At 60.2% G+C, this 52013-nt stretch carries 33 protein-coding genes and 6 pseudogenes; 17 read left to right on the plus strand and 22 right to left on the minus strand.

Annotated features, from left to right (window positions below):
- The first annotated feature begins 18 nt into the window (after positions 1-18).
- The 3 genes and pseudogenes from BWR18_RS21980 (at position 19) to BWR18_RS21940 (ending at position 1528) form a co-directional block, all read left to right on the plus strand.
- Positions 19-879 (plus strand): non-ribosomal peptide synthetase, encoded by an 861-nt coding sequence (locus tag BWR18_RS21980; RefSeq protein WP_076630941.1) that lies wholly within the window; start codon positions 19-21, stop codon positions 877-879.
- Positions 880-1004: 125 nt separating this feature from the next.
- Positions 1005-1120, plus strand: a pseudogene (locus BWR18_RS22460) (4'-phosphopantetheinyl transferase family protein); the annotation flags it as partial.
- Positions 1097-1528, plus strand: coding sequence for a 4'-phosphopantetheinyl transferase family protein (locus BWR18_RS21940; protein WP_076630885.1), 432 nt, complete (start codon positions 1097-1099; stop codon positions 1526-1528). The pseudogene BWR18_RS22460 and the gene BWR18_RS21940, both read left to right, overlap by 24 nt.
- A 4-nt stretch (positions 1529-1532) precedes the next feature.
- On the opposite strand, the gene BWR18_RS21000 is transcribed toward BWR18_RS21940, so the two are convergent.
- Positions 1533-2753, minus strand: coding sequence for a glycosyltransferase (locus tag BWR18_RS21000; protein ID WP_076630943.1), 1221 nt, complete (start codon positions 2751-2753; stop codon positions 1533-1535).
- A gap of 119 nt (positions 2754-2872) precedes the next feature.
- On the opposite strand from BWR18_RS21000, the gene BWR18_RS21005 reads away from it, so the two are divergent.
- The gene (locus BWR18_RS21005) at positions 2873-3817 is read left to right on the plus strand and encodes a hypothetical protein (protein ID WP_076630888.1); all 945 of its coding nucleotides are present in this window, start codon (positions 2873-2875) and stop codon (positions 3815-3817) included.
- Here BWR18_RS21005 and BWR18_RS21010 read toward each other — a convergent pair whose 3' ends face one another.
- On the minus strand, positions 3818-5182 hold the full coding sequence (locus BWR18_RS21010; protein WP_172839445.1) for an oligosaccharide flippase family protein: 1365 nt from the start codon (positions 5180-5182) through the stop codon (positions 3818-3820). It abuts the gene before it with no gap.
- A gap of 44 nt (positions 5183-5226) precedes the next feature.
- The gene (locus BWR18_RS21015; RefSeq protein ID WP_254685028.1) at positions 5227-5775 is read right to left on the minus strand and encodes a tyrosine-protein kinase family protein; all 549 of its coding nucleotides are present in this window, start codon (positions 5773-5775) and stop codon (positions 5227-5229) included.
- Between the two features lie 30 nt (positions 5776-5805).
- Here BWR18_RS21015 and BWR18_RS22180 point away from each other — a divergent pair, with 30 nt between their 5' ends.
- Positions 5806-6003, plus strand: a complete 198-nt coding sequence (locus BWR18_RS22180) for a hypothetical protein (protein ID WP_254685029.1) — start codon at positions 5806-5808, stop codon at positions 6001-6003.
- 49 nt (positions 6004-6052) lie between these two features.
- Here the strand turns inward: BWR18_RS22180 and BWR18_RS21020 are convergent, their stop codons facing one another.
- From BWR18_RS21020 to BWR18_RS21030, 3 genes are read right to left on the minus strand one after another with little or no spacing between them, the layout of a single operon-like run.
- Positions 6053-6328, minus strand: a complete 276-nt coding sequence (locus BWR18_RS21020) for a hypothetical protein (protein WP_076630891.1) — start codon at positions 6326-6328, stop codon at positions 6053-6055.
- A complete protein-coding gene (locus tag BWR18_RS21025) occupies positions 6325-7590 on the minus strand; it encodes a GumC family protein (protein ID WP_076630894.1) in 1266 nt (421 codons plus the stop codon). The genes BWR18_RS21020 and BWR18_RS21025 overlap by 4 nt, the downstream gene beginning before the upstream one ends.
- Positions 7587-8486: an ExeA family protein gene (locus BWR18_RS21030; protein ID WP_076630897.1), complete on the minus strand. Its 900-nt coding sequence runs from the start codon at positions 8484-8486 to the stop codon at positions 7587-7589. The genes BWR18_RS21025 and BWR18_RS21030 overlap by 4 nt, the downstream gene beginning before the upstream one ends.
- Positions 8487-10616: 2130 nt before the next feature.
- Between BWR18_RS21030 and BWR18_RS21035 the strand changes: the two are divergent.
- Positions 10617-11580: pseudogene (locus BWR18_RS21035) on the plus strand (glycosyltransferase family 2 protein).
- A 24-nt stretch (positions 11581-11604) separates the two neighbouring features.
- Here the strand turns inward: BWR18_RS21035 and BWR18_RS21040 are convergent.
- Complete coding sequence (locus tag BWR18_RS21040) at positions 11605-12312, minus strand: DnaA N-terminal domain-containing protein (RefSeq protein WP_076630899.1); 708 nt, start codon at positions 12310-12312, stop codon at positions 11605-11607.
- Between the two features lie 368 nt (positions 12313-12680).
- On the opposite strand from BWR18_RS21040, the gene BWR18_RS21045 reads away from it, so the two are divergent.
- From BWR18_RS21045 to BWR18_RS22190, 8 genes are all read left to right on the plus strand, one after another.
- Complete coding sequence (locus BWR18_RS21045; protein WP_438873658.1) at positions 12681-13991, plus strand: AAA family ATPase; 1311 nt, start codon at positions 12681-12683, stop codon at positions 13989-13991.
- A complete protein-coding gene (locus tag BWR18_RS21050) occupies positions 13988-15052 on the plus strand; it encodes a ParB N-terminal domain-containing protein (RefSeq protein ID WP_076630902.1) in 1065 nt (354 codons plus the stop codon). Before BWR18_RS21045 ends, BWR18_RS21050 begins: the two co-directional genes overlap by 4 nt.
- A gap of 425 nt (positions 15053-15477) precedes the next feature.
- A complete protein-coding gene (locus tag BWR18_RS21055) occupies positions 15478-16080 on the plus strand; it encodes a polysaccharide biosynthesis/export family protein (RefSeq protein ID WP_076630905.1) in 603 nt (200 codons plus the stop codon).
- Complete coding sequence (locus tag BWR18_RS21060; RefSeq protein WP_157598981.1) at positions 16043-17464, plus strand: hypothetical protein; 1422 nt, start codon at positions 16043-16045, stop codon at positions 17462-17464. Before BWR18_RS21055 ends, BWR18_RS21060 begins: the two co-directional genes overlap by 38 nt.
- Before the next feature lie 490 nt (positions 17465-17954).
- Positions 17955-18668, plus strand: coding sequence for a VPLPA-CTERM sorting domain-containing protein (locus BWR18_RS21065; RefSeq protein ID WP_076630910.1), 714 nt, complete (start codon positions 17955-17957; stop codon positions 18666-18668).
- A gap of 638 nt (positions 18669-19306) precedes the next feature.
- Positions 19307-19987 carry a sugar transferase gene (locus BWR18_RS21070; RefSeq protein ID WP_076630912.1) on the plus strand — a complete coding sequence of 227 codons (681 nt, stop codon included), beginning with the start codon at positions 19307-19309 and terminating at the stop codon, positions 19985-19987.
- Positions 19988-20125: 138 nt separating this feature from the next.
- Positions 20126-20698: a tetratricopeptide repeat protein gene (locus BWR18_RS22185; RefSeq protein WP_076630915.1), complete on the plus strand. Its 573-nt coding sequence runs from the start codon at positions 20126-20128 to the stop codon at positions 20696-20698.
- Between the two features lie 728 nt (positions 20699-21426).
- Positions 21427-22569 carry a tetratricopeptide repeat protein gene (locus BWR18_RS22190; RefSeq protein ID WP_254685030.1) on the plus strand — a complete coding sequence of 381 codons (1143 nt, stop codon included), beginning with the start codon at positions 21427-21429 and terminating at the stop codon, positions 22567-22569.
- A 34-nt stretch (positions 22570-22603) separates the two neighbouring features.
- Here the strand turns inward: BWR18_RS22190 and BWR18_RS21085 are convergent.
- The 5 genes and pseudogenes from BWR18_RS21085 to BWR18_RS21105 all read right to left on the minus strand — a co-directional run bounded on the left by BWR18_RS21085 (position 22604) and on the right by BWR18_RS21105 (position 31436).
- Positions 22604-23778 (minus strand): annotated as a pseudogene (locus tag BWR18_RS21085) (ATP-binding protein).
- A gap of 186 nt (positions 23779-23964) precedes the next feature.
- On the minus strand, positions 23965-26793 hold the full coding sequence (locus BWR18_RS21090) for a hypothetical protein (RefSeq protein ID WP_157598985.1): 2829 nt from the start codon (positions 26791-26793) through the stop codon (positions 23965-23967).
- A gap of 389 nt (positions 26794-27182) precedes the next feature.
- Positions 27183-29130: pseudogene (gene asnB / locus BWR18_RS21095) on the minus strand (asparagine synthase (glutamine-hydrolyzing)).
- Position 29131: 1 nt separating this feature from the next.
- Positions 29132-30381, minus strand: a pseudogene (locus BWR18_RS22530) (glycosyltransferase family 4 protein).
- Positions 30382-30521: 140 nt separating this feature from the next.
- Complete coding sequence (locus BWR18_RS21105; protein ID WP_076630922.1) at positions 30522-31436, minus strand: glycosyltransferase family 2 protein; 915 nt, start codon at positions 31434-31436, stop codon at positions 30522-30524.
- A 131-nt stretch (positions 31437-31567) separates the two neighbouring features.
- On the opposite strand from BWR18_RS21105, the gene BWR18_RS21110 reads away from it, so the two are divergent.
- A complete protein-coding gene (locus tag BWR18_RS21110) occupies positions 31568-32287 on the plus strand; it encodes a WecB/TagA/CpsF family glycosyltransferase (RefSeq protein WP_076630924.1) in 720 nt (239 codons plus the stop codon).
- Between the two features lie 24 nt (positions 32288-32311).
- Here the strand turns inward: BWR18_RS21110 and BWR18_RS21115 are convergent, their stop codons facing one another.
- The 10 genes from BWR18_RS21115 to BWR18_RS21150 all read right to left on the minus strand — a co-directional run bounded on the left by BWR18_RS21115 (position 32312) and on the right by BWR18_RS21150 (position 44415).
- Complete coding sequence (locus BWR18_RS21115; protein ID WP_083958001.1) at positions 32312-33124, minus strand: SDR family oxidoreductase; 813 nt, start codon at positions 33122-33124, stop codon at positions 32312-32314.
- Positions 33108-33467, minus strand: a complete 360-nt coding sequence (locus BWR18_RS22480; protein WP_368073669.1) for a GMC family oxidoreductase — start codon at positions 33465-33467, stop codon at positions 33108-33110. The genes BWR18_RS21115 and BWR18_RS22480 overlap by 17 nt, the downstream gene beginning before the upstream one ends.
- Positions 33461-34720 carry a GMC family oxidoreductase N-terminal domain-containing protein gene (locus BWR18_RS21120; RefSeq protein ID WP_368073670.1) on the minus strand — a complete coding sequence of 420 codons (1260 nt, stop codon included), beginning with the start codon at positions 34718-34720 and terminating at the stop codon, positions 33461-33463. The genes BWR18_RS22480 and BWR18_RS21120 overlap by 7 nt, the downstream gene beginning before the upstream one ends.
- A 3-nt stretch (positions 34721-34723) precedes the next feature.
- Positions 34724-36739, minus strand: coding sequence for an acyltransferase family protein (locus BWR18_RS21125; protein ID WP_076630926.1), 2016 nt, complete (start codon positions 36737-36739; stop codon positions 34724-34726).
- A 617-nt stretch (positions 36740-37356) separates the two neighbouring features.
- Positions 37357-39372 (minus strand): hypothetical protein, encoded by a 2016-nt coding sequence (locus BWR18_RS21130; RefSeq protein ID WP_076630929.1) that lies wholly within the window; start codon positions 39370-39372, stop codon positions 37357-37359.
- Positions 39373-39376: 4 nt separating this feature from the next.
- Entirely contained in the window at positions 39377-39955 is a 579-nt protein-coding gene (locus BWR18_RS21135) for a hypothetical protein (protein ID WP_157598987.1), read from the minus strand.
- Between the two features lie 188 nt (positions 39956-40143).
- Entirely contained in the window at positions 40144-41025 is an 882-nt protein-coding gene (locus tag BWR18_RS21140; RefSeq protein ID WP_157598989.1) for a hypothetical protein, read from the minus strand.
- Between the two features lie 812 nt (positions 41026-41837).
- A complete protein-coding gene (locus BWR18_RS22195) occupies positions 41838-42341 on the minus strand; it encodes an exosortase C-terminal domain/associated protein EpsI (protein WP_254685031.1) in 504 nt (167 codons plus the stop codon).
- On the minus strand, positions 42338-43450 hold the full coding sequence (xrtD, locus tag BWR18_RS21145; RefSeq protein WP_254685032.1) for a VPLPA-CTERM-specific exosortase XrtD: 1113 nt from the start codon (positions 43448-43450) through the stop codon (positions 42338-42340). Before xrtD ends, BWR18_RS22195 begins: the two co-directional genes overlap by 4 nt.
- 212 nt (positions 43451-43662) lie before the next feature.
- Positions 43663-44415, minus strand: a complete 753-nt coding sequence (locus BWR18_RS21150) for a class I SAM-dependent methyltransferase (RefSeq protein ID WP_076630937.1) — start codon at positions 44413-44415, stop codon at positions 43663-43665.
- A gap of 577 nt (positions 44416-44992) precedes the next feature.
- On the opposite strand from BWR18_RS21150, the pseudogene BWR18_RS21155 reads away from it, so the two are divergent.
- Positions 44993-51405: pseudogene (locus tag BWR18_RS21155) on the plus strand (type I polyketide synthase).
- A complete protein-coding gene (locus tag BWR18_RS21465) occupies positions 51402-51932 on the plus strand; it encodes a glycosyltransferase (protein ID WP_076630939.1) in 531 nt (176 codons plus the stop codon). Before BWR18_RS21155 ends, BWR18_RS21465 begins: the two are co-directional and overlap by 4 nt.
- The last annotated feature ends 81 nt before the right edge of the window (positions 51933-52013 follow it).

Genomic DNA, 52013 nt, shown 5'->3' on the forward strand with positions numbered 1-52013 from the left:
CTCACCGCCGAGCGTTTCGTGCCGGACCCGTTCTCGGCCAAAGACGACGCCCGGATGTATGCAACCGGCGATCTGGCCCGTTGGCTGCCAAGCGGAGAACTGGACTTCCTCGGGCGCGCCGACTTCCAGGTCAAACTGCGCGGCTACAGGATCGAACTGGGCGAGATCGAGACGGCCATCGACGGGTTGGACGGTGTTCGCCAGTCGGTGGCGATCGTCCGCGAGGACATCCCAGGCGTCCAGCAACTCGTGGCGTATCTGCTGGCCGATGGCAGCCCGGAAGAACCTGCCCTGAAGGTGGCCCTGGCCGAGGTGCTCCCTGCCCACATGATCCCGGGTCGCTTCGTGACACTCGACAGCTTCCCGCTCACCCCCAATAAAAAGGTCGACCGCAAGGCCCTGCCCGCTCCCACCGCGCCAGCGCGGCCCAAACCATTGACGCCCGCCGCCACGGACAGCGCACCAGCAACCGCCGCGAACAACGCTCCGGGCTTTGACGGGAACGTCACCGCCGCGATCAGCGGCATATGGACGTCGATCCTGGGTGTTTCGGACATCTCGGCGCGCGACAGCTTCTTTGATCTGGGCGGGCACTCCCTGCTTGCCGTACAGGCCCACCGCGAGATCAAGGCACAGCTGGGCGTCACCAAACTGTCGATCACGGACATCTTCCGCTTCCCCGTTCTGGGCGATCTTGCCAAGGCAGTTCAAAGCAAGCTGGAGTCGCCAGCCCCCAAACCGGCGGCCACAGCCCCGCAGCCCGCAAAGGTGCCCGAAACCGTCGGCGGAGGGGCCGCCGGCGCCGAACCCGCGCCATCCCGCACCGATGCCATGGCCCAACGCCGCGCGATGCGCGCTGCACGCCGCAAGGGCAGATGATAAATCTCGCGCGGCTGGCCGACATCGCCGCGCAGTATATGCCGGACGGCGCCGCTGCTGGGGTCGCGGACCCGTCCGCGCCCACAGCCGCCATACTGCCACAAGAACGTGCCGCAACGACGGGCATGATCGGCACGCGCTTGCGCGAGTTTTCCGCCGGTCGGGCCGCCGCCCGTCAGGCGATGGCACAGCTTGGCCTGCCTGCGGCAGCATCCCCATGCAAGGCAACCGCGCACCGCGCTGGCCTGATGGCCTCGTCGGATCCATCACGCACACATCGCAAGCCGCCCTCGCCATTGTCACCCGCAGCACCGCAGCGCGTTCCATCGGCATCGACCTCGAAGACGCGACCCCCCTGCCCCACGACCTCTGGGACGTGGTGCTGACACCCGCCGAACGCGCCCGCGCCCATGACGGCGCAACTGCAAAACGCATCTTTTCGTCCAAGGAAGCGGTCTACAAAGCGCAGTTCCCGATCACCGGGCAACGGCTGGAGTTCACCGACCTGTCCATCCAATTCGACGGATCGCACATGCGCGTGGACAGCACGCACCCGGCGGTCAAACCCCTGCTGCCGAAGCTGCATGCACAGTCGATTGAAACCCACCTCGGGGTCTACCTGTCGCTGGTGTTCATTCCAGCCGAATAACGCGCTACAGGCAGGCCTTTATGATCTCGCTGCGGTGTTCAAAGACGCTGTCCTCGTCAAACGGCTCACCGTCCCGGGCTGCACGTTTGATCAGGTCAGCCAGCGCAACCCGGTCCTGATCCAGCGCCACCACGGCCTCCGCCAGCGCTGCCACATCATCCAGCGGCACCAACCGACCACCCTGATGCGCTGCGATCAGATCGCTGGGATACGACCCGTCGTAGCCCACAATCGGCGTGGCCGACACAAGCGCCTCGATCAAACAGCGGGGCGATTCCGGCGTCTTGTGACAAAACAGAAAGATATGCGCGTCCCGCAGGTGCTGCATGACGACGTCACGGTCATCCACAAATCCGGCAAAGTGCACCTTCGCCTCGATCCCCGATGCGGCGACCAGCGCCTTCATCTCGGCTAGGTCAGGCCCATCGCCCAACCAGGTTGCCCGAAAATCAACGCCCTGCGCGTTCAGACGGGCCAGCACGGCAACCCAATCCTGCGGCCCTTTCATGGCGCTGGCGCGGCCCGTATAGACGATGTGGAGCGGCCCATCTGCAACCCCGGCGACTTTCGCCTGCACCTGTTCGGGCGCGATGTGATCGGATTTGCTCAGGTGGATATCATGGACAAGCTGCGGCTGCTCACAATAGGGCGCGTAGGTGTCAAAGGTTTCCTTGCCGTGAAACAGACCCAGAGTAGCGCGTCGGATGATGAATTTTTCCCACCACCACATCAGCCGATGCTCCAGCCGCGCACGCACACGGCGACGCCACAGATCATTGCTCGACGCTGTACGACGCACAACTTCGGATTCCACCCGGTCCGTCCAGATCGCAAAGGGCAAACCCGCGCGGTGCGCCTGCCACGCGGCAACGGATCCCCAATCACCCGTCAGGCCACCAATGGCAAAACTGAGGTAGTCGGCCTTGGCAATCTCGTCCCGGATCACGTCTCGACAGGCCCGATAATGCCGCGCGAACTGGTCCGGACGGTACGCCATGGGCAGCGGCACAAGACGAATACGCGCCATGTCCAGATCGGTATCACTGATCGGGATCCACCCATCCGGCAACGCACCGGACGTCACCGGGTTCATACAGACAACCTCGTCGAAATGCTCCGCCCACAACCGCAACCCGTTGCAGGCCTGGCTTTCCAGATGCAGCCCCGTATCCGTCTTCACCAGCGGCACAGGCGCATAGATCAACAATTTCCCAGATTTCGTCATAAAATAATACGGTCCGTCGTCGTAAAACAAAACGCAGCCCGTTCACCGGACTTGCAATAACCCATTGATCAATCACATATCTAAAGCAGCGATTATTGTCACCAAAGCACATTGTTTCCATGATCTTCCACCGCCTGAAACGCAAATCCGCCACACTGCTTTTTCTCTTTTTGTCGGCCTGCGGCCTGACAAGCAGGTGCGGCGTGCCCGACCCGCTGGCCGAGGCCGAGTTCAATGCGCTTTACGAAACCCCGCTTGCGCCAGCGACGTCCGGCCTGAGCGTCTACCACCTGGGCCACAGCCTTGTCGGACGCGACATGCCGGTCATGCTCGAACAGCTTGGCGGCGCCGATCACAGCTTCAACAGCCAACTGGGCTGGGGGTCGATGCTGCGCGAACACTGGGAACCGGACATGCCGGTCAAAGGGTTCGAACAGGAAAACCAGCACGTACAATACCGCGACCCGCACGCCGCACTGGCCGAAGGATCCTATGACGCGCTCGTGCTGACGGAATCGGTCGAGATCCGGGACAGCATCAAGTATCACAACCCCCAGGATTACCTGCACAAATGGGCCACAGCCGCGTGGGACGGCAATCCGCAAACTAGGATCTACCTGTACGAAACGTGGCACAACCTGGATGACCCCGAAGGATGGCTGACCCGCCTGGACCTGGACCTCGACCGGTACTGGGAAACCGAAATCCTGCGCCGCGCGCTCGCCCATGACGATGTGACCCAACCGATTTACGTCATCCCCGGCGGGCAGGTCATGGCCGCTTTTGCGCGCCGACTGCAGGACGCGGGGGGCATCGGACCGGTCAAAACGCACGAGGATCTGTTTTTCGACACGATCCACTTCAACGATTACGGCGCCTATCTGATGGCCCTGACCCACTACGCAGTGCTCTACGGTCGCAGCCCGGTGGGCCTTCCCCATGCCCTGCTGAAATCCGATGGCACGCCCGCCGACGATCCGGGACCGGAGCTTGCCGCGGCCATGCAGGAGACGGTGTGGCAAGTCGTGACCGGCTACGCCCCAAGCGGGGTGCGCGGCGACTGATCACTGGATCGCCAGCACCCGCAGCAACGCCTCTTGATTGATCCAAAACACGAAGGCGCCGCAAAGGACCGTCAGCGCCATAAAGAACCCGTCATGCAGCGGATCCTCGGCACGATAAGGCCGGATCATGCGATAAAGCACCGGGTAACTCAGGATAGCCGCGATGGGTTGCGCCGCCAATGCGCCAATCAAGCCGAAATGTATGACACCCAGCGCCAGAAGCCCGGTCTGCAGCACCGCGCGCAACGCCTGATAGGCCGTGAAAAGGCCGGACCGACCAGCCGACAGGAGCACAAAGGCATGGCCGCGAATGATCAGGCTGGGCATGAGCGACACACTCATCACCACCAGAATAGGCCCCGCTGCCCAATACTCGGTTGTGTACAACAACTCGATCAGCCACACGCCCAAAAGCGCCAGCCCGAACTGGATCGCGAACAGAAAGCCGGTCAGCCCGAACCGCGCCTTGGACAAGGCCCTGCGGTTGGCCTCGGACTCTGCGGGCGGACGCGCCGAATAGAGCGGATAGACCACCCGCACCGCGAGGTTGCCCATCAGGATCACAGGCACTGAACCAAAAAAATACGCGATGTTGTAAAAACCCAGATTGGCCAACGTAAAAAACTTCGACAGCAACATGCGGTCGCCGTTTTCGATGATGAAAGTCAGCCCTGAACTGACAAACAGGTACTTGCCGAAGTTAAACAGCTCAACGAAAGCCGCTTTTTCCAATTGCAGGCGGTTCGGATGACCCGGCAGCACCAGATGCGACAGAACGGCATGCAGCGCCTGTTGCACCATCATCCCTACCACAAGGGCCCAGACCGTTTCCCAGATCCACGCCACGACCACCATCACCACAATCGCCACGATCTGGCACCCCAGATCCAGGAACGTCACCCGCCCCAGATGGATGTTGCGCGACGCGGTGCCGATCTTGGTGGACCGCATCTCCATGATGAAAACGGTAAAGGCGAGGCCGAACATCAATTCGTACAGGATCGGCTCTTGGTAGAACTGCGCCACCGGGCCTGCAATCACGCAGCAGATCAGGCCCAGCAGCACGCCGCGCATCACCTGCAATGTCCAGGCCGTGTTCAGAAACACCGGGTCATTCCCGCGCTTTGACTGGACGATGCTGGCACTCAGGCCAATGTCTGAAAACATCTGCATCCCGGCCAGAAAAAGGGACAGGATGGCCATCAGGCCAAAGGCTTCGGGGAACAAAAGCCGGGTCAGGATCAGGTTTGACAGAAGACGCAGAAACTGTCCGCCCCCAAAGCCCAGAAAGGTCAGGAAGGACCCGCGCATGACCCGCGCGCCCATTCCGTCGCCAGACAACTGCCGCCGGATGACACCGATCATGCCAAACGGGCTCTCATCGGGTCGCGGCCCACGGTCATCACGCCTTATTCCGCCTTCACTGCACTGGGATGGCAGCCGTTCACGACGACGCCCAGGACGTTCGTGCTTTCCGCGACTTCCCGTTCGCATACGTCCAGCTGGCTGAACCGTGTCTTCTCGGCCAACGCGACGATCAACGCGCAATCGGTGTTTTTCAGAAACGCACGCGCGTGATCCCCACTCAAGATGGCAGGCAGGTCGAAAATCATCACATCGGGCTTGTACATGTCTTGAACACCGTCAAGAAATTCACCGATTTCATCCGAAAGGATCAGCTTGTTCGGGTCGGGTTCCGGTTGCGGCGAGATGACGACACCCACATTCTCCCTGATCCGCTTCGCATGTTCCGCAAGGGGCACCCGCCCGGTCAGAACGGACTTCAGACTGTGGCGACTTTCCAGGCCCAAAAACGTATGGATCGAAGGATCGCCAAGATCGAAATCAAAAAGCATTGTGCGCAGGTTGTTTGCGCGCCCGAGGCCCAGGGCCAGGTTGCACGCAATCGTCGTCTTGCCGCTCGCCGGTTCGGGGACGTGATCGCCAACCGGCTCCACCCGTTTTGCTGCATCTGCAACAGTGTTTTCGTGCGCAAAACGTCAAATGATGCCGCACTCGTGTCCGGCGCTTGCGACACGACGCGGTGCTTGCGCAAGGTCGCATCGGACAGGTGCACTGTCTCCAGATCGTCCCATGCCGCCGAAGACGCAGGCTGTGTGCCGGAGCGTGGTCTGACCGGTACGCTGTCCGACCGTTGGGACCGCGCCCGTGCCAAAGCGGCCTGAAGTTTTCCATACTATGTCCGCTCCATTGCAGCCGTCCCGCTGCGACGTCCTAAATCAATCCCAACCGGGCCAAAATCTTGTTTGCAATTATCTCAAGCGGCATGACCTCTGTGTGAACGTAATACAATCCGGCTGGCACCAGCGCGACAACCGCCAACATCGCCACCACTTTGAGGATCCGGCGCCGAATCCGCTCCGCCCGCGTGTCCAAATGTGGGACGACACCGATCGGGACGATGTTGAAGCGCGATTGCAGTTCGTTTGGGTGCCGGATTTTCTGGTTCAGAAGCTCGAACAGAACAAAGAGGCCAATGGCAAGCATCATACCGCCCCTACACCGGCGACCGCGATTTTCATGCGCGGCGGACCGGATGGCACTTGCGGCACGACAGCGCCCTCAATCAAACTGATGCGCTGGCCCTGGGCGTTGACCTCCACCCGTTCGGCCATGCGCGCCTGGTTCAGGTTGTTCACCGACGTGTTGTAACGCGTGCGAATGCTCTCCAGATCGCGCTCCAAACGCTCCAGCGTGATCGAGTTGGTCGCAGTTGCCGCCAAGGCGCGCGCCAGCTTCTCCAGCTCGGCATTGATGCGGACGATCTCAAGGTCGATTTCCTGAATGCGCTGGTCCATCTCGGTCAGTTGCAGGTCCAGGAACGACGGCTCGGAACTTTCGGCATCCGTTTCGTCCCTGGGCCCTGCCCCTGCAATGCTGCGTTCCAGCTGTTCGATCTGACCGACGATCTGGACCAAACGGGGATTTGTTTCAGAATAGATCGTGCGCGCCTCGGCCAGTTCCAGTTCCAGGTCTTGCAGGCGCCGTTCTTCGGGTGACAGTTCCCGACGCACGGTTGATCCAAGCCGCCCTGTCGCTTCAAACACCGCAATCATCTCGCTGCGATTGCTCACTATCGACGCGCGGTCTTGCTCAAGCCGACTTAGCCGCTCCTGCAAGGTGGATTGGCGGTCTTGCCGATACAGAAGGTCTTCGGGCAGGGCGTCCACATTTGCATTCTTGAACGCGATGATCCGATTGGATTGCGCATCAATTTCATCCGCCAGCCGGTCAGTTTCCTGCGCAAAAAAGGATACGGTGTTTTCAACCCGTTCCCGGCGGAAGAAGCTGTTGGCCTCCAGCACCAGCGTCACGTAATCGTTGACAACCTCGGCCGCGACCGACCCGCGCGAGGCGCTGAACGAAATCGACATCAGCGTCGCCTGGTTGTTCCCGCTGGACCGGCGGATGCTGGTGCTTTCACGCATGGCCTCGACAATTCTGTCCGGCGTCATCGCGTCGATATCTTCGAAAACCTCGTATTTCTGCGCAATATCAAGCAGGTTGGCCCGCGTCAGCAATTGCTCTTCAATCACCTGCAACTGTTCGCCGGCTTCCGTCTCCACAACATTACGGCCCAGTTCGATCGTGATCTTGGGCGCTTCGACCTGAAGGCGCGCCATGGACGAATAGACCGGCGGCAATTTGAACGCGGCAAAAACCGCCAACCCCGAACATACCAGAACGATCAGCATCATCAGCGGCATTCGGCGCAACAGCAGCATCCAGTAAAAACGCAGCGGCAGGGTCATTCGGCCGCCTCCCCGGTGCGCGGCCCAGGCATCGGAACCGCATATCGGTTGGACAGAAACAAGGGCCGGATCGGTGCGGTCAGGATCACGCCGTCCGCCAGCAATTCTTCGATCAACGTTGCATCAACCACGGTCTTGTCGGCACTCACGGCGTAGACAAGCGCAAGGTCGCAGATCTTGTTGATCTCGCGGGGGATACCGCCACTGATCTGATGGATCAGCGTCATGGCGTCTTCGGTGAACTCTTCGCCGCTGCCCCCGACATGCTGCAAGCGCGACGCAATGTAGGCGCGGCTTGTGCACCGGTCCATCGGGTCAAGGTGATAACTGACGGACACCCGTTGCGCGAACTGGCGCAATTCGGGCTGCGAAATCATCTCGCGCAGCTCCGGTTGGCCGAGCAGAACAAGCTGCAACAGCTCATCCTTGCCTGAATTGACATTGGTGAGCATCCGCAGCTCTTCCAGCGTTTCCGATGACAGGTTCTGTGCCTCGTCAATGATCAGCAACACCGAATGGCCCGCCGCATATTGCCCGATGACGAAATCCACGAATTGCTGGTGCAGGGCCACATAGTCAGCCGTCGGGTCGGCCTGCTGGTCAAAGGCATTCAGCACCCACCGCAACAGCTCGCCCCGTCCCCCCTGCGCATTCGAAATCAGCCCGACAACGACCTCACCATTGATCTGCGCAATCAGCGCCTGCAGCAGCGTGGTTTTACCCGCGCCCACTTCGCCGGTCAGCACGGTGATGGGCGCCTGCGTGATCAACCCGTATTCCAGAACGGAAAAGGCGCGCGTATGCCCTTTGGACCAGTAAATAAAATCCGGATCCGGCAGAAGCGCGAAGGGGCGTTCCCGGAACTGGAAATGCTGTAGATAAAGGTCCGTTTTCAAGGAACTATCCGAATGCTCTGAACTAAACTGTCTTTTGTATTCTGCTCTTACAGGCTTGGCGACTGTATCACCTAACATCATTTTGCGACAAGGTTTATCGCAGCCACAAAACCGTGCGCAGCACCCGGATTGTTGCCCGAATTGCACCGCTGACCGCCCCATTTCAATCTGGCGTGGCATTCCCGCGCGCCGCAGATTTGATCCCGCATCGAAACCGACCTGAATCACGGCACCTCGGCACCGCACCAAATCGCGCGATCAGATCAGATCCCAAGAGCCACAGGCAAGCGCATATCGCATCCCGCGCCCCGTCCACGATGGTCGCACGCCGCCCTGCCCTTGGCAGACCGACCATAATCGCCCTAAACTGTCTGCGTGCGGAAATGGAACACCCGCATATTGCAAAAATTGTGCAATAAGCCCTTTTGAAAACCGTTTGAACCACACAAAAAACAGAATTTTGAATACGATGGTCTCGATGCAGCATGACGTAAACCGCGGACGCCAGAAATGATACCTCCAGTCTTTGCGCTGCTCAGCTGGCCGGTCGTGGTCAGCCTGATCTGCCGTGGACGCGGCCTGCAAATCACCATCCTGGTGACGATCCTGGGCGGCTATCTGTTCCTACCGGAACTTCATGCCATCGACCTGCCCGCCCTTTACGAACTCAACAAGGTATCAATCCCCGCCTACACCGCTCTGGTCATTGCCATTGTTGCGATCTCGCGGACGTCGAATGCAGGACGCGGGGGAATCGCGGCCCCGGACCCCGGCACATCGCAGTGGCTGGACGGCTGGATCCCCCGCATGCGCCTGCCCTTGCTCTTGATCGGTCTGACGATGATCGGCGCGGTCATGACGGTGGTGACAAACCGCGACCCGATCATCGAACTCGACATCTACAATTGGCCCAGGGGCATCGTGGGCGAGGACGTATTCATCACGGGCCTGCGCATGCAGGACGCGGGCGCCAGCATCCTTGTCGTCATCGTCTCCCTGATCCCGATGCTGCTGGCGCGCAAATTCTTCGCACATCCCGAAGGTCAAAAGCTGCTCCTCGCGGGCTTCTGCATCGGCGGGCTGATCTACGTCCCGCTCGCGATCTTCGAGGCGCGGATGTCTCCGCAACTCAACCAGTGGATTTACGGGTTCTTCGCACATCTGTGGTCGCAGCACGTGCGCGGCGACGGGTTTCGGCCCATCGTCTTTCTCAGCCACGGGCTGATGGTGGCCCTCTTCATGTCGACGGCACTGATCATCTCGACCGGTCTGGCACGGGTGCACACGGGACGCATGCGCACACGCTTCCTCGTGGCGGCGGGCGTCCTCGTGGTGGGACTGCTGATTACCAAATCCCTGGGCGCTCTGGTGATTGCCCTGTTTCTGTGCCCCATCCTCCTCTTTGCGCCGCGCTGGGTTCTCCTGTTGATCACGGCCTCGGTCGTCAGCATCGCCCTGCTCTACCCGATTGTCCGCGGCACGTCGCTCATCCCGGTCGAAACGGTCGTCCAACTGGCCGCCCAGGTGAACCCAGATCGCGCCGCCTCCTTACTCTATCGCCTGAATTTCGAGGAACAGCTGCTGGCCCGCGCGCAAGAACGCCCGCTCTTCGGCTGGGGCAGCTGGGGGCGCGATCTCTATCTCGGCAATGGCGAATTTGCCGTGCCCGACGGGGAATGGACCCTCGTGCTCAGCCGCTCGGGCTGGTTCGGCTTCATCGGGCGCTTCGGGCTCATGTTCATACCGGTCATCCTCCTGCTGTGGCGCTGGCGTCGGGATGGCATCGGCATGGAAACTGCCGTGATCGCCACCGCGCTGACAGCTGCGGCCATCGACTTGATCCCCAATTCGGGCATGACACCGGACAAGTGGCTGTTGGCCGGTGCGCTTTGGGCCGGCTTGAACTGGGCCGGGTCACGGCCACCGCCAACGAAGAGGTACCCGACCCCCCTGCCCTGCGTCTGCGCCCCGGTTACGCGCGCCCCGTCGCGCCGGTCGCCGTCACCCGCGATGCCACGTCCGGCGCCCCGAACGACCACGACCGCGCAGCAGGTCCTCGCTACACCAGGCAGTCACAGCGCATCGCGCGTGGCCGCAAGGCCCCGGACGCAAAGCTTTACAGAAGGTAACATGTCGCTCGGTGTCATCATCATCGGTCGCAACGAAGGCGACCGCCTTGTTCGCGGCCTCGCGTCGGTTCAGACAGCGGCCCGAATCATCTATGTCGACAGTGGCTCAACCGACGGCTCGCAAGAGGCCGCGCAACGGGCAGGCGCAGAGGTGGTCGCCCTCGACATGTCGCAGCCCTTCACCGCCGCGCGCGCCCGCAATGCGGGACTTGAACAGATGCGGGTCCACGGTAAGACGCCCGAGTTTGTCCAGTTCATGGACGGGATTGCGAACTCAGGTCAGGCTGGTTTGAAACCGCGCGCGCCTTTCTGATCGACCACCCGGATGTGGGTGTCGTCTTCGGACGGCGCCGCGAACGCTTCCCCGATGCCACGATCTACAATCGGCTCTGCGATTGGGAATGGGACGTTCCCTTGGGCGAGGCGCGCGCCTGCGGTGGCGACGCTCTGATGCGCATGACCGCATTACAGGCCATCGGCGGCTACAACCCGACGCTGATCGCGGGGGAAGAGCCCGAGATGTGCGTACGGATGCGGGCCGCCAGCTGGAAGGTTTGGCGGCTCGACGCCGAAATGACGTGGCATGACGCGGCCATGACCCGGTTTGGCCAGTTCTGGTCGCGGGCGCGCCGCGCCGGTCATGCCTGGGCCGAAGGGGCGTCAATGCACGGCGCCCCACCGGAACGGCATTGTGTCACCGACGTGCGCCGCGTCCTGATCTGGGGGCTCGCCGCGCCCGCGGCAATCATTGCCCTCGCGCTGCTGCTTGGCCCTTGGCATTGGCCCTCTTCGCGGTTTACCCGCTGCGGGCGGTGCGCATGGCCCGACGTAGCGGCGGGGGGCGCACCGATTGGGAACGGGCCGGGCTGATCGTGCTGGGCCAGTTTGCCGAAGCCATCGGTGCGCTTGAATTCTATCTGCGCCGACTGGCGGGTCGCCCGCGCGGATTGATTGAATACAAGTAGCGCACGGCGCGCGCCCCTGCCCTGTCAGGCAAAGACCAGCGCGCGCATGGCTCCAAACTCCGTCTCAACGGCAGACCGCAATTGCTGCGCCAAATGCGTCTCTATGTAACGCTCCACGAACCGGCTCGGCGCCTTCAGCGTCAGCGTCCCGTCCACGAAACCTTCGAACTCCAGCCGGTCAAACCACGCCGCGAAAACGGCCGTGTCCGTGTGTGCCAGATCCTCCCGCACCCGGTCCCATGGTGCTTGCCCATCCGCCTCTGCCGGACCAACCCTTGCGTTCACATAGTCCTGAAGCGAGATGACTTTCACCGCCGTGTTGCCAACCCGTTCCCGCATCCGCTGCTCGAAATCCGGCCCGATCAACGCCCAACCCGGCTCAGACAGCTCAAGGATGCGCGCGATGTTCAATCGGTACGCGGCCACCCTGCCCCGCACGCCAGGACGTGTGCAGACAAGGATCTCCAGCCCGGTGAGCCGCTTGATCTCGCGCTTTACTGTGCGTTCGTTGACCGACCACATCCGCGCCATCTCTCGCTGGCCAACACACAGTTCGTCCCGCTTCCAGTTGTAGCGTGCGGTCAGCAGGCTTATCAGTCGGGTCATGGATGTCATCGTGACACCCGGACTGGCCAGACCGACCACCGACAACCCGGCCAGCAGGTCGTACTTGAAGGACGCCGCACCGGGACCGGTCAAGCGTGTTGCATTCTGCAAGGGGGCGCTTGTCATGCTGCTCTCTGCCTCTGTGTTCGTCCTCTTTGGGACGATTCGAACTCTGCAATGATTAGCGCTGAATTCCCGTTTTCTGTCAAGCCAGATGGAAAAGCGGGATTTTGTGTCGTGGCTTTCAAAAATGATTTAGAAAAAGGTTCTAATGGTATTGGGTGACATCTAATGACACCTAATCAGCGGCCCGGTGTCACCTAAATGTAGGTTTCAGGCTCGCAATGACACCATAATACGGTGTTCAGCCACGAAAATTGATGCATGTCCGTCTACGAAGGCCCGCTCAGGCTCTAAGCCACGCGTTTTTTGTTTTGCGGTATTTGGAAAATCGCGTTATTCCGAAAACCGAGCAGAACAACGCGAGGTCCACCGTGCCAAACCACTCCGATCTGTTGCGCATGAACGAGCGCAGCCTTGCCCAGCAAGCCGCCGTGCGCAAGGCGACCTTCTCTCCGGGCGAGGTGAAAACGCTGCGCACCTTCTCGATCTGGGAAATCAGCCAGTTCATGTTGGACGTCCCCGCAGACACCCTGCGCAAGAAGCTGTCGGACGACCCCTCCCTGCCCCAGGGCGAAACACAGGATGACGGGCGCCAGCGCTGGTTCTCGCTCGAGGACATCAACGAACTCCGCCGCCGCCTGCGCTTCCGCGGCCGGTCACTCTTGCCCGCGCGCCCGGCGGGACGTGCGATGCGCGTCGCGGTGTCAAATTTCAAGGGCGGCGTTGGCAAGACGGTTGTGGCCCAACACCTTGCGCATGCGGCAGCACTCGACGGCTACCGTGTACTTCTGGTCGATTTTGACCCACAGGCGACACTGACCCACTCGATGGGCCTGACGGATGTGCGCGAATGGAACACCGTCTGGGGCGTGATGTGCCGCGATCTGTGCAAGGAAGCGGACCGCATCATGGCGGGCTACGATGATCCGGACGACTGCCCCTTCCCTGCGTCCGAGGAGCTGCCGCAGGATGTGCAGTCCATCGGCGCGCAGCGGGTTCAGGACTTTATCCAGCCGACGTGCTGGTCAACCATCGACATTATCCCGTCCTGTGCCAACGCAGCTTTTGTCGAGTTCGCCTCGGCCCAGTACCGCGCGTTGCACAAGGCGTGGAGCTTCTTTGGCTGTGTCGCCCGCTACCTCGATGAGCTTCCCGACGATCAGTATGACATAATCCTCTTCGACTGCCCGCCGGCCATTGGATACCAGTCTCTAAATGCGGCTTTTGCAGCAGATATCCTCTACATCCCGTCCGGTCCCGGCTATTGGGAATATGACAGCACCACCAGCTATCTGGGGCAACTTGGCGATGCCATGGCCGACATCTCCGAAGGATTTGCGGCCCACGCAACGGACGCTGGGATAACCTTGCCGAAAGAGTTTGCTGACATCCGGATGCTCATGACCCGGTTCGAAGCGACAAACCCTTTGCACATCGCGATGATGGATGCGTTTCGCAACGTGTTCGGATCAAGCGTCTGTCAGCACGCCATCGAAATGACGCGGGCGGTCGAGCAGTCGGGCCGGTTTCAGATGTCAGTCTACGAGCAGGACTATCGGCAGATGACACGCGAGACCTGGAAGCGGGCGCGGCAGAGTTTTGACCGCGCTTACGGGGAGTTCCTGGGCACCGTGCTGACGGCATGGCCCGGGACATGCAGCACGCGGGAGGCGGCAGAATGAGCGGCACGAACAAATTCGGCTTTGCGCCCGTCGATACCGACACCTCTACACCCAAGCGCACGCGCACGCCGGGCCCCATGGGCGCGGCGGTGCGTGACACCGCGGAGACGCTGGCGGATACGACCGAAGCCAAGGTCGAGCAGCGCCGCCGCAACGCCGAGGACGCGCGCAAGTTTCGTGACGCGCAAGAAGGCGGCCTTCTGCTGGTGGAGTTACCCGTGGGTAACGTCCTGACCGACGACCTGCCGCGCGACCGGCTCGTGCTGGAGGAGGTCGCTGTGTCCGAAGAGATGGACGAGCTCAAAAGCTCGATCCGTGCGCGAGGTCAGAAGGAACCGATTGAGGTCTACGAGACTGCGCCGGGGCAATATCAGCTCAAGAAGGGTTGGCGGCGCCTGACGGCCTTGCGCCAGTTGCTGTCGGAAACGGGCGATGATCAGTTCGCGCAGGTGATCGCGCGGGTCGAGGCTGGTGACGGGGACCGGCTGCTGCGTTACGTGGATATGGTCGAAGAGAACGTCGTGCGCGAGGATTTGACCTTTGCCGAGATGGCGCAGGTCGCCATCACCGCGGCCCAGGATCCCAGCGTTCCCGAGACTGATCCGGCAGAGCTTGTGTCCAGGCTTTATGGCGCGTTGATCAAGACCAAGAGGTCTTACATCCGCAGCTTTGTTTTCCTGCTGACGGTCCTGGGCGATGATCTGAAATGGCCCAAGGCGGTCCCTCGGAACCTCGGCGTCAGCGTTGCGCGGGCCATCAAGTCAGAGCAACAGATCGTTCCCTTGCGGGCAGAGCTGAGCGCGTGCGGCAGCGCGGAGCATCAGACGCGTATTCTGACGGAGTTTCTGGCGGGTGACAAAAAGCCGGAGGAGGGGGCCGGGTCCAAGCCAGAACCACGACAGAAGCTGGAGTTCTTCGTCGGTAAGACAAAGGTGACGGCGCGCGATGGCGAGTTGCGGATTGTCAGCACCAGCGACTTTGCCAACACCTCTCGGCAGACGCTGGAAGAGGCGGTGAAGGCATTCGAAGGGGTGCTGAACGGCACGCCACGCATCCGGTAGGGTTACCCACGGGTAACCGTCTGCGGGTGGTCTGTGCGCAGCACACAGTCAGAAGCGATCTCAATATTATGTTAAATAATGCCAGGCAAGACTGCGCCCTGTCTTGTTCGGGGTCTGCGTCCAAACATGCTCAAGAAAACGACCAGCGGAGCCTGCGACCCATGACCAATCTTCGTGAGCGCGGTGTCTTGGGCCGCGCTTGAGGGTTCTGAAAGGGCAGGACAGGTGACCCGGTGCCCCCGCACTGCGTACTCAGACGTTCAAGGCGCCTGCGTGTTCGTCGCGTCGTCTTCTGGCCAGCGTGTCAAAAAGAGAACATAACGCACCAAAACCTGCACGGATGAAACAAAATTTCTTTGCCGTTCATGCTGATGACCCTAGGACAAGGGCACCGAGCACAAAATCCGACAGGAACAAAACCTGTGATGCGTATCGTTGTAACTCTATTTATCGCCATGGCCGTTTTGGTGAGTACGTTTTCGTATGCCGAGGCCCAAAGCAATTATCGCGTGCGCACCGGCGACACGCTGGAAATTCAGGTTCTCGAAGACCCAAGCCTGAACAGAGCGGTGCGCGTGCTGCCCGATGGTCGGTTCAGTTTTCCGTTTGCGGGCACACTCCGGGCCGCCGGTCTGACCATCCCGCAAATCGAACGCAACATCCGTGTGGGCATTGCCGACAACTTTGCCAACGAACCGAACGTGTTCGTTTTCGTGGTGCCGGAAGAGCGTGAAGAGCTGGACCCGGAAACCATCAACATCTACCTGCTGGGTGAATTCAACACGCCGGGGCTTGCCGAGATGCCGCCGGGCACAACCATTCTTCAAGCCCTTTCGATGGGCGGCGGGATGACGCGGTTCGCAGCGGTCAAACGCGTGCAACTGCGGCGCACCGATGAAAAAACGGGCCTGCAAACGGTTCGAAATATAAACTTTAGGGCCCTGTCAAACGGGGCGGCATTGAGCAACGATATAGTGCTGAAGGACGGGGATGTTATTCTTGTACCAGAAAGGCGCTTGTTCGAGTAAGAAGCGCGATCAGGCGGGTACGGGCGCGCCACTCTACTGGGTTAAACTGCTTGGGGCGGGCACTGTGTGTGTTTCGGCCCTTGCGCTGACTGGACAGGCACAAGAAGTGCCGGAAGGGGCGCAGCGGATAACGCTGGACGTGCGCACAGGGCTTGAATGGTCTGACAACCCTGACCTTGTCGTTGACGGTGACAGTCGTTTCGTCAGCCGTACCCGGCTGGACTTTGCGCTCGAGCGGCGCACCGACATTGACCGTCTGACTTTTGGAGCCGCGGGGGACGTGGTTCTCGGGGAAGACACGGATGACGTTGTTGAGAACCCGGAGTTCAGGCTGCGATGGGATCGGGATGTGGGTCGCTCGCGCCTTGGCGCGGGCCTGACATATGAAAGCATCGAATTGGACAGCACGGGGTTTGCGGACGGGGTCAGCGCAGACAGCGTCGATTTCAGCACCTTTGACGGTGGAACGCGGCGCCTTGCCGGGATTGACGTTGATGGCGCATGGGGCGTTGGTGGCCCACTTGGCGCGACGTACAGCCTGTCGCAAGACCGCATTACATATGACGGAACCGATGACCCCACTTTGCTGGATGCGGATTCGCGGGATTTTCGGTTTGCCCTTACCGGCGCGCTGGATCGCACGACGACACTGGGGCTGATCGGGTCGTATTCCGAGTTTGATGAAGATGGCGCAGGCGCGCTGGACACACGGTCCGTGCGGCTTGGCGGTGAGTTGCGGTCAGAGATCACGCAGACGATGACCGGGCGGTTTGCTCTTGGCTGGCAGGAAGCCGAGGAAACGGGCGCAGACACGACGCAGTCGGAGGGCGTGTTTGTCGACGGTGAGCTGACCTGGGCGCTGCCCAACGGAACCGCAGGCATTGTTTGGGACAGTCCCATCGAAGTGGACCGGCGGCGCACAACCGTTCGGTTCCAACGCAGTCTTGAACTGCCGCGTGGCGGCTTGGGGTATTCGATCGGCGCCTCGCGCGCGGCCGGGTTGGGCACCCGACCACTTGTAGGCTTGAATTGGGAATACGAGATGCCGCGCGCCAGATTTGTCGCCGACTTGTCCCAGACGCCCGCGACGACCCGCGACAATGTCCAAACCATCAACTCTGTGCTGAGCCTGAACTTTAACCAGCAGCTGACATCACGCGGCAACCTGGATGTGCTGTTTACCGTGCGGGATGGAAATGAAGACGGGGAAGGCGCCGTCGATAACCGGCGCGTCGGGCTGGATGTGACGTACCGCCATGATCTGGCTCAGGATTGGGATCTGGTGGGGCAGTTTTCCTCTGTGCATGTGTCGGAGGATGATGCTGAAGATCGCAGTTCCAATACGATTTTCATCGGGTTGGAGAAGCGCTTTGGCTGGAACTAGCGCCATCGCTGCGGCTGGTGAACGGCGATGGTTGTCTGACCGCGGCACCACGGTCAGCGATAGGATTGGGAATTGGGGGCAGGGGGCTGACGTTACCTGTGCAGCAGGCCCGCTTTGCCCGGATGGTTTTGCCGCGCGATCATGGCCAGGGAAATCGCCCCGAATCTCTCAACGGCGGATATTGGAGCATCCTTGAGCGGATGTGCGCGCATTACGGTCTGTGCGATTCGATTCAGGTTGCCGTCAGGCAGCGGGGTCACACCCCCAGCGGGAATAAATTCAATTAAGAGTAGTATATTGTGATTTCAAGTTGATGTTAGCGTCTTTCAATGGCGGATAAAGCGACCGTTTCAACCTGCGGTCGGTTTACAAGGTTGATTTGAATGAACAAAGTGCGTTAACGAAATGGTAAGCAAGTTTTCGCCGATCTCATGTGACGCAAATCCAGTGCTTTTGATGGTGCAATGTTTAACGCGGTACGGATAAAAAAATGACTTTTTACAACTCCTTTCGATCAGCATCTGTGGCTGCTGTCCTGACAGCAACCGCTGGCGTGGCAGGTGCCACGACGATCAACTTTGATACATACGAATCCTACAATCGCGGATCGAACAGCTACACGAGCACGGACGGCCAGGTGTCGGTCGGCGTCGATGGCGTGCAAGTGTCGAGCGACGGCACGATTGTGAACACCAGGAACTTCTGGACAGCCAGCTGGGAAGGCCCGGACAATAGCGGTGGCCTTGGCGTGTATGATTGCCGCCTTGCGAACCTGTGCCTCGACAACACGAAGATTGACGGCAGCGGTCCTGACGAGTTTGCGCTGATTGATTTCGGCAACCTGATCGTTGAAATCACATCGGTCACATTCTCGTATTGGGACAGCACCGATACGTTCGCTTTCGGCGTATACGAGGACACGAACCTGCCAGCCGGGGCCTTGATCTATGAACAAGACCTGAGTGACGGCAACGAAAACCCGTACACGTTCAATTTTGCGCCTGGTCAGATTGTCGGATCCATCATCGGATTTGGCGCTGATAGCTGGCGTGACAGTTTCCGCCTGAACAGCATTTCGTTCGACATTGTGTCGGCCGTTCCGCTGCCCGCAGGTGGTCTGCTGCTTTTGACCGGTCTGGGCGGGCTTGCTGTGATGCGTCGCCGCAAGAAGGCTGGCCCGGTTGTGGCTTCGGCCGCTGCATAAGGCCAATTGATTACGAAACCCCGCGGGTATGCTCGCGGGGCCAAGTTGAAGACGAGTGAAGGTGCCGCGTTTTTTGAAAGCGGTGTAGTTAAATATACTAAAGCAAATTTTTTAGTCCCTCAGGGACACCGATAATTGTCAATGACTTCGACCGGGATCGGCCTAAGCGCCACAGCCGGTTGTTCTACAGTACATGGCCTTTCGACTGCTCATATAACGGTGGTCGGAAGGTCGACGTTTAAGGCGCGGCGGCGCGGAATTAATTCTGCGCAATTGTGTCGAGGCGAATTGAAAACCCGATTCTCGGGACCTGAAAGTATTGTTCTAATTAAGGAATTTCTATGACAACGATGATTCGGATGTTGTGACACCGGCGCATCAAATGATTAAGGAAAGGTATTCCTTACTTCCCGAAAGGAGAGAATTCGGGCACTCATAAGTTGAAGTAAACGAAGTGGAAACAATCCTTTTCTTCAAATTTGAGTAAATTGAGCAATATCACGCTGATTTCTTCTTTGGGGGGTAGTTAAGAAATGGTAAAGATACGTTGAAGGGGCGCTGACAGGCGCAGGAATAACGCGGATGGTAATTAATTTTTTTGCGCGCCAGGTTACTGCTAACTTGGCGGGGGTATTCTTATGACAATTCAACCCGTTAATTTCGACGGACAGCTGGCTGTCTTGCAGGCCGGTCATCATGATGATCGTCTCGACAGCTTCTATCACAAGTACGCAAAGCGGTGCCTGGACCTTGTGCTGGTGATCGCGTCGGCGCCTATCGTGCTGCCGGTGATGCTGCTGATGGTTCTGATGGTCTACCTGGACGGTGGTAAGCCGATCTATTCCCAGATGCGCCTGGGCCGCAACGGCCGTGCATTTCGCATCTGGAAGATCCGCACGATGACTGTCGATGCCGACGCGCGTCTGAAGGATTACCTTGCTGCGAACCCGAAGGCCCGCGCGGAGTGGGATGCGACGCAAAAGCTCAAGAATGACCCGCGCATCACGAAAACCGGTTGGTTCCTGCGCAAATCCTCGATGGACGAGCTGCCGCAGCTGCTGAACGTGTTGACCGGTTCGATGTCGTTGATTGGACCGCGGCCGATGATGGTGTCGCAAAAGATGCAGTATCCCGGCACTGCCTATTACAAGCTGCGTCCCGGCATCACGGGTCCGTGGCAAGTGTCGGATCGCAACAACTGCAACTTTGCCGACCGTGTTCATTTCGATGATCAATACGCGCGTACGGTGTCGCTGCAAACGGATGTGAACCTGCTGGTTAAGACCGTGTCGGTCGTACTGAAAGCCACCGGGTACTAGGACGTGGGATCATTGTCGGTGAAACGTCTGACTTTCGGGCGACGGGAATGGCCCTGTTTCAATTGAACTGTCCACAAACTATGAAGTCAGGGTCGGCGCGGTAACGTGCCGGCGCTTTTGTGTGAGTACGGATGTAATATGTTAAAATATGTGCGCAAACTCGGGATGGCCATTGGTTTGAGCCTGGTTCTTGTGGCCTGCCAATCAGTCGAGGAGAAAGCCGAGAAGTACCTGGCCTCCGCAATGGAATTGATCGGGGCCGGTGATACCGACCGCGCCGTGATCGAATTGCGCAACGTGTTCGCGTTGGTGCCCAATCATATCAAGGCGCGCGAGACCCTGGCGGAATTGATGCTGGACCAGAATGACGAGGCTGCCGCCTACGGTCATTACCTGCGCCTTGTTGAGCAGGTGCCAGACCACCTGGAAGGTCGTACCGTCTTGGCGGAAATCGCGTTTGAAGCGCGCAATTGGGAAGAGTTTGTGCGTCACGGCGAGGAAGCGGTCGCGCTGGCACCCGACCATCCGCGCAGCCAGATCATCGACCTTGCCCTGCGGTATCAGCAAAGCATTGAAGATCGGACGGGCCGGTGCGCGATGCCTTGCGTGACCGGGCCAGTCTGCTTGCCGCCGATACGCCGGACAGCGGTGTGTTGCAGCAGGTGCTGTTTGACGCGCATATGCGGGACCGGAGGTTTGACAAGGCGCTAGAGCAGTTGGACCACGTCATTGCCCGGCAGCCGGACAATCGCAGCCTGTATCGCAAGCGTCTGGACCTGCTGACCCAACTTCAGGATTTTGTTGCGGTCGAGGCAGGGTTGAAAGACATGATCGCCCGCTTCGCCGACGATGAGCGCCCGAAGGAGCACTTGATCCGCTTTTACCTGTCCCGCAATGAGGTCGACAAAGCCGAGGCTTTTTTCCGCAGCATTGCTGACCCGTCCGATCCAAACCCGCGGTTTTTCCTTGGGCTGGTGCAGTTTCTGGCCGAGACGCGGGGCAAGGATGCTGCCCGCGCCGAGTTGATGGCGGGCGTTGAGGTTGCACCCGACCCGGAGCAGTTGCGCATGCGCCTGGCGATTATGGACTTTGAAGCCGGTGAACAGGAGAAAGCCGTCTCAGATCTTCGCGTCCTTTTGGACGGGGATGTCCCGAGCGACGCGCAAGACGCGATCCGGGTGACCCTGGCCCAGATGCTGTTGGGATTGGGCGACGTCGCTGGCGCGCAAGGCTTGGTGGACGATGTCCTGGCGTCGGATGACATGAATATCGAGGCCCTCAAGATGCGGGCGGACTGGATGATCGCGGGCGACGATACGGACAGCGCGATTGCCATGTTGCGGCTGGTGTTGGACCATGCCCCCGGTGACATCACGGCCATGAACCTGATGTCTGACGCATATGCTCGGGCGGGCAATCACAGCCTGTCCCGGGATTTCATGGCGCTTGCCGTTGATGCGTCGGACAATGCGCCGGGCCCATCATTGCGGTATGCGCGGGTTCTGGCCGCCGACGAACGATACCTGGCTGCGGAAGAGGTGGTGATTGCCGCCTTGCGTCGTGACCGGCGGAATGCCGACATTCTGGTTCTGCTGGGCGAGATCTACCTTGCGTCCGAAGACTATTCGCGCGCCGATCAGGTGATTGCGCGGTTGCGGAGCATCGGAACGGACCGGACGTTGATCGTTGCAGACGCGCTCGAAGCCCGGTTACTGGGCAGTCGCGAGGGGGTCGAGCAGGCCCTTGGGTTTCTTGAAGAGCTGGCGGCGCGCGAAGATGCAGGTGTGACCACGCAAATCACCCTGTTGCGCGCCCGCCTCAGCTCGGGCCAGACGGCCCGCGCGTTGCAGCAGGCCGAGGCACTGGTTGCTGAAAACCCCGACAACGCGTCGCTCAGGTTCATTCTGGCCGCGTCTCATGCTGCGTCCGGCGCGCCGGGCGTGGCCGAAATGGTGCTGGCTGGTCTGTTGGAGGAAGACCCAAACCGCATGCGTGTGTGGGCGCAGCTTTACCGGATGCAGCGCATTCAGGGCAAAAACGCAAAGGCCACGCAGACCCTGCTGGACGGGCTTGCCATTGATCCGGACGATCGGACACTGCTTTGGGCGCAGGCCGTGGAGTTTGAACGCGCGGGCGATATCGAAGGGGCCATTGCCAATTACGAACGCCTTTACGATGCCGATTCCGGCGACCTTATCGCGGCCAACAATCTGGGCAGCCTTCTAGCAAGTTACCGGGATGACGACGCGTCGATCGAGCGTGCGTGGACCGTCGCGCGCCGGTTGCGCGAGACGGACGAGCCGACGTTTCAGGATACGTACGGCTATGTTGCCTTTCGTCGTGGTGCGTTCGAGGAGGCGCTGACCTACCTTGAGCCTGCGGCCGCGGCCCTGAGCGATGATCCCATCGTGCAGTTTCACCTGGGCCGGGTCTATGGCGCGTTGGATCGGCGGGAGCAGGCGATTGCGCAGTACAACCGCGCGCTTGAGATCGCCGGTGAAAACGACACGCGCCCCGAGTTCGAAACCGCCCGATCCGAGATTGCGCGTATCCAGGGATTGCCTGCGCTGGTCGAAAACTGACCCGTTTGCGCAGCGTGTGTGGGGCAGGGGGGATTTAAGTTTCGGCGCGTTGGCTGCGCAACTGCGCCATGGCCGACACCAGTGGCATGGCCCTGACGCCGCCCTGTCCCGGCACCTCTCGTGCGTCGGCATAGACCAAAATCCGTTCCGCGACGCCCAGTTCGTCCGCCGCGATGTGAAAGCCGCGCGTTACCTTGGGGCTGGTCGTGCGTTTGATTTCGATGGCCCAGAGCGCGCCGCTGGGAAGGGTCAGGATCAGATCAATTTCCGCGCCTGCCGAGGACCGGTAGAAGTTCGCCTCTGTCCCGCGCGGCGCGGCGGCGATCAGGTTCTCGATGCAGAACCCCTCCCATGAGCCGCCGACGACCGGATGACCCAAGAGCGTTTCGGTCCGGTCGATGCCCAACAGGGCATGTGTCAGGCCCGCGTCGCGGATATAGACCTTGGGCGATTTGACCAGGCGCTTGCCTTCGTTCGAATGCCAGGGTGGCAGGCGGCGGACCAGCATCAGATCGACCAGAAGATCGAGGTAGCGGGCGACGCTTTGCCCGGACACACCCAGACCGGCCGCAAGTCGCGCCGCGTTCAAGAGCCCGCCCTGTTCATGGCGAGCATTGTCCAGAACCGGCGCAGGGTTTCCGACGGGATCCTCAGGCCGAAACTGGGGATGTCCCGTTCAAGGTAGGTGCGGATGAAATCCGTGCGCCATCCGAGGCTGATGGTGTTGTTTGCCGCCAGATAGCTGTCGGGAAATCCACCCCGTAGCCACAGGGTCGACAGGCTGTCGGCACCGGTTTCGTCGAGGGTGAAGGGTGTGAGTTCGTGATAGCTGACCCGACCCGCCAATGATTCCGCGCTTTGTTGCAGCAACGTGTTCGAAGCCGAGCCCAGCAGGAGGAACTGGCCGGTCCGGTGGCCCGCCCGTCTGCGTCGGTCGATCTGGCCGCGCAGTGCCCCGAAAAGCCCGGGCATCAATTGCACTTCGTCGATGATGACAAGCCGCCCCATCTGTTCATCGAGATATAGGTCCGGCTCCGCCAGAACCTGCCGATCCGCGGACCGCTCAAGATCCAGATAGACGGCATCCCGCGTGTCTGCGATGTCTTGCGCGAGGGTTGTTTTGCCCACCTGACGTGGGCCGAGCAAGACAACGCCAGCTTGCGAGGCTAGCGTGCGCTGTAGGGATGAGTGATGGAAGCGGTCGATCATACCTTGCATATGTGCCATATGGTGGAACATATGCAAGGTTAATCCTGCGCTTTTGCGGTGCTACGCAGCCTCACGCTGCCGCCCACCTGGCTGAGACGCGTGGGGCGCGATGTTACGAGCGCGTCAAAGACACTCGCAACCGTCAAATGGCGCGCTTGACCGCAAGAGCGGTGAAGGCCCGGTTTCTTACATCACGAAGAATTCGTCCTCGAACTGCGCATAGGGCTGTGTTTGGCTGTCTTCGCTTTCGAATGCGACTGCAACGGGCGCGCTGGGTGCGAAGACGAACGCATCCTCGCCGCCGCTGTCCACCTCGACCGCGTGGTGAGATCCTTCATCCCCTTCGCAGAAGATCGGCAGGAAGAATTCGGAATCGTCCGGCTGTTCCAGTCCAATCGTCTCGATCGAGACGCCTGATCCTCCGCCGAGGTTGAGCCAGACCTCGTCGCTTTGATAATCGACGGTCACTGTCGCGCTGCGCGCACCCACGCCGATCACCTCAAAGCTGCCGATCAGGCCGGTCACCTGGTCTGCCGTCATTAGCAGATACGCGCCATCGCTGATATAGGCCTGGGTCAAGTCGATGGTCAGGTGCAAATAGCCGAGGTCGATCTGGGACGTCACGTCGGGGTTGTCGCCGAAGGCGCCGGACCGGAATTCCGAAATGCGCCCCAGGCCGGTTTCGTCGCTGGCGATTGTCAGGCACGCGCCCGCATCAAAGCGGATTACACCGGTATCACCGGCGTCGCCGTCAAAACCCACCAGCGCATCGGCGCCTTCGATGAGCAGGCGGTAGTCGCTGCCGACCGCGAACAGCCCGCCATCGGCGCTCAGGATCGCTTGCCCGCTTTCAACCACCACGTCGACATTGCCGACAACCGCGCCGGTGTTGGCGAACCTGCCGCCGTCTTGCGTCACGCTGAGCGTGCCCGCGCCGTTGTAGCCGTGGATCCAGACCTGACCGGCATTCGTGATGTCGACCTGGCCGCCCAATGTGTCGGAGGTTGTCTGACCAATGACGTTGAGCCGCCCGTGCGAGACATCAAGCCGACCGCCGTCGCCAAAATCGAGGCCGAGGATGGTGTGCGTGCCGCCATAGGTCACGTGATTGCCGCCCAAATTCACAAGGTCATTCGCGACACTTCCGGCAATGTCGTTCGTGTCCCAGTTCATCCGGTTGTCCCAACGCACGCCGTCGCCCAGTTCATTGGGAACGAACTGCACTTCGCGCGGGTCTGTGCGAAGCACCTCGAGGATGCCGAAGGCTTGCTGGAAATAGGCATTGAGCACGTCGGCCTCAATCTCGGTCTGGCCGATCCACGCCACGAGGTCTTCCAAGTCCGCGTTTGGATCGTTCAGCATGATCTTGGCGAGGTTGTCCGCGGTGGTCTGGTCCAGCAGGTTCCGGTCCAGACCTTCGATGTTCTGGTTTTCGCCTTCTTCAATGCCGCGATCCACGTGCCACGTGCCATACCAGCGATAGACCATGGTGTCGTCGTAGTAGGGCGTGTGTTCGTGGATCAGACCGCCTTCGTTGATGGACCGCTCAGAGAGTTCCAGCGGGTCGTTCGGGTCGGCCAAGTGCGCGATGATGTTTCCGATCAGGGTCGTATCATTGCCGCCGTTGTAGATGCCCATGGCGTGATAGCCTTGGCCCTCTGCCACGCTGCGATAGCCTGCGGCCGTGATGACGTTGCCGGAAACGAGCGAGAAGTTTCCGATGGGGCCCTCGCCCCAATATTCGCCGCCACGAAAGATCAGGCCGCCGCCGCTGTCCATCAGCAGGTTGTCTTCGATGAACCCGCCGCTGCGCAGCTGTGCCGCCATCGACGCGGCCGAGGCCGAAATATTGTCGCGGAAGGTGAGGTCCAGCACGTCATGCTGGACGTAGATGCTGTGGGAATAGGTGCTGGGCGGTTGCGGACGGTCGCCGCGACCGTTGTAATCGTATCCTTCGTCCCAGCCAATGCCGGTGAACCGCGTCCCTTCGACCAGAAGCCCCTGAACGTCCGAGAAGTAGGAGCCCGAGAAGCGTTCGAGATGCGGGCTCCAGCTGCCGCCATAGCGCGGCGCGTCCGGGCCCGTGTCGAGCATGTTGGAGTCGCGCAGCGTGAAGCTGTCGGCGCCTTCGACCACGATCCAACCCATGTCCGTCGCGGTCACCGAGTCAACGATGATGTTGCCGCTGCCCTCGGTCGAGCCGCGGAACAACAATTCCTGGGTGATGTTCAGGTCATGGATAACGATGTTGGAGAAGGTTTCACCATTATACCCGGCGACCCAGTGGTTGTTTGCCAGGACCGGTTGTGCGCCATCCCCGTAAGAGGTGATCACGACCGGGTGCAGGGGGCTTTCGCCTTGGATACCCGCGGGCATAAGCCCGTTGTCGGCGATCTGGTCGTAGACATACCCGCTTTCGAGGCGCAGCCAATGCGAGCTGGGCGTCGCCTCTTCTCCGGTGGCGAAATTGCGTCCCGTCAATTCCTGCCACAGCAACATGCCGGCATCCTGAGCCAGCGCGTTGTTTTCATCCGAGCCGTATTCGGGGTTGTCGGCCAGCCATTCACCGGTGATCTGCCAGGTCTGAAGGCCCTCGCGCGCAGCGATATCCGCAATGGTCAGCGCGTCGGCAGAGGCTGACACATACACCTCACGGTGGTTTTGGCCGGTTTCGATAACCAGTTCACCCTGCGCGTCCGTTTCCAACATGTAGTGGTTGGAACCCGTGCCCCATCCACCTTCTTGCGAGGGAGGCGTGACGTCGATGTTAAAGGTTTGTTGCGACACGTTGCCGTTCTCATCCGTGACTTCAACCGTGAAGTCGAGCGGACCGGTATGGTCGGAATGCGTCATGACCAACGCAAGTGAATTGTCGGGGTTCACGGTCAGCGTGCCGAAGTCGGGGCGATCGACAATGTTGATCTCGCGTACGGTCGCAAAGTCTTCGATTTGCAGCGTGGTGGTGCGCGCGCCGGAAACCTGCGCGATTTCAGATGGATTCAGTGTGGTTGGCATTGGTACGTCTTCCGTTTGATCTTGTTCGGCGGCAGGCCACCGGCAATAGTTCTCTGGCGGCTGTCCCAGGGGTGGGAAGCCGTAGTTTTCTGTGCGCAAACGGGCGCGTACATGCCCTGCGCTTTACCTCACATCAATGGGTACAAACTCGATCACCTGCGTTAATTACTTATGAAACGTGCAGGAATTGGCCCATGTGTAAGGCCGTTTTATGGCAAGTGGGTGAACTGGCAAGCCGTCCAGTGAAAATACTGTGCCGTGTGGTAAAACTGCGCAGAAAGCCGCCAACAGAACTCAGGTAAGGCGCGAGTCTTTGCTTTGAAAAGACGGAAACGTATCCGTTTAGGTCTGCTAAGCGTATCTGCGCCGACGTCTCGGCGGCGAAACGCTTAGCTGTCCTGCTGCTCCAGCCAGGCTTGGACCATCAGAACGTTCCACAGTTGCGGGCCCCAGTTGAATCGCTCGGACAGGTGTTGTTGCCAAAGCTTTGTGATGACATCCGCGTCGAAATACCCTTCGCGTCGCAGGCGTGTCGGGTCCAGCAGGGCGGCGGCCCAGTCCTTGAGACTGCCGCGCAGCCATAGCCCGATGGGCACTTCGAACCCCATTTTGGGCCGTTCGATCAGGTCCTTGGGCACGTGGCGGTAGAGAACCTGCCTCAATGCCCATTTCGTCGTGTCACCGCGCAGCTTTTGGTCTTCGGGCAGGCCAAGCGCAAATTCCACCACGCGGTGATCGAGAAGGGGCGCGCGGCTTTCCAGAGCGACCGCCATGGTGGCGCGGTCCACTTTGGCCAGAATGTCGTCGACCATGTAGGTCAGCATATCCAGCTGCAACATGCGTTCAATATCACTGAGGGACCCCTGCGGCGGCGGGTGTTCTGCCAACAGGGACGGGGGGTGCGATGCGCCCGGCACGGCCGCTTCGGGGAAGCGCCAGACCGATACCATCGCGCGGTGCAGGGTTTCGAGGTCGGGCTGTCGTGCGTAGTTGGCAAGGCGGTGCAGGCGTTGGCCGATGGTTCCTTGCCCTGCGGGTAGGGATCAGACCCTCTAGGGCTGCGGTCAAAGTGCCAGCGGGGATCGCGCGGAGGGCCTGCGCCCCCAGATTGCGCAGGGGTTGGGGTATGGATTTCAGCCGCGCCCGCAGCTTTCCGGCGTGGGCGTACCGCCCATAGCCGCAGAACAGTTCATCCCCGCCATCGCCGGACAGCGAGACGGTCACATGCTCGCGCGCCAGTTTCGAGACGAGGTAGGTGGGGATTTGCGAGCTGTCGGCGAAGGGTTCGTCATACATCGTGGGCAACAGCGGCACGACGTCACGCAATTCCTTGTCCGTGACGTAGAGATCGGTGTGATGGGTGCCCAGATGATCGGCGACTGACCGCGCGAATTCGGCCTCGTTGTAGCGCGCCTCGTGAAAGCCGATGGAAAAGGTGTGGACCGGCCTGTCGGACAGCTTTTGCATGATGCCCACGATGGTCGAGCTGTCGATCCCGCCTGACAGAAAAGCACCCAGTGGCACGTCCGACATCATTTGTTGGCCGATCGCGTCGGTCAGCAGCGCCTCAAGCTCGTCCACGACCTGGTCGTCGCTGCGGCGTGCGGGCTTGGCTGCGGCGGCAATCTCTGCGCCGTTCCAGTAGAATTCGGTGTGGACCATGCCCGTCGCCGCCTGAACGGTCACCATCTCGCCGGGCCGCACCTTGCCGATCCCGCGATAGATCGAGCGGTTTTCGCCCACGTTGCCGTGGCGGAGCGCTTCGACGATGCTGTCCCGCGCGATCTCTCCCTCGAACGAGGGGTGGGTGCGCAGCGCCTTGAGTTCTGATCCGAAGAGCAGGGCGCGCGCATCGCCGGTGCCCTGCCAGCCGTAATAGAGCGGCTTTTCCCCCATGCGGTCGCGGATCAGATACAGTGTTCGGGTTTCGCGATCCCAGAGCGAAATTGCGAACATGCCGATGGTCCGCTCAAGCGTCTCGCGCAGGCCCCAGGTATCAATTCCGGCCAGCAGAGTTTCGGTGTCCGAGGTGCCGCGCCATTGCGGAGCCTTGCCCGTCTCTTCGAGCGTGCGGCGCAGTATCTGATGGTTGTAGATCTCGCCATTGTAGCACAGCACCCAGCGGCCCGACGCCGATGTCATCGGCTGCGCGCCTGCGGGGCTGAGGTCAACGATGGCGAGGCGCAGGTGGCCGAGGGCCACGCCCACGTCTGCATCCGTCCACTGGTCCTTGCTGTCAGGTCCACGGTGGGCGATGGCCTGCATCATCGGCAATACCACCTCGTCCCGGGCGAGGCCGGGGGAGGTCGTGCATAGAAATCCGGTGATGCCGCACATGTCAGGAGGATCTCTTTATTGGGTCGGGGCGTATCTTGCCGTCATTTGTGCCGGCAAAAAGCGCCCCTATCCGGGCGGCTTCGTGGCGCACATCGAACTCTGCGCGGACTTTTTCGCGGCCGCGCGCGCCCATCTCTGCGCGTCTGTCCGCGTCTTCGGCCATGTCGTGGATGCGTGCCGTGAGGGCTTCGGCATCGCTGGCTGGCACGATAAAGCCGGACACGCCGTCCTCGACCAGTTCGCCTACACCGGCGAGTTGCGTGCAGATCACCGGTTTGCCTGCGGCAAGTGCTTCCATCAGAACGACGGGCAACCCTTCGGCAAAGGAGGGCAGGACAAGGGCGTCCGCCGCGGCCAGCGCGTCCGCCACACCTTGCTGGCTTTGAAATCCCAGGAACCGGACGGCGTCACCCAGAGGCGCGGCCATGGCTTCGAGATGGGCGCGGTCATCGCCGTCGCCGACCAGTGTCAACGTCAGGTCAGGTCGCGTGGCATGTGCGGCGGCAAAGGCATCCATCAGCACGCGCAGCCCCTTGATCGGGGTCAGGCGGCCCACGAACACCAGGTTTGTTCCGGTGTTTTCGGTCGTCTGCCGGGCCTCGTAACGCTCGGGATCACGCCGCAATGTATGATGTGCAGCTTGTCCCAATGTGCCGGGTCGGAAAAATACATGGCCTGCGACCGGCAAAAGTGGCTGATGCAGGCGACAAAGCTGGCTTGCGCCGTCTTTTCGCGCAGGGACCATGTGTGAGGTTCGTAGATTTCGGCGGGACCGTGCAGTGTGTAGCTGAACGGAATGCCGGACAGCGCAGAGGTCAGCATCGCCACGTTGGCAGGCGGGTCGGCGAAGTGGACATGCAGGTGCTGCACGCCTTGGCCGCGCAGATGCTGGGATAGGACGAGCCCTTCGAGGAAATAGGCGATTTGTTTCAGCATCCCTTTCACTCCGGGCGGTGCTGTGCGGGCGGCGAGGCCGATTGCCTTGAAAAAGCGGGCCGGTGCCGCCAGCGCAGAGCCAAGCGCCTGCAGCATCCGCACGGGGCTCTTGCCCGCTTCGATGATGTAGAAGGTGCTGTCGTGCGCGGCGTGCTCTTCGGGTCCGATCAGGTGCGTTGCCGCAGGCCGCCGGACAGAGCATGTCACAATCTCAAACCCCAGTTCGCGCAACGCAGTGACTTCGCGCAGAATAAACGTGTGGGATGCAGCCGGAAAAAGCGATGTCAGATAGGCCACGCGCGGCAATTCGGACATTTACGTCAACTTCCTTAATCAAACAGATGTGTTATGGCGAAAGCGTGGTGTTGAGTAAACCTCAGCCCGTCCATGGAACGTGGACAATTGGAAGGGGTGGTGGTTTCGCGGGCACAGTCGGCATCCGGTGATGTGACGGTTTAGACGCCAAGAACATCGCGGCGTTGCTGTAGCGCCCATTCCGCCGCCTCCGCTTTGCCGCTGCGCAGGGCGCGCAGTTGATACGCGCGAATGAAGGCCGTCATGTCCTGGTCGCCAAAGCGTTCTTCGCCCTGAAGCCAGGCCTTCATATAGCCGTAGATCGAAAACAGCGTGCCTGTCACATAGGGCCGCTGCCGGACCGACCGATAGAGCGAGCTGAGCATGAAAAACAGCGGATGCGCGCCCAAATGGAACTGCCCTTTGCCATGGCGGATGCGGCCGCGATAGATGCTTTTCTGGCTGGACCCCATGGGGCGCAGGTGAATGAATTGCAGGTCGGGGTCATTCCAGCTGATGGCGCGCCAGCCGAACCAGCGTGCGCGGTGGCAATCATACCCGTCCCAGCCCACTTCGGCCACGAAGCCGCCGATCTCTTCAAAGCAGGCGCGGCGGTAGAACTTGGTCATGCCAACGGATGCTTCGTCGCCGCACAGTTCGCTTTTGCGTTCATTCGTGGTGGGGTGCATATAGTAAGCCTTGCCCGACGCGGTTCCCAGGCGCGGGTCGGCGGCCATGCGGTCGAGAAGGATTTCGAAGTAGCGGGGCGGCAGGTCGAGGTCGACGTCGAGTTTGCACAGATATTCGTAATCCGCCACGTCGACGGCCGCGAGGCCGGTATTGAACGCCTCGATCACGCCACCGCCCACCCGGCGTTCGCCCTTGGGTCGGTTCACGACCTTGATGTAGGGCATCGAGGGCAGGTACTTTTCGATGATGTCGACGCTGTTGTCAGTCGAGCCGTCATCCACGATGATCCATTGCGCCGGAGGCACCGTTTGGTTGCGGATCGAGATCAGCGTTTTTTCGATGTAATCCCCCTCATTCTTGCAGGGGGAGATCAGGATGTACGTCATGGAAACCGTTTATCGTGAAGGTAATTTCTTAAGCGTGAATACACGTATGGTTTGCTACAAGATTGCCGAGACAAAACAAAATCTATTCGACTGGTGCCGGACAAATTCTTGAAAGACTGTGATTTCACAACATGACGTTAGCAGATGAAGACCTTTTGAATGTCATCCGAAAGGCCGAGCAGGATTCGCTGGGCTGGTCGCTGGAGCATCTTCGTCCGGGGCAGGGGACGCAGCGGCTGATGTTCCTGAACGCCCACGGGGTCAACTGCGCGGCGCAGAACGACGCCTTTCGCCAGCAGGTATTGCAAAGTGATTTTCTGCTGCGTGACGGTGTGGGACTGGCCATGGGGATGAAACGGCTGGGGTTACGGGAGACCGAAAACCTGAACGGCACCGATCTGATCCCCAAGGTGCTGTCGCGGCACCGGCAGGCGCGGCTGGCGGTTTGGGGGTCGTCGGAGGAGGCCTTGGACAAGCTGGGCGTGCGGCTGCGCGAAGAGGGCCATGGCGCGCTTGTCTCGCTGGAGCACGGATTTCACGACGACGCGTTTTACATCGAGAAGTACCGCACGCATCAGCCTGACATTCTGGTGCTGTGCATGGGCATGCCACGGCAGGAGCTTTTGGCGGGCAAACTGGCCACCGAGGCAGACGGCGGGCTGATCATCTGTGGCGGAGGATGGGCAAACTTTCATTCCGGCCACATCCCGCGCGCGCCCATTTGGGTGCAGCGGCTGCGGTTGGAGTGGCTGCACCGCCTGAGCCGGGAGCCGCTGCGTCTGGGGCGTCGGTATACCGTTGATGTCGTAAGATACTTTCAGCACATCCGGCGGTTGTCGAAGCACGGTTGACCCGTCGCGGCGCTGCCGCGGGCCTTAGAGACTTGGGATCTGGCGTGGTATCGGCGTGCGTCCGGTCAGTTTGTTGAACAGGCGGCGCTTGAAGGAGAGAACCGGGAGCTGTTCGCAATCCCTGTCAAAGGTCACGCCGTTCAAACTCTGATCGTGCCAAAGGGCGAGGGCCACGCCCCATCGCGCCGCAAGTGCCGGGTCAGTGCCGTCTGGCAATCCCATCTTTGTCTTGAGCGCGCCGGGCACCCAATCGTTGATGATGATGTCGTGGAACCTGTCGCCAAGATCGCGGACCATGGATTGTGTCAAGATACGGCAGGCCCCTTTGGATACCGAATAGGCGGACGACATATAGGTCGGATCATTTCCGGCGAATGTCGCGACGTTGATGATCCGGCCACTGCCGCGCGGGACCATACGCTTCAGCGCCAACATGGCGCAGTTCAACGTGCCGCCCAGATTGATGTCCATCACCTGCTGGAAACTTTCCGGGGTTTCGTCGAGAAAATCGCGGTGCGGGTAGACGGCCGCGTTGTTGAACAGGATGTCCACCGGTCCCAGGTCGGCGTCGATCCTATCGAATGCCGCACGCAAGGCATCGACGTCGCCGACATCGGCACGAATGGGCACAACAGTGCCCGCCGTTTCGGTTGCGAGCGCTTTGAGGTCGGCCATGTTCCGGCCAATGGCTGCCACCCGAAGCCCCTGTGCCGCAAGCTCGGACGCAAGGCGCCGCCCAAGACCGTCCCCGGCACCAGTGACGATGGCGACTTCTGGGGTAGGCGCGGTTTCGGGCGGCGTGATGCCAGGCTCGTCGGCATTATGCGGTTGCGACATCTTCGGCATCCTCCTGTTTGGCCGCGGCCGCGATAAGATCACCTACACGCAGGGCATTTGCGGCAATGGTCAGGCTTGGATTGACGCCCATAGAACTGGGCATGAATGACCCGTCAGCCACATAGAGATTGTCGAGGTCATGGGTGCGGCAATCGGGTCGTAATACAGATGTAGCCGGATCTGTACCAAAGCGCAGCGTGCCGAGGGGGTGGCCAAAATTCAGGACGGGCTGAAGCGACACCAGAAAGGAGAGGTGCTTGCGGAAGGCCTTTCTGATCGCCCGACGGAATGCTTTGCGACGCTCAAGCAACTCCGGGTGGTACTCGTATTCGAATGTCAGCACCTCGGGTCTTCGCTATTCAGCACGACCCGATTTTCCGGGTAGGGGAAGTCTTCCATAATGCCGACGAAAACGGCGGCTTTGCCAAAGAGGCGGCTGGCTACGAGGGCAGGTATCCGGATCAGGCCGCGCAGGCGATGAAAGCGGCGCAGGAACGACTGATCGAAGATTTGCCCGAGGAAATACACGATATTGCCGTAACTGACGTCGAGCCCGAGCGACTGCACCAGCCCGAAACGTTTGCCGGGCGCAGTATAAAGATCACGAAGTGAGACCGCTTTGCCAAATGGTCCGGTCCTAGCTGACTTTGTTTTGGGCCACAGCACGAACAATTCGTTGATATGAAACATGAGACCGCGCCCGACCCAATCGCTTGAGTTCGCACAGCCTTTTTCGGAATGGCTCTGGGATGCGAGCATGAGGCGGGCCGAGCCCAGCGACCCCCCACACAAGGCATATCGTGTGCCATGCAGCGTTGCCGTCTCGTCGTGCGCACTGACCAGCAGGCCGGTGACCGTCGCCCCATTATCAAGGATTTCGCGCACCTCGCAATTGTCCAGAAGGGCAGCGCGTCCGGTCGACAGCGCAGGCACGACGCCAGCCGACCGCCCGTCCATCTTGCAATTCCAGCGGCATTTTCGGTCAAAGCATTGCCGACACGTGTCGGCATATTTGACGGCGACGTGAAGTCGGTAAGGATGCAGGTCGCTTTTCTCCATCTCTTGCATCAGGGCCAGATCGGCATCCGATGCCGCGATAGGTGGTTTCAGGCCTTTTGGCTCCGGCTCCCGCGACAGGGGGTCTGGTGTTCCGCTCAGGTGCAAAAGTGCCGTTGCCTCGTCAAAATAGGGTTGAAGCGCGTCAAAGCCGACGGGCCATCCGCCGCAGGGATGCGGCAGGTCCGGACTGTCGTCGATGTCGTGGCGTTCGGGCCGTTCCAAAGCCGCGGCATAGAAGGTCGACGAGCCGCCGACACCGCTGCCATAGGGTCCGAAGAACCGGGTCGTGACACCGCCCAGCCGGACTTCGGCCGGTTTTGGCCAAATACCACGGATCTGCCGCGCCTCCGGGGTGACTGGGCTGTCCCGCCCTGTCTGGCTGTCAGCCTCGTGTCCGGCTGGCCCCTTTTCCACAAAAAGGATCCGCAGGCCGTGATCGGTCAAGCGCCGCCCGAGCAGCCCGCCGCCCATACCAGCCCCGATGATGATGACATCCCAGGATTGCGATTTTGCATCGGAAAGGGAAATCGTTTGCATGGCCTACTGTCCTACAAGAACAGGCGTGAAGACATCCCGCAAAAGCAACGCACCGGTATTGGTGACGTGGTTGTTGTCAAAGTAGTAGGGGGTGCCGTCAAACACCGCGGAGCAATGGGTGTCAGAGCACAGCCGGGACCACAGATCGAGGACCGTGATGCCGGGTGATTGTTCGATCAGGGTGAGGGCCGCGCTGACCGTCGCAAACCTGTCTTGCAACGCGGCGCGTGTGACCTGGCCGGTTGTGGCCAGAAGCGTCGCCGTGTCCGTTCGATTGAACGCGAGCGCCCGCGCCGCATCGCGGGTGGAGTAGTCAAAGATCTCCGGCACCTGCTCGAGCACGAACAGCTGTTCGACCTTTGGCGCAAGCGTCGCCACAGTGTGCTCCAATGCCTGGATGAACAAATCCTGCTGGGTCTGATCCGGCGTCAACGGACCGTCGGGCCGTGCTGCCAAGGTGATCCAGTTGTGGCTGTCTGCGCCGGTTCCGGTCCCTTCGGCGTAATAGCTCCAGCGGCCGATCATCAACAGCCGTTCGATAGACGGCGTTGCGGCGAGCCCCTCGGCCACGGCATCCACGGACCGCGCGCAGAACGCCTCTTGTGCGGGGGTGGACACCAGTTCGTCCTTGAGCACGCCCAGCAGGGGCGGGCAGCCCGCGTGCCAGATCAGTAGACCCGGCGCATCGGCTTCGGACGCGGCGAGGTCCAAACCTTCCTTGAAGGCGCGGGCATGGCTGTCCCCCCAGACGAGAAACCGCGGCGGGCCGTCCGGGCCAATCGGACAAATCTCGATCCCGGCCCAGGCGCCATTTTGGGGCCGGGTGCAGCGCGACCAGTCCTGAATAAAGCCGCGCGTCGCCGCGATGAACGGGCGCGCTTCGGTGGGGAAGCGGCCCGGTAGCCCCTCGGAAAACGCAAATGACAGGGCCCCCGCAACCAAAGCCGTGGCCGTTGCGCCATAGATCACCACAAGGCGCCAGCCGGGAAGAGCACCCCGACGGAACGGGGTTTCGACATATTTCAGTGACAGCCAGGACACGGCGATGGCCGCAACCAGCAGGACAGGAATTTGCCAGAGGGTTGGCGCCGCCCCCTGATAATTGTGCAACAGCGTCACCATCGGCCAGTGCCACAGATACAGTGAATAGGAGATGAGACCGAAAAACAGGGCGGGACGGCTGCACAGAATGCGATTGACGAGGTTGTCGTCCTGGCCGTTCAGAATGATCAGCACCGCACCTGCCACCGGGACAAGTGCGTAGAGGCCGGGAAAGTGATCACCGGCCTCGAACAAGAACACGGCCGACGCAATCAACGCGATGCCAACCCAGCTGAGCACGGCATGCACCCGCCACGTCAGCCCCCCGCGATGCCCAGCAATGGCCAGACACACACCGGCCAGCAATTCCCAGGCGCGGAAAGGGAACAGGTAAAACGCGGCAGGGGGCGAGATGGTCATCATCCAAACGCACCCCAGCAGCGACAGAACGCCAAGGATGATCAAAACAACCGGCAAATGCGCGCGCCAGCGCGCCAGCGCGATCAGCAGAAGCGGCAAGACGATGTAAAACTGCTCTTCTACCGCAAGCGACCACGTGTGCAGCAGAGGTTTCAGTTCGCTGGCCTGATCGAAGTACCCTGCATCGTTGAAGTAGTGGACGTTCGCCAGATAAACGGTCGCGGCGACAAGTTCCTGACCGAATTCCCGAAAATCGAAAGGGAGCAGGACAAACCACGCCCCGATCAAAGTGACAAACGCCATCAAAAGATAGGCCGGTGCCAGCCGTCGAATGCGCCGCACGAAGAACGCGCCGAGTTTAAGGGTGCCGGTGGTGTCCAGTTCCGCCCAAAGGATGGACCCAATCAGAAAACCGGAGATGACAAAAAACACGTCCACGCCAACAAAGCCGCCGTCCAGACCGCTGACGCCGAAATGGTACAGAACGACCGGCAGCACCGCGACCGCGCGCAAGCCGTCGATTTCGGGCCGATAGCGCGTGTGTAGCGAGTGGTTCATGCGCTGACGTCCATATCAAAGGTGCAGCTTTTCATGTGTTTGTATCTGAATTAATTGAAGTATCGGCATGGATTAGCATGTTCGCGTCCTAAAACAAGCGCCCTGGCAAGTGCGGGCAAATACTTCTTTCAAATCGCGACTTTCCGGTCGCATTTCGGGATAATGCGCGGGAATTTTGGAGAGGGACGGACGATTGCCGCGGTTTGTTCGCGCGATAGATTTAGACTTCGCCTTTGAACGGCAACATCGCTTTAAAAACTACTTCGGGCAACGCTAGGCATAAGTTTGAAAGACCTGATCAACTGGCGCCTTTATCCAAGGCCCTTCAGATTTTTTCACGCGCTGTGACAGGGTTGCTCGTAGCATCACCGCGCAGATGGCAACCGGCGCCCACTTCACTACCCCGACATTACCATGTAATCCAAGTTATGTTTAATTCTGAGCCCACAAAGGAGTGAAAACGAGAGATCACGCCGTCGCGCAGCCGTATGTCTCGGGCAAAACAAACGGTTTCCCCTCAAAACCAGTGTGGCAGAGACGGTATCGCCCCTGCCACTTTGTTTTGATCAATGTCCCGACAACGACACGGTCATCGACGCAACGCGGTCAACCAGGGCTTAACTAACTTCGGTCGCCCCAAGCGAGGCCGGCTCGGGCCGAAGCTCCCCTTTGAAATCGGTATGTGCGTTGGGCTCGATCAAGGCCTCACCAAGCGCAGGCGAATTCAGCGCGGGCATCCACAACGTTGCCATGTCGGTCGGGTGAGCAAACTGCGTGGCCAATGGCGTCGAAGAATTACGATATCCGAGATAGCGCGGCTCGAAGGCGCGTTGCGCCGTCATTGGTTCGTATCGTTGCCCTTGTGCGCCGAATGCAGGTGCATGGATCAGATTGTTGCGTGGGGTCACGCTGCTGAAACCAATCGAATCCCTCACCTCAGCAGCCACGATATCCGTCAGGTTCACCAGGGTATTGTTGTAGAACAGAACCGGCGTTGTTTCGTTTGCAGGGTTACCCTGCCCGCCGCCTTCCATCCACAAGAACCCGCCCTGAATACCGGCGTTGAAGCCACCGATTGATCCGCTGTCATGCGAGACCGGCGCAAAGATCGCCATGTTGTTTCTGATCGTGCTTCCGCCATGGCTGACTTCGAAAATCGCACGGGACTGAAATCCGGCGATCAAGATGCACCCTTCGACCAGCGCATTGACAAGATTGCGCGCTGTGCCCGCGTTCTGGCTGTTGATGGACAGCGGTGTCCAGGCGGCTTCCATCGCGCAGGATTGCACATTCAAACGCGCGCCTGCGTACCGGGCTGATGTATTCCAGCGCACACATGGCTGTGTGGCCGAGATTCCACCCCATCGCGCCCAGCCATTGAGCGAAAACAGGTCACAGGCGCTGACAACAGACCGCCAAGGGTCGGTAATCCGGATGGGCGCGTTTGGCTCGTTGGTCCGATCACCGCCAGCTTGCGCATTCGGGTTTTGTGCAATCCGGCAGCCAGTGATGGCATGGCTGGATTGCGAGGCTTCGAGGATACCGTAACCGCCCCATTCGGTTATCTTGCAATCATTATATGTCGCGACACGGTTCGTAACCCCGCGCCCCGAGGGCCAGTCGCTGCCATAGAGTGTGATCCCCCAGCCTGTGAAATCGCAGGCGTCGAAGGTGACGCTTGTCGGCCCCGATCCGCCGCTTGCAACTTGATAGAAGGTCAAGCGCACACCGCTTTCATTGATTGCGTTCCATTGGCCGCGAAAATCAATGTCCGAGAACACCGTACCGCTAGAGGCCGACGCGGAATTGGCAACAGAGTTGTCGTAAAAAACATTCGCTTCCTGGCCGGAAAATCCTGTCGCCTGCACCACCGGCTTTGCCGCATCAGACGTTCCCATGCTTGGACGGGCCTGCATCCTGAGGCTCACGCTGGCGGCGCCAGAGGGCTGGTAAAGCGAGATATCGGATGGCGAGATCGTGTAGTTCTGTCCACGCTCCAGCATGATCCGACTGGCCCGTCCGGCGTTTGCCATAACGTTCCACGCGTCTCCGATACTGGTGAACCGCAAGGCGCCGCCGGGGGCATTGGCAAATGATCCCGACGGATCGACGAAAAGCGTGCCGGTACCCGTGTAAAGGCTGTCGGGGTCTTCAACCGTGACCGTCGTGACACCCTGCCCCCATTTGCCGGACGACGGCTCCAGCACAGCGACCCGCACGGTGTAGGTATCTGCCGAACGGTAGGTGTGCGCACCCAGCGGGCCTCGCATATAGCGGCTTGATGTCCGGTTGCCGCCGTCCGCGGCGTCCATGTCGGCAACCTTGGTTGGTGCTTCGAAGGTGTAGTCCTCACCGAAATCCCAGAAGATGACCTTGTCATGGTAGCTGGGGTCGTATTGGCCAACAGGCAGTGTATCCGTGTCAAAGCCGTTCAGGGTGACGTCAAACATTATGCCTTCGGGGGCCACCTGATGCTCGGACCGCTGAATGTTGATTTCAACACTCGTCCCAGGTGCGGCGGGGCGATCCCAAACGGTTTCGCCGTTTGCCACCTGTCCCCACGCGTTGACTGTGACGCCACCAATGGTCACCGTCGATCCTGCCGAAAAACCGGAAAATGCAATATTGGGCATGGTCTTAAACTCCGTCAAAGGCAACTGTGGTCATGGATGCACCATGCTGCCACGATGGCGCACCACCATCGATCTGCAAGGTACTGATGAATGGTTGCGCCGAAACGTCTTCCGCGCTGGCGCATGTGCTCCCGAAAAAGGCCGCAAGCCGCGATCCAACGACATTTGTGCCACTCCAGTCTTCATTCCCATTCATCCTGTCCGAATAGCCGGAAACCAAAGACAGAACGAGATTCTGAGAAACAGTGGGTGCAACAGACGTAGACAAGACTTCAGCCGTTGCGGTTTGGTCGCCGTCGGCAGCCACACGTGTACCACCCGATACGATTGCCCCTACAAAGATGTGCCCGTTTGATCTCGATGTACCCAAGTCGACGGCAATCGAAGCATCCGCCGAGCCATTGCCGGTCAAAACCAGCTCATACAGATACCCGCTTGTCTTGTTTCCATTTGCTCCCGCCGCGGCACTTGCAATCAGCGTCATGGCCTGGCCGCCGACAGTCAAGGCAACCGGGGCCGACGCGCTGTCTGTACCGTAGTGGATCAGAACTGTATCGCCTGCGGAGCCAGCTGACAGGTCCATCGTCGCGGATGCCGTCGACGTGTTGTCATAGTTTGCCGCCGGCGGAGGCAGCAAGAAAGTGGGTGTCGATGCCTGAGCTGGCGGTGCCTCAGCGATCACGACCTCGTTCGAGATGGCCTCTGCCGTGTTGGCTCCTTGCGTCCCTCCTGCGGACACCGAAAGGGGCGTACCAGCATCCGCCGCATCAATCAAAAGCGTGGATTGTTCGGATCTCGCGTGTCGACAGGATTTGTAGCGTTGGTCGTGTAGGTGACCGACAGGTCTCCGTGCTCCGGGTCATAGGCAAACAGCGCCGGAACAATCGCCAGCGTTTCCCCTGCAGCGGTGTTCTCGTCACCGACCAGAACAGGGGGAACGAGCGGCACCGCGCCCGCTTCAAGCGTGATTGCCGACACGCTGTACGTGCCATCGTAACGGTTTTCCGCGTCATCAATGATGAAGTTACGACCATCGTTCCCTTCGATCTCCAGCGTTCCATCGTCGCTCAAAATGACGTTGAACGTGGGCGGCAGGGCTGAAATCTCAATGCCGTTCGTCACACTTTCTGCAGATCCCGCACCTTGTGTCGCCGTCGCTGTCACAACCAGCGTCGTTTCCGCGTCCGCCGAATCTACCAATACGATGGGCGCAGAAGGATCGCTTGCATCAACGACGCTCGCACCATTGGTGTCGTACCGCACTGAAATGGCCCCAAGCGCAGGGTCACAGGCAAACAGCGCCGGTACGATTGTCAGAGTTTGACCGGCTTCAGGTGTTGTCGCAACAAGGAGAGCAGCGTCAGCGAGCGCAACAGGGCCGGGATTCAAATCGGCGGCGGAGTATGTACCGTCATATACGTCATTCGGATCATCCAGATCGAAGATGCGACCGTCATTGCCCACAATCTCCAAAAGACCGCCGTCACTCAGCCGAGTGGCAAAGATGTCCTGATGAAGGCGAACGGTAACCGTGTTTGAGACGGCGCTGGTGGCACCATTGGGTCCCGTCAGCGTCTCGATCAGTTGCAGGCTTTGGTCCGCGTCCTCGGGGACCGGCACATAGTCAGATCCGGTCGCCTGAGGTATGTCCACGCCGTTGCGTTGCCACCGATAGCTGCGCGTAGGGGTGTCGCCGTCATCATCGCACGCCCAAAGGCCAGGCGTAGTGAGACGCAGTGGTTCATCAGTCGCAGCTTGCGCAACTTGCGGCGCCAAGACACTCGATGGAGCATCCGACAACGCATCACTTTGAACCGGATAAATGCCTCGGTGAGTCGCCGGCGCGATGACGCCCACAATTACAATGCCCGCGTCAGCTGTCAGTGGCAGAAGAAAATCAGATTCAACTGTCTCAAAGACCTGAACATTCAGGGTTCCGGGGGACGGCGCCTGGCTAAAGCCAAGTCCGATTGCCATTGGACTCATTGAAAAGTCTCCGTAATGTTTCGTGCGTTGCTAGTGACGCGAACAGAATGTACGCGTGTTGGAATGGCCTATCTTGCGGCAACAAGCGCCGATGGGGTTTCCCCTGGGCAGGTGGTGCAGGAAATGCGGCATTGGACAGTGCACTGGTTCGAACACCGAAAAGCCGAAGCCATGCCTCGACGCTCGGCACGATTGCAAATCAAGTGACCGTGCAAGACCGTCCGTTGTGACGTGAAGATTTCGACCATTTGCAGAACTCCGCCTCGGTTTCACACGACCAAGCCACTGCTAAGCTGGCCAAAGTCTCCTTCGTGCCTTTGTGCACTCCAGCGGGTCTGCCCACTGATTGTGAATGTCATCGGCGCCAAACAAGAGACTAAAATTGTGTTAATATGGCCCTACGCTACCGAACGTTGCGCGCGCACTGTTAGAACGCTTAAAAGGCACTGAAAGCGTTTTTCCGTAATAATTTCAGAATTCTAGTTCGCTTCACCGTTTGGTATGAAGCGCGGAAGAGGCCCCCGAAGGTTTTCCAGAACGTCCTGCAACCGGCCCTCGGCCACATGCTCAGCTTCTCCCGCGAGCAACGGTGTCATCAGTCGCACAAGCGCTCCATCGGTTCGCCCGGTTCGAATACCATCGATCATCAGCCAGTATTTAGCCTCAAAGTCCCAGGCAATGCGACGGCCCTTCTGTTCAAACCAATAGTAAACCATCATCTTTTGCTCGCCTTTCTGGATAATGGCTTTGTTGATTTCGAAGGGTGCATCACTGCCAATTTCGGCGGCAACGTCGCTACGTTCTAGCCATGCAATTTCCCAGCCTCCGCCGGGCAGGCAGATCTCGGGACTGTGGACACCGCCCTGCGATTGGTCAGCATACCACGCCATGAACAAGGCAACACCAGCACTCGCTTCTGGTCTCACAAAATCAGTGTGCAAATAATCGTCAGCCTGCAGCGCTTTTTCCACTTCGGGTGTCAGAAACCTTTGCGGTCCAGACCGCCGCCAGTCCCAAGCTGCATCGGGAAAAGTGCAAAGCTGTCACGCGGCGGAACCTGGCGCTCGCGCTCCGGCACGCTTTGAAAAGCCAGGACCGCTGCCAAAACAGCAAGCGTTGAACCAATGAGCGCCGCAGAGGGCTGCACCAGACGCAGGCGCATGACCTGCTGGCCCAGACCATCCGTTTCAAGGTCAAGCGCATGCGTCAGGCTCATTCTTTCACGATTGAACATCAGCAGCACCCGCGCCAATACAAACAAGAGCACGATGCATGATAAGAAAATCACCCAGCCTTCGAAGAAATGGGTGAAACCCTCCAGCCACTCAACGCCGTAGTAACTGACGATGATACCCGCCAAGGCGATGCGCAGCGAATTCATCAATACGGTGATCGGGGCCGCCGCGATAAGGAGCACCGCTTTGTGCCACATCGGTCCCTTGTAAAGGATCGCAAAGATGTAGGAGAAGCTGAGGATCGGGAAAAGGTAACGCAACCCCGAGCAGGCCTCGGCCACATGCAGCTTCATGATACCCAGATCAATGATATTGCCGTCCAGAAACACCGGAATTGCCAACAACTTCAAGAACAGGACACCCAACTCGGACGAGATCAGCTGCAGCCACGTGGTCATCTTGTAGTAAAGCACACCGGGCAAAGGCAGCATGTATACGAGGTGCAACACAGCCGGCCAAAAATGCTTGCCGGTGGACCAGCCGAAACTGACCAATAGCAGGCCAGCAACCCAAAGGATTAGCGCATACGCGACAATATCGTCGATGTTGGCGAGCTGCCCCAGCGTGCCCAAAGCGATTGAGGCGAAGATGACGATCACACCAGGCCAGCGGTTGTGTACCGCGCCGTAATTTTCGGGCACGGACTTGAGATGACGCAGGAACAAAAGCCCTGAGAGCACAGGTATCAACGGCCCGTGGCTGTATTCCGGCAATTGCCAAGCGGTCAACAGTGCCCGCGTTCCATCCCAAAAGAACACAAGCGCACCCAACATGGCGATGACAAGCCAGAATACGCCCCAGCTGACAAAGCCATGATGCCGGTCGCGCGCGCGGCTCTGCTGCTCAGCCAAGGTCATCAGGCGCAAACTTTGGAAGACGAGTGAATGACGGCCAAGACGTGTGGGCGCAGGCACTGCGCCGCCACCATGGGTACGCCTTGCCAAGGATCATTGCACGACATCTTGCGTTTCGGGTTTCTTCCACGTGGTACGCAGGATGTTCGTCAGCAACTCCTCATCCCGGTATGCGGCCAGCGCACCGTCCGCTCGCAACTTTTCCAGCTCTGTTTTCAAAACTTCTGGGTCGGCAGTTTCAGATTCTCCGAACCGATCCACGTGCTCTCAAAACCGGCAAGATACTCATTCAAACGCACTTTGTTCACGTAGCAGTTCGGCTTGACCAAATGCTCGGTCTCAGGGCGCAAATGTGCCCAGAACGGAAACCCGTTTCTGTCACCCGCGTAAATTCTAGGATCATGCGCACCGCTGTCACTGGTATAAAGATGCGTGTGGATATGCGCGACGCCACCCGGGCGCAGAACCCGCGCCACTTCTCGCATCACGGCCACTGGATCAGGAAGGTGTTCGAACACATTGTGCGACACGACGACGTCAAAGCTGTTGTCGGCAAATTCCATGTTTTCCGCATCCATCACGCGAAACTCGGTGTCTACCTGAGTAACGCCGATCATGTTGCGCATCGTTTTGTCATACTTACGCGACAGACCGGTCACGTTCTTGATGGCGTTCTTGGCAGCGCGTGAAAAGCCCCTGTCCCGCAGGTCGTCACGAAAATCCTTTAATACTCTGCCGGATGGTGCGGGCTCAATATCAATGCCGACATACCGGTTGCGCGCACCCAAAAGATACCTGAAGGCGGACCGCTGCCCCGAGCCAACCTCAAGCACGTCACAGTCTTCCAAGGATCGTCCCAACATCGTGGCAATTTTGTCTTCGGTGTCGCGTGCTGCCGAAACAGCATCCGCAACCGTGCTGCTGACGTCCTGAAAGTTGCTTTTGTACAGCGACCAAAGCTCGTTCAACGAAGCTGATTTGAGATATGTCGCCAAAACTCAGACCTCCCGGCGTCGGGTCAAACGATTATTCAAATGCAACACACTGTATCCAAAGATGACGGACGCGTCTCGTGACCGGACAGAATTGACTTTTCCTCAACAGATGCCTCGATGTGAGGCGCCTCGTAATGCCACGCGAGCATCCCGATGATTTTGTAAAAAGCAAGGTTATTGTGAGGCATTTACAACTGAAAGGAGAGGTTTGCGCTGAAAAAAATATGCGCGCAGTCAATCCACGCCCAGTGCCGAAACCCACACGAATCCTTTTGGCCGCTGACCTCCACACACGCCTGGCGCGAATATACGTACATCAGGAGCACTCAGGCCACACCTCAAGCAAAATTTGTCCGCGTTTCGCAAACTTACGAAAGACAGCAGTCCGACGCGGTATACACATGCAATAGTAAAGATGATGCAGCTAGAAACTGGACAACCGGGTCAGAATGCATACTGTTCTGGACTAATATTTTGGCACGCCTGCGGCCCAATTTCGGCGCATTCCTTGGGTAAATTGTAATCAACCGTAGTTCGAGTTCACCTATTCATGACTGACATAGCAATCATAGGCATGGCCGCGCATCTGCCAGGGGCGGATGATATCGAGGCATATTGGTCCAATCTCAAGAACGGGATCGAGTCCATCCGGCATTACTCCCGCGAAGAGCTTCTTGCCGCGGGCGAAGCACCGCATCTGGTAGAACGGCCTGACTACGTGCCAGCGGCTGCACCGCTTGACGGGTTTGAGACCTTCGATCCCGACTTCTTCGGCCTCTCGCCCAAGGAAGCTGCGATCATGGACCCCCAGCACCGGCAGTTCCTAGAAGTGGCGTGGGAAGCGTTGGAGAACGCGGGTCATCCCCCGGCCAAGGCCAACGGGCCGATAGGCGTTTACGCAGGCTGCGGCATGGGCAGCTATTTTTATTTCAACATCTGCTCGAACCGCGATCTGGTCGATGATGTAGGCATGTTCCTGCTGCGCCATACCGGCAACGACAAGGATTTCCTGGCCACCCGCGTCAGCCACATCTTCGACCTCAAGGGCCCCAGTATCAACGTACAGACCGCCTGTTCCACGTCGCTGGTCGCGACCCATAACGCGGTGCAGGCGCTTCTTGCAGATGATTGCGACACAGCAATTGCCGGCGGCGTTACAATCGAACTTCCGCAGCATCGCGGCTACCTTTTCAAGGAAGGCGAAGTGTTGTCGCCAGATGGCCATTGCCATGCGTTCGACCACCGGGCGCAAGGTACGGTCTTTGGCTCAGGCGCGGGCGCGGTCGTTCTGCGACGGCTCGAAGACGCGGTGCGCGATGGTGATCACATCTGGGCGGTCATCAAAGGGTCGGCCATCAACAATGACGGCGCAGCCAAGGCCGGATATCTCGCACCCTCAGTTGACGGACAGGCAGAGGCAATCGCCGAAGCGCACCTGATGTCCGGCATCACCGCCGACACCATCGACTATATCGAGTGTCACGGCACCGGCACCTATCTCGGCGACCCGATCGAGGTTGCCGCAATGACCCAAGCATTCGAAGAGACGACAGACCAAACCGGGTTCTGCCGCATCGGCTCGGTCAAGACCAACATCGGGCATCTCGACACAGCCGCCGGGGTGGCGAGCTTGATCAAGGCGTCCCTGTCGCTGCACAATGCTCAAATCCCGCCATCCCTTGGATACGAGGCGCCAAACCCGGCGATTGACTTCGAAAACTCGCCCTTCCGCGTGAACGACACGCTCAGCGATTGGGTCAGCCACAAGGGACCGCGCCGGGCCGGTGTGAACTCACTCGGCGTGGGAGGCACGAACGCGCACGTGGTTCTTGAAGAAGCACCGGACCGCGCGCCATCAGAAGAGTCCGACTGGCCGTTTCAGATGCTGGTCTTGTCGGCACGGTCCAAAGCGGCGCTCGACGGCAACGCACAAAAGCTCGCCGCACATCTGCAGACACGTACCGACCAGGATCTGGCAGACGTGGCCTGGACGCTCAAAGAGGGGCGCCACGCCTTTGAACACCGTCGGGTCGTGGTGGCCGAAACGCACGAACGGGCCGCAGAAAAACTCGAAACCAACGACCCAAGGCAAGTGTTCACCCACACGGCTCTGGACAAGCCCGACGCAGTGTTCATGTTCCCCGGCGGCGGCGCGCAATACGCCGGTATGGCGCGTGACCTCTACGAAACCGAGCCGGTCTTTGCCGAGTGGATGAACAAGGGTCTCGATATTCTCGACCCCAAACTTGACTACGACATTCGTGCGCTCTGGCTGCCCGAACCAGGGACGGAGGCGGACGCCGATGCCAAGCTAACCCAACCGTCGGTCCAGTTGCCACTGATCATGATCTGCGAATACGCGCTGGCCCAGCTTTGGATAAGTTGGGGCGTGCAACCCACCGCGTTGGTCGGGCACTCCATGGGCGAAAACACCGCTGCCTGCGTCGCAGGTGTGATGAGCTTTGAGGATTGTATCGGGCTCGTGCACCTACGCGGACGTCTCTTTGACACCGTCCCCGCAGGTGGGATGCTGTCCGTCGCCTTGCCCGCGGACGCCCTGCGGCCCCTTCTGGGCGACGATCTGGATCTTGGCGCGGTCAACGCGCCCAACCTGTCAGTCGCGACAGGCCCGCAAGCCGCCCTTGATGCCTTGGGAAAAGAGCTGGCGGCACGCGATGTCGACTGCCAACGCATCCCCATCGACATCGCCGCCCATTCCCGGATGCTGGAGCCGATTCTGCAGGAATTCGGTGACTATCTGCGCTCCATAGAGTTGCGCGCACCGCAAATCCCGTTCACCTCCAACCGTTCGGGCCAGATGATCACCGAAGCCGAGGCGACGTCGCCGGACTATTGGGTGGGTCACCTACGCGGGACCGTTCATTTCGCAGACTGCATCGGCACGCTGGCGCAGAAGAACCGCATCTTCATCGAGGTTGGACCGGGCAAAGCACTGTCGTCCCTGTGCGGCCAGCATTCGGATGTCGAAACCAACCAGGTCATCTCGTCCCTGCGCCATCCCAACGACACTGCCGCCGATGACGCCTATTTCATGGCGATGCTCGGCCGGGTCTGGGCGTTGGGAGGCGAGATCGACTGGAACCAGGTCTGGGGTGAAGCGCGGCGCGTGAAACTGCCGCTGCCCACCTACGCGTTCCAGCGGGCACCCTACTATATCGAGCCGTCGCAGGCTCCGGTCGAAGACACCTTTGAATGGCTGATGCGCAACGACGATCCCGACACCTGGGGCTGGCGGCCTGCGTGGCGGCCCGCCTATGCCGGGTGCGACATCGACATAACGGGCGATTTGTCCGGTGTGGCTCAGGAACGCTGGCTGGTGTTCGCGGATGACGCAGGCCTATGCGATGCCGTCACGGATCGACTGGCCGCCGCCGGTCACGACATCCTGACCGTACGCGCCGGGGACACATTCGCGCGCGATGGCGCCTCCGGGTACATCCTGTCGCCCGAACGCGGCCGCGACAGCTATGACGCGCTCGTCAGTGACCTTTTGGAGCGGGAGTTTCTGCCCACACGGGTGCTGCACGGCTGGCTGGCCACAACCAAGGAAACCTTCCGCCCCGGATCAAGCTTCTTTCATCGCAATCTGGAACAGGGCTTCTTCAGCCTCTTGTTTCTGGCGCAGGCCATGGGCGACGAAGGCTGGAGCCATCCCATTCACATGACTGCGCTCACCTCCGGCGCGGTGCAAGTGACAAGCGAGGCGCTGCAATATCCCGAGAAGGCAACGCTTACCGGACCTGCACGTGTGATCGGGCGCGAATTCCCGCAGATCACCGTGGGCACGCTGGATCTGGATTTGCCACAGTCCAAAGGCCGCGCGACCGCTGACCTCACCACCTTCGCCGACCCTGTATTAGAAGAACTGCTGTCGCCCCCAAGCGAAACGGCGGCAGCCATCCGCGGCGCGAAACGCCACGAAATGTCGTGGCGTTCGCAATCGCTGGACACACGAGAGACCGGGCAAGCGCAGTTGAAGGACAAGGGTGTCGTCCTGATCACCGGCGGCTTTGGCGGCATCGGGCTGACACTTGCCGAACGCATGATCAAGGCAGCGGGCACCCGCATTGTCCTGATGTCGCGCGGCGGACTGCCCCCGCGCGAGGACTGGGACAAGGTGCTGGCCAACACAGCACCAGGCGACGCCCTGCCCCGCCGGATCAAGGCCGTGCAAGCACTCGAAGCCGCGGGCGGCGACGTCCTATGCCTGGCCGGTGACGTGTCCAACGTCGAGGATATGCGCGCTCTGCGTACGCAGGTCGAGGCGGAAATGGGTCCGGTGTCGGGCATTATTCACGCCGCTGGCGTGATCGCAGATGGCTTGATCCAAACCAAGACCATAACCGAGATCGAGGATGTCTTTGCCCCCAAACTGCACGGCACGAGGGTGATCGAAGAGGTTTGGCCCGACGGCGATCTGGACTGGATGGTGCTGTTCTCTTCCAGTTCTACCGCAACAGCCCCCGCGGGTCAGGTCGACTACGTGGCCGCCAACGAATACCTCAACGCCTATGCCAAGGCGCGCGCCGGGGACAAAACGCACGTGCAGGCCATCGGCTGGGGCATCTGGGCAGATGCGGGCATGGCGGCGGACGCCATGGCAGCACGCACCGGCGCCACCGTGGAAGCCCCTTTATTGCCTGCGGGCGTGCCGCTGCTGGACCAAAAAACATTCGATGCCGCAGGTCACCGCATTTTCACCGCCGACTACACGGTCGCAGACCGTTGGGTGCTTCACGATCACCGGACAGCAGCGGGCGATGCTCTGATGCCCGGAACCGGCTATCTGGATCTGGCGGCACAAGCCCTGCGCGCGCAGGGCGAAACCGGTCCATTCGAAATCCGCGATCTCTATTTCCTGCGCCCCCTGGCGGTGAGCGAAAACGAGACGCGCGACGTGACGTTGCGTCTGCCGCGTAGCGAGACGGGATATGACCTCGAAGTGCAAAGCGGGCCGGACGGGTCGGTCGAGATGAACGCGCAGGCCCACCTGTCGCTCTTGCCGATGCGCGCACCCGCACCGATTGACGTCGCCGGGATCACTGCGCGCTGCGCCACGCCCGTGCACGCGCCCCACGGCGGCGCGCTCAAAGCCGCGCAAGAGGCGGTGTTGCAATTCGGACCGCGCTGGCGCGTGCTGCAATCCATGGCGCTCGGAAATGGTGAAGGGCTGGCCGAGTTGTCACTGCCCGAGACCGCGCAAGGCGATCTCGACGCCGGCTACCGCCTGCATCCCGGCCTGATGGACATCGCCACAGGCTGGGCCATGGGCCTGATCGAAGGGTACGACCCCCAAGCCTACCTCTGGGTGCCGGTCAACTACCGTTCGGTCAAGGTCTTCCGCGACGTTCCGGGCCAAATCGTATCGTGGGTACGCAATGCGGGCGAAAACCGGGCAACCGGCGAAATTGCCAGCTTCGACGTAACCCTCGCCACGCCCGAGGGCGAGGTCTGTGTCGACATCCGGGGCTTCTCGATCCGGCGGATGGAAACCTCGCTGGGGTTTGCGACCACCGAAGAGACGCCCGCCCTGACCGGTCCCGAAACGATCCAACCGCTGTCGCCCGCCGAAGAACGGCTGCGCCACAACCTGGGTCAGGGGATCCGGGCCGAAGAAGGCGCCGACCTCTTCCTGCGCGCCCTCGCGCTCGAGACGCCGCAAGTGGTGCTCTCCTCTCTCGACATCCCCGCAATGATCACACAGGCCGGGCAGGTCGAAGACAGCAAAACGGGCGGCGGTCAGACCTTCGAACGCCCGCAGCTTGACAGCGAATATGTCGAACCCGAGGGCGCCATCGAAACCACACTCGCCGGGTTCTGGGCCGAACTTCTGGGCGTCGACCAGATCGGGGCCAACGACAGTTTCTTTGATCTGGGCGGTCACTCCCTGATCGCGGTGCGGCTCTTTGCGCAGATCCGCAAGACATGGAACGTGGATTTCCCGATCTCAGTCCTGTTCGAAGCACCCACCATCCGCAAAGTCGCCGCTTTGATTGCCGAACGCGGCGTGTCGGACGAGGGCGACGAAACCCCGGTTGGCGACAAAGATGACGCCACACCGGCGCGGCGGTTTACCCACCTGGTGCCTATGCACTCGGGCGAAGGGGGCCGCGCGCACCGTTCTTCCTCGTGGCAGGCATGTTCGGCAACGTGCTGAACCTGCGCCATCTGGCGCATCTTTTGGGAACTGACCGTCCCTTTTACGGCCTGCAGGCCCGCGGTCTCTATGGCAACGAGGAACCCCACCGCACCATCGAAGAGGCGGCAACAGACTACATCGCTGAAATGCGTCAGGTGCAGCCCGAAGGCCCCTACATGCTTGGCGGTTTTTCCGGCGGCGGGATCACCGCCTTCGAAATCGCACGACAGCTGGAGGCGCAAGGAGAAGAGATCGGCGCGGTCATCCTGCTCGACACCCCTCTGCCCCAGCGCCCGCCGCTGACGCGCCGGGACCGGATGATGATCAACTGGCTCAACCTCAAGGCCGAGGGCACGTCCTATGTCACCACATGGGCCAAAAACCGCATCGCCTGGGAGCTGCAGAAGCGCCGGGGCGGCAGTGACGCACCGGCCGAGGAAGGGCAGCAGTTCCACGACGCCGCCATCGAAGCCGCGTTCCTTGAAAGCGTTGGCAGGTATGAAGTGACCCCGTGGGACGGCCCCCTGACGCTATTCCGCCCGCCCCTGCTCGCGCAATGGGAGGTCGCGCCGGGCCGTCTGGTCGACAAGGATCGGCACTATATGTATCCCGATAATGACTGGACACGCTTTGTGCCCGGGCTTGCCATCTACGAGGTGCCGGGCGATCACGACTCCATGGTCCTTGAACCCAACGTGCGTGTGCTGGCAACGCGTATGAAAAAGGTTCTGGAGGCGGCAGAACTTGAACTTACGCAGCGTCCCGCACCCGGCGGTCCGTCCTTCCGGGAGGCTGCGGAATGACCGCAGAGCAACCGACCGTCCTCACGATCATCCTGAACTACAAGACCGCCGACATGACGCTTAAATCTGTCGAAGCGGCGCTTGCCGCCATGGACGGCATCGCAGGCGGCATCCTGATTGTCGACAACAACAGCGAGGACGGATCGTACGAAACTCTTTCGGCACATGCGTCCAAGCAGGGTTGGGACACAGGCAACCGCGTGCGGGTGATCCAATCGGGCCGCAACGGCGGCTTTGGGGCTGGCAACAATGTCGGCATCCGCACAGGGCTTCCCGGCAACGTCCGGCCCGATTACGTCTACATTCTGAATTCCGATGCGTTCCCTGCGCCCGAAGCGATCCGCGTGTTGCTGGAGCATCTGCAAGCCACACCAGGCACCGGCTTTGCCGGCAGCTACATCCACGGCCCCGAAGGCGACACGCACCTGACCCAGCTTCCGTTTCCCTTCCATCGCCAGCGAATTCGAGGGCGCGATCCGCTTCGGACCGGTCAGCCGCCTTCTGAAAAACCGCAAAGTCCCGATTGAAACACCGACCGACACGACAACCGTGGATTGGCTGGCAGGCGCCTCGGTCATGATGCGGCAATCCGTTCTGGACGAAATCGG

It is taken from the genome of Tateyamaria omphalii (assembly GCF_001969365.1).
In the GTDB taxonomy this organism is placed as follows: Bacteria; Pseudomonadota; Alphaproteobacteria; order Rhodobacterales; family Rhodobacteraceae; genus Tateyamaria; species Tateyamaria omphalii_A.

What these genes read in the sequence shown, in the direction of transcription:
- BWR18_RS21115 (WP_083958001.1), bottom strand. Translation starts at nt 33,124, where the DNA reads ATGTCGCAACCGCATAATGCCGACGAGCCTGGCATCACGCCGCCCGAA.
- xrtD (WP_254685032.1), bottom strand. Translation starts at nt 43,450, where the DNA reads ATGACCTTGGCTGAGCAGCAGAGCCGCGCGCGCGACCGGCATCATGGC.
- BWR18_RS21090 (WP_157598985.1), bottom strand. Translation starts at nt 26,793, where the DNA reads ATGCCAACCACACTGAATCCATCTGAAATCGCGCAGGTTTCCGGCGCG.
- BWR18_RS21105 (WP_076630922.1), bottom strand. Translation starts at nt 31,436, where the DNA reads ATGACGTACATCCTGATCTCCCCCTGCAAGAATGAGGGGGATTACATC.
- BWR18_RS22190 (WP_254685030.1), top strand. Translation starts at nt 21,427, where the DNA reads ATGGCGCTTGCCGTTGATGCGTCGGACAATGCGCCGGGCCCATCATTG.
- BWR18_RS21125 (WP_076630926.1), bottom strand. Translation starts at nt 36,739, where the DNA reads ATGAACCACTCGCTACACACGCGCTATCGGCCCGAAATCGACGGCTTG.
- BWR18_RS21020 (WP_076630891.1), bottom strand. Translation starts at nt 6,328, where the DNA reads ATGATGCTTGCCATTGGCCTCTTTGTTCTGTTCGAGCTTCTGAACCAG.
- BWR18_RS21060 (WP_157598981.1), top strand. Translation starts at nt 16,043, where the DNA reads ATGTTATTCTTGTACCAGAAAGGCGCTTGTTCGAGTAAGAAGCGCGAT.
- BWR18_RS21025 (WP_076630894.1), bottom strand. Translation starts at nt 7,590, where the DNA reads ATGACCCTGCCGCTGCGTTTTTACTGGATGCTGCTGTTGCGCCGAATG.
- BWR18_RS21135 (WP_157598987.1), bottom strand. Translation starts at nt 39,955, where the DNA reads ATGGACCTGTCAGCTGGCTCCGCAGGCGATACAGTTCTGATCCACTAC.
- BWR18_RS21130 (WP_076630929.1), bottom strand. Translation starts at nt 39,372, where the DNA reads ATGCCCAATATTGCATTTTCCGGTTTTTCGGCAGGATCGACGGTGACC.
- BWR18_RS21010 (WP_172839445.1), bottom strand. Translation starts at nt 5,182, where the DNA reads ATGATCGGTGTCATCCGGCGGCAGTTGTCTGGCGACGGAATGGGCGCG.
- BWR18_RS21050 (WP_076630902.1), top strand. Translation starts at nt 13,988, where the DNA reads ATGAGCGGCACGAACAAATTCGGCTTTGCGCCCGTCGATACCGACACC.
- BWR18_RS21940 (WP_076630885.1), top strand. Translation starts at nt 1,097, where the DNA reads ATGCAAGGCAACCGCGCACCGCGCTGGCCTGATGGCCTCGTCGGATCC.
- BWR18_RS21005 (WP_076630888.1), top strand. Translation starts at nt 2,873, where the DNA reads ATGATCTTCCACCGCCTGAAACGCAAATCCGCCACACTGCTTTTTCTC.
- BWR18_RS21040 (WP_076630899.1), bottom strand. Translation starts at nt 12,312, where the DNA reads ATGACAAGCGCCCCCTTGCAGAATGCAACACGCTTGACCGGTCCCGGT.
- BWR18_RS22185 (WP_076630915.1), top strand. Translation starts at nt 20,126, where the DNA reads ATGTTAAAATATGTGCGCAAACTCGGGATGGCCATTGGTTTGAGCCTG.
- BWR18_RS21065 (WP_076630910.1), top strand. Translation starts at nt 17,955, where the DNA reads ATGACTTTTTACAACTCCTTTCGATCAGCATCTGTGGCTGCTGTCCTG.
- BWR18_RS21120 (WP_368073670.1), bottom strand. Translation starts at nt 34,720, where the DNA reads ATGCAAACGATTTCCCTTTCCGATGCAAAATCGCAATCCTGGGATGTC.
- BWR18_RS21070 (WP_076630912.1), top strand. Translation starts at nt 19,307, where the DNA reads ATGACAATTCAACCCGTTAATTTCGACGGACAGCTGGCTGTCTTGCAG.
- BWR18_RS21055 (WP_076630905.1), top strand. Translation starts at nt 15,478, where the DNA reads ATGCGTATCGTTGTAACTCTATTTATCGCCATGGCCGTTTTGGTGAGT.
- BWR18_RS21465 (WP_076630939.1), top strand. Translation starts at nt 51,402, where the DNA reads ATGACCGCAGAGCAACCGACCGTCCTCACGATCATCCTGAACTACAAG.
- BWR18_RS21000 (WP_076630943.1), bottom strand. Translation starts at nt 2,753, where the DNA reads ATGACGAAATCTGGGAAATTGTTGATCTATGCGCCTGTGCCGCTGGTG.
- BWR18_RS21110 (WP_076630924.1), top strand. Translation starts at nt 31,568, where the DNA reads ATGACGTTAGCAGATGAAGACCTTTTGAATGTCATCCGAAAGGCCGAG.